This window comes from Streptomyces sp. NPDC056580, from assembly GCF_042793175.1.
Lineage (GTDB): Bacteria > Actinomycetota > Actinomycetes > Streptomycetales > Streptomycetaceae > Streptomyces.
Genome location: NZ_JBHTVE010000031.1, coordinates 1 through 40702 on the forward strand (window position 1 = coordinate 1; position 40702 = coordinate 40702).

At 69.0% G+C, this 40702-nt stretch carries 41 protein-coding genes and 6 pseudogenes; 27 read left to right on the forward strand and 20 right to left on the reverse strand.

The window, feature by feature from the left end; genetic code table 11:
• From ACFQ9Z_RS37680 to ACFQ9Z_RS37690, 3 genes are all read right to left on the reverse strand, one after another.
• A partial coding sequence (locus ACFQ9Z_RS37680; protein ID WP_383030918.1) for a hypothetical protein occupies positions 1 to 779 on the reverse strand: 779 nt, incomplete at its 3' end.
• 305 nt (positions 780 to 1084) lie between these two features.
• Entirely contained in the window at positions 1085 to 1339 is a 255-nt protein-coding gene (locus tag ACFQ9Z_RS37685) for a DUF6332 family protein (RefSeq protein WP_383030922.1), read from the reverse strand.
• Between the two features lie 335 nt (positions 1340 to 1674).
• Entirely contained in the window at positions 1675 to 2433 is a 759-nt protein-coding gene (locus ACFQ9Z_RS37690; RefSeq protein WP_383030927.1) for a hypothetical protein, read from the reverse strand.
• 1200 nt (positions 2434 to 3633) lie between these two features.
• Between ACFQ9Z_RS37690 and ACFQ9Z_RS37695 the strand changes: the two genes are divergently transcribed.
• From ACFQ9Z_RS37695 to ACFQ9Z_RS37710, 4 genes are all read left to right on the forward strand, one after another.
• Positions 3634 to 4830: a hypothetical protein gene (locus ACFQ9Z_RS37695; RefSeq protein WP_383030931.1), complete on the forward strand. Its 1197-nt coding sequence runs from the start codon at positions 3634 to 3636 to the stop codon at positions 4828 to 4830.
• A 45-nt stretch (positions 4831 to 4875) separates the two neighbouring features.
• On the forward strand, positions 4876 to 5316 hold the full coding sequence (locus tag ACFQ9Z_RS37700) for an aminoglycoside 6-adenylyltransferase (RefSeq protein WP_383030936.1): 441 nt from the start codon (positions 4876 to 4878) through the stop codon (positions 5314 to 5316).
• A gap of 485 nt (positions 5317 to 5801) precedes the next feature.
• Positions 5802 to 6185 (forward strand): hypothetical protein, encoded by a 384-nt coding sequence (locus ACFQ9Z_RS37705; RefSeq protein WP_383030939.1) that lies wholly within the window; start codon positions 5802 to 5804, stop codon positions 6183 to 6185.
• Positions 6186 to 6414: 229 nt separating this feature from the next.
• Positions 6415 to 6690: a hypothetical protein gene (locus ACFQ9Z_RS37710; RefSeq protein WP_383030942.1), complete on the forward strand. Its 276-nt coding sequence runs from the start codon at positions 6415 to 6417 to the stop codon at positions 6688 to 6690.
• Between the two features lie 225 nt (positions 6691 to 6915).
• Here ACFQ9Z_RS37710 and ACFQ9Z_RS37715 read toward each other — a convergent pair whose 3' ends face one another.
• Both ACFQ9Z_RS37715 and ACFQ9Z_RS37720 read right to left on the reverse strand, forming a co-directional pair.
• Entirely contained in the window at positions 6916 to 7359 is a 444-nt protein-coding gene (locus ACFQ9Z_RS37715) for a hypothetical protein (RefSeq protein ID WP_383030945.1), read from the reverse strand.
• A gap of 500 nt (positions 7360 to 7859) precedes the next feature.
• Positions 7860 to 8033: a hypothetical protein gene (locus tag ACFQ9Z_RS37720; RefSeq protein WP_383030948.1), complete on the reverse strand. Its 174-nt coding sequence runs from the start codon at positions 8031 to 8033 to the stop codon at positions 7860 to 7862.
• 192 nt (positions 8034 to 8225) lie between these two features.
• Between ACFQ9Z_RS37720 and ACFQ9Z_RS37725 the strand changes: the two are divergent.
• The 4 genes and pseudogenes from ACFQ9Z_RS37725 to ACFQ9Z_RS37740 form a co-directional block, all read left to right on the forward strand.
• Positions 8226 to 8357 (forward strand): annotated as a pseudogene (locus tag ACFQ9Z_RS37725) (IS256 family transposase); the annotation flags it as partial.
• Positions 8358 to 8381: 24 nt separating this feature from the next.
• The gene (locus ACFQ9Z_RS37730) at positions 8382 to 9083 is read left to right on the forward strand and encodes a 2-phosphosulfolactate phosphatase (RefSeq protein WP_383031073.1); all 702 of its coding nucleotides are present in this window, start codon (positions 8382 to 8384) and stop codon (positions 9081 to 9083) included.
• Between the two features lie 330 nt (positions 9084 to 9413).
• Positions 9414 to 11000, forward strand: a complete 1587-nt coding sequence (locus ACFQ9Z_RS37735) for a zinc ribbon domain-containing protein (RefSeq protein ID WP_383030951.1) — start codon at positions 9414 to 9416, stop codon at positions 10998 to 11000.
• A 249-nt stretch (positions 11001 to 11249) separates the two neighbouring features.
• Positions 11250 to 13529 carry an N-acetylmuramoyl-L-alanine amidase gene (locus tag ACFQ9Z_RS37740; RefSeq protein ID WP_383030956.1) on the forward strand — a complete coding sequence of 760 codons (2280 nt, stop codon included), beginning with the start codon at positions 11250 to 11252 and terminating at the stop codon, positions 13527 to 13529.
• Between the two features lie 556 nt (positions 13530 to 14085).
• Here the strand turns inward: ACFQ9Z_RS37740 and ACFQ9Z_RS37745 are convergent.
• Positions 14086 to 14433: a Pycsar system effector family protein gene (locus ACFQ9Z_RS37745; RefSeq protein WP_383030962.1), complete on the reverse strand. Its 348-nt coding sequence runs from the start codon at positions 14431 to 14433 to the stop codon at positions 14086 to 14088.
• Positions 14434 to 14443: 10 nt separating this feature from the next.
• Here ACFQ9Z_RS37745 and ACFQ9Z_RS37750 point away from each other — a divergent pair, with 10 nt between their 5' ends.
• From ACFQ9Z_RS37750 to ACFQ9Z_RS37760, 3 genes are all read left to right on the forward strand, one after another.
• Positions 14444 to 15148 carry a helicase-related protein gene (locus ACFQ9Z_RS37750; protein ID WP_383030966.1) on the forward strand — a complete coding sequence of 235 codons (705 nt, stop codon included), beginning with the start codon at positions 14444 to 14446 and terminating at the stop codon, positions 15146 to 15148.
• A complete protein-coding gene (locus ACFQ9Z_RS37755; RefSeq protein WP_383030971.1) occupies positions 15149 to 15604 on the forward strand; it encodes a hypothetical protein in 456 nt (151 codons plus the stop codon).
• Between the two features lie 210 nt (positions 15605 to 15814).
• Positions 15815 to 16930, forward strand: coding sequence for a tetratricopeptide repeat protein (locus tag ACFQ9Z_RS37760; RefSeq protein ID WP_383030974.1), 1116 nt, complete (start codon positions 15815 to 15817; stop codon positions 16928 to 16930).
• Between the two features lie 380 nt (positions 16931 to 17310).
• On the opposite strand, the pseudogene ACFQ9Z_RS37765 reads toward ACFQ9Z_RS37760, so the two are convergent.
• Both ACFQ9Z_RS37765 and ACFQ9Z_RS37770 read right to left on the reverse strand, forming a co-directional pair.
• Positions 17311 to 17536: pseudogene (locus tag ACFQ9Z_RS37765) on the reverse strand (hypothetical protein); the annotation flags it as partial.
• Complete coding sequence (locus ACFQ9Z_RS37770) at positions 17428 to 18456, reverse strand: PIN domain-containing protein (RefSeq protein WP_383030978.1); 1029 nt, start codon at positions 18454 to 18456, stop codon at positions 17428 to 17430. The pseudogene ACFQ9Z_RS37765 and the gene ACFQ9Z_RS37770, both read right to left, overlap by 109 nt.
• 141 nt (positions 18457 to 18597) lie before the next feature.
• Here ACFQ9Z_RS37770 and ACFQ9Z_RS37775 point away from each other — a divergent pair.
• The 3 genes and pseudogenes from ACFQ9Z_RS37775 to ACFQ9Z_RS37785 form a co-directional block, all read left to right on the forward strand.
• Positions 18598 to 18708 (forward strand): annotated as a pseudogene (locus tag ACFQ9Z_RS37775) (AraC family transcriptional regulator); the annotation flags it as partial.
• Between the two features lie 785 nt (positions 18709 to 19493).
• Positions 19494 to 19694 carry a hypothetical protein gene (locus ACFQ9Z_RS37780; RefSeq protein ID WP_383030981.1) on the forward strand — a complete coding sequence of 67 codons (201 nt, stop codon included), beginning with the start codon at positions 19494 to 19496 and terminating at the stop codon, positions 19692 to 19694.
• Positions 19695 to 19805: 111 nt separating this feature from the next.
• Positions 19806 to 20336 (forward strand): hypothetical protein, encoded by a 531-nt coding sequence (locus ACFQ9Z_RS37785; RefSeq protein WP_383030983.1) that lies wholly within the window; start codon positions 19806 to 19808, stop codon positions 20334 to 20336.
• A gap of 96 nt (positions 20337 to 20432) precedes the next feature.
• Here the strand turns inward: ACFQ9Z_RS37785 and ACFQ9Z_RS37790 are convergent, their stop codons facing one another.
• Entirely contained in the window at positions 20433 to 20783 is a 351-nt protein-coding gene (locus tag ACFQ9Z_RS37790) for a hypothetical protein (RefSeq protein ID WP_383030988.1), read from the reverse strand.
• A 297-nt stretch (positions 20784 to 21080) separates the two neighbouring features.
• Here ACFQ9Z_RS37790 and ACFQ9Z_RS37795 point away from each other — a divergent pair, with 297 nt between their 5' ends.
• Positions 21081 to 21491 carry a peptidase inhibitor family I36 protein gene (locus tag ACFQ9Z_RS37795; RefSeq protein WP_383030990.1) on the forward strand — a complete coding sequence of 137 codons (411 nt, stop codon included), beginning with the start codon at positions 21081 to 21083 and terminating at the stop codon, positions 21489 to 21491.
• 546 nt (positions 21492 to 22037) lie between these two features.
• Here the strand turns inward: ACFQ9Z_RS37795 and ACFQ9Z_RS37800 are convergent.
• Together ACFQ9Z_RS37800 and ACFQ9Z_RS37805 are read right to left on the reverse strand one after the other, a co-directional pair.
• On the reverse strand, positions 22038 to 22631 hold the full coding sequence (locus ACFQ9Z_RS37800; RefSeq protein WP_383030993.1) for a hypothetical protein: 594 nt from the start codon (positions 22629 to 22631) through the stop codon (positions 22038 to 22040).
• Between the two features lie 107 nt (positions 22632 to 22738).
• Positions 22739 to 23230 carry a hypothetical protein gene (locus ACFQ9Z_RS37805; RefSeq protein ID WP_383030996.1) on the reverse strand — a complete coding sequence of 164 codons (492 nt, stop codon included), beginning with the start codon at positions 23228 to 23230 and terminating at the stop codon, positions 22739 to 22741.
• Between the two features lie 96 nt (positions 23231 to 23326).
• Between ACFQ9Z_RS37805 and ACFQ9Z_RS37810 the strand changes: the two are divergent.
• A pseudogene (locus ACFQ9Z_RS37810) lies at positions 23327 to 23650 on the forward strand (transposase); the annotation flags it as partial.
• A 62-nt stretch (positions 23651 to 23712) separates the two neighbouring features.
• Here the strand turns inward: ACFQ9Z_RS37810 and ACFQ9Z_RS37815 are convergent.
• Both ACFQ9Z_RS37815 and ACFQ9Z_RS37820 read right to left on the reverse strand, forming a co-directional pair.
• Entirely contained in the window at positions 23713 to 24402 is a 690-nt protein-coding gene (locus ACFQ9Z_RS37815; RefSeq protein WP_383031002.1) for a transposase, read from the reverse strand.
• A 37-nt stretch (positions 24403 to 24439) separates the two neighbouring features.
• A pseudogene (locus ACFQ9Z_RS37820) lies at positions 24440 to 24994 on the reverse strand (transposase domain-containing protein); the annotation flags it as partial.
• An 874-nt stretch (positions 24995 to 25868) separates the two neighbouring features.
• Between ACFQ9Z_RS37820 and ACFQ9Z_RS37825 the strand changes: the two are divergent.
• On the forward strand, positions 25869 to 26834 hold the full coding sequence (locus ACFQ9Z_RS37825; protein WP_383031007.1) for a DNA-processing protein DprA: 966 nt from the start codon (positions 25869 to 25871) through the stop codon (positions 26832 to 26834).
• Between the two features lie 230 nt (positions 26835 to 27064).
• The gene (locus ACFQ9Z_RS37830) at positions 27065 to 27574 is read left to right on the forward strand and encodes a ComF family protein (RefSeq protein WP_383031010.1); all 510 of its coding nucleotides are present in this window, start codon (positions 27065 to 27067) and stop codon (positions 27572 to 27574) included.
• An 85-nt stretch (positions 27575 to 27659) separates the two neighbouring features.
• On the opposite strand, the gene ACFQ9Z_RS37835 is transcribed toward ACFQ9Z_RS37830, so the two are convergent.
• Positions 27660 to 27863, reverse strand: a complete 204-nt coding sequence (locus tag ACFQ9Z_RS37835; protein ID WP_383031014.1) for a hypothetical protein — start codon at positions 27861 to 27863, stop codon at positions 27660 to 27662.
• Positions 27864 to 28120: 257 nt separating this feature from the next.
• Here ACFQ9Z_RS37835 and ACFQ9Z_RS37840 point away from each other — a divergent pair, with 257 nt between their 5' ends.
• From ACFQ9Z_RS37840 to ACFQ9Z_RS37850, 3 genes and pseudogenes are all read left to right on the forward strand, one after another.
• On the forward strand, positions 28121 to 29851 hold the full coding sequence (locus ACFQ9Z_RS37840; protein ID WP_383031018.1) for a DEAD/DEAH box helicase: 1731 nt from the start codon (positions 28121 to 28123) through the stop codon (positions 29849 to 29851).
• A gap of 178 nt (positions 29852 to 30029) precedes the next feature.
• Positions 30030 to 30389 (forward strand): annotated as a pseudogene (locus ACFQ9Z_RS37845) (transposase); the annotation flags it as partial.
• Positions 30390 to 30635: 246 nt separating this feature from the next.
• Entirely contained in the window at positions 30636 to 31217 is a 582-nt protein-coding gene (locus tag ACFQ9Z_RS37850) for a YcxB family protein (protein ID WP_383031023.1), read from the forward strand.
• A gap of 327 nt (positions 31218 to 31544) precedes the next feature.
• On the opposite strand, the gene ACFQ9Z_RS37855 is transcribed toward ACFQ9Z_RS37850, so the two are convergent.
• The 3 genes from ACFQ9Z_RS37855 to ACFQ9Z_RS37865 all read right to left on the reverse strand — a co-directional run bounded on the left by ACFQ9Z_RS37855 (position 31545) and on the right by ACFQ9Z_RS37865 (position 34380).
• Positions 31545 to 32606 carry a hypothetical protein gene (locus ACFQ9Z_RS37855; protein ID WP_383031028.1) on the reverse strand — a complete coding sequence of 354 codons (1062 nt, stop codon included), beginning with the start codon at positions 32604 to 32606 and terminating at the stop codon, positions 31545 to 31547.
• A gap of 136 nt (positions 32607 to 32742) precedes the next feature.
• Positions 32743 to 33543, reverse strand: a complete 801-nt coding sequence (locus ACFQ9Z_RS37860; protein WP_383031031.1) for a hypothetical protein — start codon at positions 33541 to 33543, stop codon at positions 32743 to 32745.
• A gap of 381 nt (positions 33544 to 33924) precedes the next feature.
• The gene (locus ACFQ9Z_RS37865; RefSeq protein WP_383031035.1) at positions 33925 to 34380 is read right to left on the reverse strand and encodes a hypothetical protein; all 456 of its coding nucleotides are present in this window, start codon (positions 34378 to 34380) and stop codon (positions 33925 to 33927) included.
• A gap of 228 nt (positions 34381 to 34608) precedes the next feature.
• On the opposite strand from ACFQ9Z_RS37865, the gene ACFQ9Z_RS37870 reads away from it, so the two are divergent.
• From ACFQ9Z_RS37870 to ACFQ9Z_RS37880, 3 genes are all read left to right on the forward strand, one after another.
• The gene (locus tag ACFQ9Z_RS37870) at positions 34609 to 34995 is read left to right on the forward strand and encodes a hypothetical protein (RefSeq protein ID WP_383031039.1); all 387 of its coding nucleotides are present in this window, start codon (positions 34609 to 34611) and stop codon (positions 34993 to 34995) included.
• Between the two features lie 458 nt (positions 34996 to 35453).
• Positions 35454 to 36155, forward strand: coding sequence for an SMI1/KNR4 family protein (locus ACFQ9Z_RS37875; RefSeq protein ID WP_383031043.1), 702 nt, complete (start codon positions 35454 to 35456; stop codon positions 36153 to 36155).
• A gap of 213 nt (positions 36156 to 36368) precedes the next feature.
• On the forward strand, positions 36369 to 37097 hold the full coding sequence (locus ACFQ9Z_RS37880; protein ID WP_383031046.1) for a hypothetical protein: 729 nt from the start codon (positions 36369 to 36371) through the stop codon (positions 37095 to 37097).
• Between the two features lie 43 nt (positions 37098 to 37140).
• Here ACFQ9Z_RS37880 and ACFQ9Z_RS37885 read toward each other — a convergent pair whose 3' ends face one another.
• A complete protein-coding gene (locus ACFQ9Z_RS37885; protein ID WP_383031049.1) occupies positions 37141 to 37752 on the reverse strand; it encodes a hypothetical protein in 612 nt (203 codons plus the stop codon).
• Positions 37753 to 37774: 22 nt separating this feature from the next.
• On the opposite strand from ACFQ9Z_RS37885, the gene ACFQ9Z_RS37890 reads away from it, so the two are divergent.
• Positions 37775 to 38146 (forward strand): hypothetical protein, encoded by a 372-nt coding sequence (locus ACFQ9Z_RS37890; RefSeq protein ID WP_383031052.1) that lies wholly within the window; start codon positions 37775 to 37777, stop codon positions 38144 to 38146.
• Here the strand turns inward: ACFQ9Z_RS37890 and ACFQ9Z_RS37895 are convergent.
• On the reverse strand, positions 38141 to 38329 hold the full coding sequence (locus tag ACFQ9Z_RS37895) for a hypothetical protein (RefSeq protein WP_383031055.1): 189 nt from the start codon (positions 38327 to 38329) through the stop codon (positions 38141 to 38143). The two genes, ACFQ9Z_RS37890 and ACFQ9Z_RS37895, sit on opposite strands and share 6 nt — an antisense overlap.
• 122 nt (positions 38330 to 38451) lie before the next feature.
• On the opposite strand from ACFQ9Z_RS37895, the gene ACFQ9Z_RS37900 reads away from it, so the two are divergent.
• The gene (locus ACFQ9Z_RS37900) at positions 38452 to 38601 is read left to right on the forward strand and encodes a hypothetical protein (RefSeq protein ID WP_383031058.1); all 150 of its coding nucleotides are present in this window, start codon (positions 38452 to 38454) and stop codon (positions 38599 to 38601) included.
• 587 nt (positions 38602 to 39188) lie between these two features.
• Here the strand turns inward: ACFQ9Z_RS37900 and ACFQ9Z_RS37905 are convergent.
• Positions 39189 to 40166, reverse strand: coding sequence for a GlxA family transcriptional regulator (locus tag ACFQ9Z_RS37905; protein ID WP_383031064.1), 978 nt, complete (start codon positions 40164 to 40166; stop codon positions 39189 to 39191).
• 137 nt (positions 40167 to 40303) lie between these two features.
• On the opposite strand from ACFQ9Z_RS37905, the gene ACFQ9Z_RS37910 reads away from it, so the two are divergent.
• On the forward strand, positions 40304 to 40702 hold a 399-nt coding region (locus ACFQ9Z_RS37910; protein WP_383031070.1), incomplete at its 3' end, for an HD domain-containing protein.

The window sequence follows — 40702 nt, forward strand, 5'->3', positions numbered from 1 at the left end:
AGCTGGTCGTGGACCTCACGGGCCACGCACGGCTGCCCCGTCTTGCGCAGGATGTCCAGGATGAGCTGCCACAGCGGCGGCCCCGACTTCTCCCCGGCCGCGGCCCTTCCCGCCGGCGCCTGCGCGGAGGCGGCCTGCTGGGCCGGGACCTTCTCGGCCGACGTCTTCTTCGCGACGTTCTTCTTCGCCGGTTCGGCCGATTTCTTCTTCGCGGCGGCGTTCTTCGCCGGTTCGGCCGACGTCTTGTTCGTCGTGGTCCCGGGTGTGGCCTTCTCGGCGGCCTTCTTGTGTGTGGACTTCTTCGCCGGGGCAGTTTTCTTGGCTGCGGCCGTCCTCTTGGCAGGTTGCTTGGGCTGCTCCTCCTTCACCGACTCATCCTGTCGCTGCTGTGGAACCTGGGCCGTATCGGTGGCCTCCTCGGCCGGTGCGGGGATGTCGGCCTGCTCGGCCGTGGCCTCCTGCGGGACCTCGACCGCCCCGGTGGCGGACTGGTCCTCGGGCGCGCTCGACACCGCTGCTCCCGGCAAACTGCCCTGCGCCTGGGCCAACCAGGCTTCCTCCGCCTTGAGCTGATCCAAGCGCTCTTGCAGACCGGCGATCTGAGCGGTCACCTCGCTCTGCTCCTCGCGGTTGGCCGCGAGGTCATCGGCGTAACTTTGCGCGTACTTGTTCTGGATGGGGGTCTTTGCGGGCTCATCGGCCACGACAGCACTCCTAGTACCTGGTTGTTGCTGCCGGATGTTAGTCACTGCGAGAGAGCGACAGTTGCTCTTCCGCACCGTCACCACCCTCGCGGTGAGCGTGGAGCCCGGCGCGCTGTCTGTCCCCACGGTCACCGGCGCGACGGGACGTGCCCGGTGATGTCACCGGGGCAGTCGCGCGTTGTCTCGTCGGCCAAGTGCCGTGCGGTGTCATCCCAGAGGCGATAGACCGAGGCACCCCGCACGCCGCTCTCTCCGGCGACCTGGACCCGCTGGCCCGTGCGGTGCCCACGGCCTCGTCCCGCCCGCCGGCGTCGCAGACGTGGTTCGGCCGCCGGTCCGCAAGGCGGGAGCGGGCTGTATGGGCGACTGGTCTTGCCGGGTCAACGCCCCTGGCGCCGACTCGCATCAAAGCGGAGCAGCACTCGCGCCACACGCCACACCGCGGCAACGACCGCTGACACGAACGCCATCGTGAGCAGGCCCTTCCCCACGGGCTTGGAGACACCCACGACCAGCGCTGGGACCAGGAGCACGCCGAACACGGCTGCGGCTAGGACACCAGCCGTCACGAGGGCGAACATGATCTCCACCGTCATCGCGTCCTTCTCCCAACGCGATTCCCGCCCCATATCCACGCGGCAAGTCTCACACAGATGGTTAAGGTCGCGTAGCCGAGATCCCGCAGAAACGGCCGCCCGATTCTGCGAGGAATCACCGCCTCAAACAGCTCTGGACACCCCTGCCGACGTGCGAAAACGCGTATTTGAGGGGGCCATTTGGAGGTGTGATCGTGTGTGCCGTGCGCGGCTTGGAGCACTTCAGGCGCAGGACGTGGGAGCCATCATCGCTGCCGTCATCACCGCCGTGGGCGGCATCGTCACCGCGGTCATCACCACGCGGCGGCAGGGTTCGTAGCAAGATGCACCGTGAGGTGACGTGACGCGAAAACAAAAGCTCTGGCCGCGTCACGTCACCTCATCCCATCGCCTGCTTCGCCTCGGCGCGGGCGGCGTCCATGTGCCGGGCGAGGGCACGCTGTCTGCTCGCGGTCGGTACGCGAAATGTGCGCTTCGATAACTGGCCGTGCGGCCTTGTCACGGCTCCGGTCGACGGCGGCCTCGGCCACAAGGTGTGCCTCATGGGAGTGGTCCAGCGTGATCTGCTGGGCGACGGTGTCGGCGTCGCGCACCCCCCCCGAAGGGACAGCCCGGTCAGGCGTCCGCGCTGCAGGCCCGCGGCATCCATGAGCCGGTAGGCGACGGCGCGCAGGTCGTCGTCGTGCGTGGAGGCCCGTCTCGGTGAACGTCAGCGTCAGGGCCTGGGGCGATTGGCCCCGGCGGCGCAGCGTCCGCCCGAGCTGAATGACCAGGTCGAGCAGGGCTGCGCGCACGTCGGCGCCGTCCAGGGTGTGCCGGGCGAAGGTGCAGCTGACCGTGGCGGAGGCGGGCAGGGAGCGCGGGACGACCGGACGGCGGTCGGCGCCGCGGGCCCTTTCGCGGGCCAGGCGGCCGGCTCGTCCGCCCAGCAGCCGCTGGACGGTCTGGGCGGGGGCGGCAGCGAGCAGGCCTGCGGTGTGGATGCCGTAGTCGTGGAGCACGTCCGTCTGCCGGGAGCCGATGCCGTACAGGGCCTGCACCGGCAGCCCGGGGAGACAGTCCGCGGCCCGGCCGGGAGCCGCGACCAGCACCCCTACGGGCTCGAGGACCCGGGCGGATGCGGTCGCGGCCACACTGATGCTAGGACCGATGCCGATCCGCAGATCGACGCCATGACGGGTCAGGACCCGCACGCGCAGCATCTGGCCGAGGCGGCCCACATCCCCCCGGCATCGTGGTAGCGCAAGGCGCGCCCTTCAGCTCCGCGAGAGCCGCAGTAGGTGGCAGCGCCTGCACGACAGGAGACAGGGGGACAGCTCGGCCAGCTGCTCAAGAACGAGGCGGTACAGCTCCTCCGGCAGACGGTCCGGGCAGCGCGCATGCATCACGGTCGAGACCCGCGCTTGCCTGGAGCTGCCACCGGGTCGCGGTCCAGCAGATAGCTCGATCGGTGAATCGCTGACGAGGAACGCCAGGAGGCCGAATCGTCAGGATGAGCCCCGGCGTGGTGGCGCCCTGCGTGAAGCTGCCTGAGTTCCAAGGTCAGCAGGCAGACCAGCGGACGGCCGGCGTCGGGGGACAGGCAGCGGCTGGGGCTTCGGCCGACAGGCTGTAGGGCGACGCCCGCGACGAGCCCTGGCCCAAAAAGTGGCGTGGGGCCCAGCCAGCCTCAGCTCGCCGGGCCCCACAGGGCCAGGCGTTGCACCTGGCGGCACGGCCAGCCTATGGCCCCTCGCTGAGATCCTGGAGGGCGGTCCCGCGCGGCGTGCGACCGGCGCGCGGGACCGCCCAGTCCCGGTCGTCCTGTCAAGAGCCGGGAACTGAAACCGTACGGAATCGGATCATCATTGGCACGTACATCGGCACGTGAGCGCGGCCTGCCCGCGCCGGATGGCCGACGCCGCCCCCAGGTGCGCCCTCGGGTTGCCCACCGGGCTGTTGGTGCCACTGGGTGGGCCGGAAGGGGTGCGAGCAGAGCGTCCCGGTGGCACGGGGGGAGACCACCGGGACGACGACTCCAACTTACTCAGCACCATTCGCCCGCGTACGGGGATTCGCGGGACGTGGCCGGTTGCGGCCGCCTGCACCGGCAGTCCGTTCTCGCGGCGTCCGCGCGACTTCGGCCGCCCCCTTTCGCACCCGTCTTCGAAGAGCACCGTGGATTGACGCGAGGTACTTTCACTTCGTGTCACTGACTCCAGACGACGAAGTCCGCAGCCGCGACGAACTGGTCTCCTTCGTTCGAGAACTGCGCCAGGACTACCTCCGTCGGGGACACGAATGGGAGAGCCAGAGCCTCGACCGCTTCCTTGAGGCCCTTGCGGCATGGATGCATGACCGAGGACCTGATCATCACCACCACCCGGCAGGTGGCGGACATCCTGGACCGGCTTCAGGACACCGACCGGCCCCGCCGCAACCTCGCCGAGGACTACAAGGCGTTGGAGGCCCTGTCCGCTGACGTACCGGCTCTCAAGGAGAGCGCCGGCTGGCTCCTCGACCAGATCGCCCTGCGCGACGTGCACGCCCAACGCCTGCGGGCCGTCCTCGAACCCGACATCACCGACTACCAACGCGACCGCGACCGCTCGATCGACAGCGCGGACGCGGGCGCGCCCGCGCTGGATGAGGAGCGTGCCACGCAGCTGTCCCAGGCCCGTGACGTCGTGCGCGCCTACACCGCCGCCGCCCACTCCGGGCGGGAGGCGGAGGCACAGCACCTCCTGGACGCCTTCCCGGTCCCGGCCCGGCCCTTGCAGACCAGCGGCCCGGCCGCCGCCTGGCGCCGAAACTCGCCCACCGCGCAGGACGCCGTCACCGCCCTCGAAACCCAGCGCGCGGCGACCACCGCCGACGACAGCAGCCCCTACGTCGCCGCCCCCGAACTCCTGCACGCCACGACCGCCTACCTCGCCGCCCGGGAAGGCCAGCTCCACCACCTGCACGACGCGCTCGGACGCCTCGCCTACCCCGCCCAGCCCTCCGCCATCCTGCCCACCGACCTCGCTCCCGTGGCAGCCGCCCAGACCCAGCGCCGCGTCATCGACGCCTTCGGCACCCCCGAGCGCGCCCACCAGGCCCTGGACGGACAGATCAGCTACCAGCGCCGCCGCCCGCCTCACGCCGACCGGCCCACCACCGCAGGAACCGACACCGACGCCGACCTGCTGTCCCGGGCGCGCGCCGCCCTGGAAGAGATCGACGGCCCCGGCGGGTCCTGGACGCGCAGTACATCACTACCCGCCTGCAGCGGGCCATGGCGCGCCCCGCCACCGACCGCGGGCGCACCGGCGGACACGACCAGACGCAGGCCGACCAGGCTCACGCTCAAGCCCAGATGGCCGGTAACACCACCCTCGGAATACAGCCGTGACGCGGCACTGAGCACACGGCCATGGCCCTGCTGCCGCAGGCTGCCACTCTCGTCCGGCGCGGCGCGCGGCATCTCGCGACGGCGACCATGCTGTGGACGCTTACGAAATTCCCCAGGGCTGAGTTCACGTGATTCCCCAGGTCGGGACGCGCCGTAGCATGGCCGGGAGGCAGGCACCGGCTATGGGAACGAGGGCATTCCGGTGGTCCGTGACAGCCAGGCAGCATCGCCGGAGCGGATCGAAGAGATAGACGAGGTCATCGATCGCATCACCCGCTGGGCTAAGGATCGCGAAGACGTCGTCGGTCTGCTCCTGGTGGGCTCTTGCGCCCGCAACGCTGCCCGACCCGACTCCGACGTCGACCTCGTCCTGCTCACCACAGACGAGTCCCGTTACCTCAACAGCGATGCCTGGGCCACCGAGCTCGGGCTGGGCCAGCTGATGCGTGCCCAGTCGTGGGGAGCGATCACAGAGCGACGCTATTCCACGGCCTCCGGCCTGGAAGTCGAGATGGGCATCGGCTCGCCCAGTTGGGCAAAGGTAGATCCCGTCGATCCTGGAACACATCGCGTCGTTACTGATGGTGCCCGCTCGCTTCACGACCCAGCAGGCACCCTCGCCATCCTCTTTGCCGCGTGCTAGGCGTTGCTCTGTCGGGCTTGCCGGTGGGGTTCTTCGGGCGCTTGTTCGGGGGATAGCTGGGGCCGTTTCACCGTGGCGCTGCGACACCACTTCCGCAACGCCGCTGACGACCGCGCTCGACTCAACCTGCCAGGTACGGCGAGCCAACCGGCCTCACCCATCGACCAGCACGTGTCGTCCCATCTCGTAGCCGCCAGGCCGCAGGGGACAGCAAGCAGCGCACAACGACCGCTGCGTCTGCCGCCGAACGGCAACGCGCGACCTTGACTCGTTACGCCACTTCCGCACGTCCGATCCCGCCTCCGGGGAGGGCAGGGCACGTCACGCACTCGGCACGCGGGAGCGGGGCGCCGTGGGCCGGGCGGCAGCCGATCGCGGTGCGCAGGATGCAGCCGACCTGCCAGCGCCGGGCCCGCAGTCGGACGCACCACTGAAGGCGGCGTGCCGTTCGGGTGCCGGCACCTCGCTGATCAAGGAGAACTGCGATGCCCCGTACGTGCACCCCGTCGACAGCCGGTCGGCGACTTGCCACCTTCGCGGCCGCCGTCCCCCTTCTCGCCGGTGCGGCAGCGGTCGCCGCGCCCGCCGCCTCGGCCGTCGGCTCATCGGCGTGCCACTACAACGTCACCCGGGAGACCTCGACGGTGACCGTCAACGGCGTCAACTTCCGCACCGGCCCGGGCACCGGCTACGCCTCCAAGGGGCTGCTCTACAAGGGCGACACGTACGTCGCCCACTGCGGCGTCCGCAAGGGCACCGCCGCCCACCCCCAGGCCTGGCTCTACGCCAAGCTCAGCCACCGCTCCAAGAGCGGCCTGGCATCGGGAACGTGGGGCTGGGTTCGTGACGGCTTCGCCGTGTCCAGGTGACCGCAGGACGCAGCCCCGTGTGGGCCTACCGCGCGGGAGTGGTCCCACCGTGCGGAACGCCGCCCCCGGTCGTCATGTCGGGCCCTGGCACGCCTGGGTGCCGCACCTGTTGCGGGCCGCTGCCCGCATCGAGGCTTCCTTCATTACCACCGAGCAAGGGGAGATCACCGTGCCGTTTCCGTCCGTCCCCCGTCGCACCGCACCCGCGCACCGTGTCCGGACCACGGCAGTGGCCACTGCCGTCGCCGCCTCCTCGGTTCTCGGACTGTCGCTCGCCGCGGCCGCGCCGGCGAGCGCGGCGACGGGCTCCAAGGCGTGCACCCACCAGGTCAAGCTCGACACCCGGGTCACCGCCCCCGTCAACTTCCGCACCGGCCCCGGCACCAACTACAGCAGCCTCGGGCTGCTGTCCAAGGGCCAGGGCGTCTACTGGGCCTGCTACAAGGGCAACTGGGGCTACCTCAAGCCGTACTACGGCGCACCAAGGGCCACTGGGGCTGGGTGAGCCGTACCTACATCGACGTGCCGATGCGGACCGACTGACACCCGCCCGCACAGGGCCCGTGCCTTGGCCCACCCTCTTCCGGGTGCCCAGGCGCGGGCCCTGGCGTTCCCGCCCGCGGGCCGTGCCCTTGCCGCGCGTCGCGCCCGCGGCGGCTGACGGTCGCTCGTCCGAGTCCCACCGGAAGTAGGCAGGGCCGAGGTGGCCGGCGTGGAGGAGCTGCCCGGTTCAGGCGGCTGTCGTCGCGGTGCGTCGGGTGGCTGCGGCGCGGGTGCGGGCGATGTCGGTGGGGTGTATGCCGTGGCCGGCCGGATCGAGGCTGATCAGGTCGCGGTGCAGGCGGCGTATCCGCAGCGCCAGGTCGAGGCGGAGGCGGGGGCGTTTGTCGCGGACTTCGCCGATGGTGCGTGGGTTGATGTTCAGGCGCTTGGCGAGTGTGGTCGCGGGCCATCCGGCGCGTGCCAGGTCGGCCAGCAGCCGGGATGCCTCGGTGGAGTCGGTCAGGCCGGGGGCGCCGGGGGCGCGGCGGTGGGGGAGAGGGATGCCGAGGATGGCGTCGGCGGTGGTGCGGGCGATGTCCCGGACCGTGGTGCCGTCTGCCGGGGTGCGCAGTATGCGGCGGACCAGGGTCACGGACAGGCCGGCCCGGTCGGCGATGTCCTGCGCGGACATGCCCCACTCGCGTAGCCGGACCGCCCACCGAGCGGCGGCATGCGGTGGGACACGCGCGGGCAGACCGCGCGCCCGGTCCTGCTCGCGCCGGCGGCGGGCCCGCAGCGCCGCCTGACGGCACTCGGCGCGGGTGCAGCCGTAGTCGGCACACGATGCCTGGCCGTGACGGACCGACGACCGCCGCGGCCGACGCCGCCGCGCGGCCGGCACGGCGACGGAAGCGGACTGCTCTCCAAGACCTGGCATGGCGATTCCTGCTGCGAGTTCGGTGTGCCGGCCAACGCTACGCGCCCCCACCGACAAAGCAGCCGCGCCCCCACCGGCAAAGCAACCCCGCTGCGCACCGCGCTAGCCGAGCAGCATCCGAAAGACCACATCCCATGAACGTGACGTGCATCAGGTGCGGTGTACAGGACGCCCCTACTTCCACCAGCGCTCCGCTCCCGCGACCCCCGGCTGCCGGACGCCATCGTGCCCGGAGCCCTTACGCGGCGCACGGTTCAGAGCGCGGTGTACGGCAGCCGCGGACCGAAGTCGACGCTGCGCTCCGCGTCCTTCAGGATGCGGGCGGCTTCAGTGCTCACCTGGGCAGGGACGTCGCCGCGTTCCGCGACGAGCTTGTCGTAGATCGGTGCATCACCCCGGGCATGCTGGATGCGGTCCTGCTGGTTCACTGCCGTGTCCCTTCCCCGTGTACGCAAACGGCTGCCGAGTGTACGGGCGAACGGCCAACTGCACCGGCCCCTGACCGCCAACGCCCGCATCCTGGACACCTGCTGGGGCGTCACCCCCGCCGTACACAGAACCCTGGCCACCCTCCGCCCCGCTCATATTCAGGGGGTTTGTGACACCACCGGCCCTCTTGGTTCAAGCTCGTCGAGTCCGCCCAGGCCCGCTGGCGCGCGATCACCGGCGCCCAGCTCGTGCCACTCGTGCGCGCGGGCGCACGCTTCGAAAATGGCCGGTTGGTCGAACGCACCGAGACGCAAGTGGCCTGAGTAGACTGCGCCAGCATGATCGAAATGGACGCTCGTTTCGTCGGTATCGCTGAGCTGGTCGAGGCCCCGTCCGTGGCGGTCGTGGTCGACGTCATGCGGGCCTTCACCGTGGCTGCCTGGGCCTTTGCTCAAGGGGCGGAAAAGATCGTTCTGTCCGAGTCGCTGGACGACGCTGTGGCACTGAAGACCCGCCACCCGGATTGGGTGGCACTTAAAGACGGTCCGCCCGCGGCTGGGTTCGACATGGTCAACTCTCCGGGCATGCTGCGGGCTGCCGACCTTCGCGGACGGACCGTTGTGCAGAAGACCACCGCAGGGACGGTAGGCGCCCTTGCCGTCAAGGATGCACCGGTGGTGCTGTGCGCCAGCTTCGTAGTGGCGGAGGCGACCGCTCGGCTCTTGCGGACACGCAAGAGCGACAGCGTCACGTTCGTGGTCACCGGCGAAGACGGACAGGCCGATGAAGACTTGGCGTGCGCTGAATACATCGCTTCCAGATCGACCGACGCCACGGCCGATGCCTCTGTGTTCCTGCGCCGAGCTGCCGAGTCGCGCGCCGCCGCCGAGCTTGCAGAGGGGGTGCGTCAGGGAGTGCATCCCGACGACGTTGCACTCTGCCTTGAGCTCGACCGATTCCCCTTTGCCATGGTGGCAGCCCTGGAAGACTCGCTCATGGTCCTGCGTCCGCACGCCGTACCTGCGCAGGTCGACGACTCCGCGCTCTGATCAGCGAAAGCCAACATCCATCGGGCAGGCGGCGTCGGGCACGTCTCGACGGCGGTGCCCCGGCGGCGACAGGCACCCCCACCCCCCTGATCACGATCCACAAGTCTTGACCATCTTCTTGAGCGCAAGCCCGGGCGTTTACGCCCGGGTTAGCTCATCTGGAGCCCGGAGCCGCGCAGCGGCGGAGCACGCTTCGTTCCTATGGCTCGACGGCCGGTTGTCAGTGGTGTGCCGTAGCTTTCAACTTGCCTGGCAGTGCGCTGACCTAGATTGCGGCGATTGTCCGCTGCCGGGACCGTGGGCGTCGGAAATCGGTGAGGGGGTGTGGCGATGTCGAAGAACATTGAGGCGGAGAAGAAGGTTCCGCGGGCGGTTGCCGCACGCCTCGCGTCGATGAAAGCGCGGAAGGATTCCGGCCTTGTCGGCCGTACCGCGATAGTTCCTGTCTGGCTGAACCGGGCAGACCATCTGCGAGTCCACGCGGCGTGCCATGCTGCCGCTGGATTGTGGAATCGCTCAGTGGTGTGGCTGCGCGGGCAGTGGGAGGCAGGTGAAACCCCTGGCAAGGAGGACGTGCGCAGGTTCGTCACCTCACTCCCGGCCGAGGACCGGCCCTTCCACGCCCATACGGCGCAGGCCGTCGCATACGACCTGTGGGATGCGGTCGCGACGTCGCGAGCAAACCGTGCTCTGAGGTTGAACGCGCGGGCGCCCTGGCGGGAGAAGAAGTACCGGCCGTTGTCGTTCACCGCGGGTTTCGGCTGGCGCGTCACCCCTGAAGGCCGTCTGGCGCTGTCTCTTGGCCGGGGTCGCGGCCGGATCGTGCTGTCGCTGCCCGAGGTCACCTCCCGCAACGGGCAGCCTGTGCCGCCGAAGGACTGGGGTGAGATACGCCTGTGCTGGGACCGAAACGCCAGGTCGTGGTCGCTGCACATCTCCTACTCTGCCCCAGGTGAGGTCCTGCCCACGCCGGCGGAGGGAAGGCCCACCGTCACCATCGCCATCGACGAGGGCATCATCAACCCGATGACCCTCGCGGCGAAGATGCCCGACGGCAGGGTGCAGGTTAAGGTCCTCAACGGCCGGCAGGGACGCTCGGCGAAGCGGTACCGCAACAAGGTCGTGGCCCGGCTGACCTCCCGTATGTTCCGGTGCAAGAACGGCTCTCGGAAGCACCGGCGCCTCATGGCGGCGAAGAAGAAGGTCGAAGCAAAGACGGAACGCAGGCTGCACGACTTCGACCACCAGGTGTCCGCGAAAGCCGAGAAGTTCACCCGTGAAGTCCACGCAACGTGGACTGAACACCACCGGGAGACGTCCGAGCCGGACACTGTCGTCGGTGTGCGCCTCGTCGCCGGCGACGTCCGCGGCATCGAGAAGAACACGAACAAGAAGCGGCGGGCATCAAGGTCGACGCGGCAGCAGTGGTCCCGCGGCCAGCAGGAAGACTACCTGCAGTACAAGACGGGCTTGAAGCTCGAGCACATCAACGAAGCTCACTCCTCGCAGACGTGTCCGGAGTGCAGCACGCGGACGAAGGTCCGCGGCCGCGAGTACATCTGCAAGAACACGCGTTGCGGGTTCCGGTGCCATCGGGACGCCGTGGGCGGCGTAAACATCCTTACGCTCGCCGACAACGACGGGACGTACGTCCTGGATCCAGACCTCCGTGTGGAGGTCACGTATCGCCGGTCCCAGACCAGCTGGAGCCCACTCCAGCGGTCACTGCACGCCTACCACCAGCAAGTCCTCGGACGAGCGAGTGGGAAGACGCGCAGGGAAGAACGGCGTAGCGCCCAGAACCGGGCCACCCGCACACGCACCACTGTGTCGGGTGTAGCTGTCGACCGCGCTGCCATTCCAGACGACATCACCACCCGTCAGGGTGCTGGCAGGGCCCCCGCCCGCGTCGCCTGAAGCGCACAAGACAGAAGCCCCGGCCTTCAGGCCGGGGAGGTTCACTATTACTCCACTTCATCAATCGCTGTCATCTGCGCCGCTGTCGCTCGTTTGCCTGTGACGTTTGTCGGCTGGCATCCGCTGAGTGGACGGGTCATCCGTGTGACGGGTGTGCCGATCTGTCTTTCTTCTGTGGCCGTTGTCGGCCTTCTGTGGGGTGGATACGTGGTGAGCCGTCGTACGTCGCATGCGTACAGACCGCTGAGCTTGAAGCGACGGGCGTGGTTGACGCTCGGTGCCGTGGTGCTGGGCGGGGGAGGGATCGTGACCTATGCGGTCGCCAGCCCATCCGGGGATCCGGGCGCCGGGCGTGCCAAGCGGCCGGTGAAGATCTACGACCTGTCACTGGCCGGTACTTCACAGGAGAGGCGGGAGCTCCGCAAGGACACCGAGGAGTTCTCCCTGCTCGGTGTCTCCTGGACGGGCGCAGCCGAGCGGCTGGAGGGCACGGTGCAGGCGCGCACCCGCAGCCTTGAGACCGGCCAGTGGGGCGCCTGGCGGAAGCTCAAGGTGGACGTCGACCCGCTGGAGGAACCGGGCAAGCGCGTGCGCGGCGCCTCGGAGCCCTTGTGGGTCGGCCCCTCGAACGGCGTGCAGGTGCAGGTCGTCGGCAAGAACGGCCGCGCCGGCAAGCTGCCCGGCGGACTTGAGGTCAACCTGGTCGACCCGGGCGTGGTGACCACCGCCGAGACGAAGGCGACCGGTGCCCCGGCCGAGCCCGCCGGATTCGCCGTCCCCGCGGAGACCCCGGACGCCACCGAGAGCGCGTCGACCGATCCCGGGACGCCCACCGATTCGCCCACCCCGAGCGACAGCGCCCCTGCCACGCCGACGGACGACCAGACCACCACGTCTCCCGGCCCGACCGACACCACGTCCGAGCCCGCCCCCACCGACTCGGTTTCCGCGTCGCCTTCGACGAGCACCTCCGCGAGCCCGTCGGCCACCACGCCGTCCGCGCCGCCTTCGACCGTGCCGCGGCCGCCGATAATCGCGCGCGCCGACTGGGGCGCGGACGAGTCGATCAGTCCCGAGGCGCCTGAGTACAACGACGACGTGAAGGCCGTGTTCGTCCACCACACCGACGGGGCGAACGACTACTCCTGCGCCGACTCGGCGTCGATCGTCCGCAGCATCTACGCCTACCACGTGCAGGTCAGCGGCTGGAAGGACATCGGCTACAACTTCCTCGTGGACAAGTGCGGCACCCTCTTCGAGGGCCGCAAGGGCGGCGTCGACCTGCCGGTGCTCGGCGCCCACACCTACGGCTGGAACCGCGAGTCCACCGCGGTCGCGGTGCTCGGCGACTACACCACCACCAGCGCCTCCAACCCCGCACTGGCCTCGATCGCCAGCCTCGCGGCCTGGAAGCTCGGCCAGTACGGCGCCCAGCCCACCAGCACGACCCAACTGACCGCCGGCGCCACCCAGAAGAACCTCGCCGGCACCAGCTTCACCGCCGGCAGCACCTACACGTTCCAGCGGATCTCCGGCCACCGCGACGGCTACAACACCGAGTGTCCCGGCGGCCTGCTCTACGACCAGCTGCCGACCATCCGTACCTGGGCGGCCGGCCCGGTCCAGGGCCTGAAGATCACCTCGCTCGGCGGCGCCACCCTGTCCGGCTCGACGTACTACACCAAGGGCGCTCTCACAGCGAAGTGGGCAGCCACCACGCCAGCTTCGCTGATCTCGAAGTTCGAGCTGCTGGTCGACGGCAAGACCGTCGCCTCAACCTCCGGCAGTGCCACCTCCGCCACCGCCACCCTGGCCGTGGGCAGCCACACCGTCGCCGTCCGTGCCGTGCACCAGTCCGGCAAGACAGCGACCACCGCCGCACTGACCGTCGTCGCGGAGACGACCGCACCGACGTTCACCACCACGCCGAAGCTCTCCCTGCGGACCGGAACCGTCAACACCAGCGCCGTCCCGGTCGCCCTCGGCTGGAAGGCCACCGACAACCAGGCCCTGCGCCACGTGAAGCTGCTGTCCCCCACCAGCAACACCTTCGCCCCGGCCACGACCGGCTACAACACGACCGCCAAGTCCGCCACCGCTACCACCTGGTCGATGCGCGCCTACGACTACGCCGGCAACTACAGCACGTCCTCCCCGGCGTACACCCCGATGATCCTTCAGGAGAGCTCCGCCACTAGGTCCGGCACCTGGAGCACCCGCTCCTCGACCAGCTACCTTGGCGGCAAGTCGTACTCCAGCGCCTCCAAGGGGGCCGCACTCACCTGGACGTTTACCGGCCGCTCGGTCGCCTGGGTGGTCTCCCGAGCCTCCAGCTCCGGCCAGGCATACGTCTACGTCGACGGCACCAAGGTCTCCACCGTCGACCTGAAGTCCTCCACCACGTCCTACCGGCAGGCGATCTGGACCAAGACCTTCTCCAGCAGCGCCAAGCACACGGTCAAGATCGTCGTGGTCGGCACCAGTGGCCGTCCCACCGTCACCACCGACGGCCTCGTCTACATCAAGTAACCCTTCACCCCACGGGGTTAAGACACGCCATGCCGACCGGCGCATGTGGACATGCATGCGCCGGTCGCTGCGTCTGTTCCCTCCGACTCACCGAGGACCGGCGAGGGGTCGCCCCGTGACGGCCGCCGCGACGGCCAGCGCGCCCTGCGCCGGCACGGAGGGCCGCGCCCCAGACAGCCGGGATCTTCGAACCCGGCGAGGATCTCGCGCTCGATCGCCTCCGACAGCCCCAGCTCGGCCAGCCACGCACCGTACGTGCCGTTGGGGTCGTCGGCCATGGGTGTCGCGGGCCGGACGGCGCGTTACCGGGCGAGTGTGACGGTGACCGCCCGGTGGCCGTTGCGCTGCTCTGCCCCGGGCCTCGCTCGGCTACATGGCAGGCATGACCCGCCGCGCGAGCATCCGTGCCGAAGCCGTCCCGCGCGGCCGCCAGGCACGCCCTTACCTCGCCGATATCGCCCGCGCCCTGCGTCCGCGGCTGCGGAGCGGCGCGTAGACACGGGGGTGGGCCGCGCAGAAACCTGCGCGACCCAACATGGGGGGCGGTGCTCGGGGGCTACGCGATGACGCCGGCGATGAACACGAGGACGCCGCCGATCGCGGCGAGGAGGAAGGACAGCTGGACGAAGCGGTGCTTCCTCCACGCGATCTTGCTCATGTTGACGAGCTGGTGGGTGAGAACCGGGAGCATGTCCTGCTCCTGGAGCTTCTGCGCGAGGGCGGTGGGCTCCCAGAACTGCAAGTGGCCGAAGAAGATGAAGTTCTCGGAGAACTCCGCTTCCAGCTTCTTCTTCGCTCGCAGGCGGGGCGCGACGACGAGGATTGCGAGGACTGCAGCGGCCAGAATCAGCAGGATGCCCGCCCACAAGGGTCCTCGCACACCGAACGCGGTTAGGTTCGACAAGAGGCGGTCCTTGTCGGACAGAGCGAAGGCCGGGGGACCGGGCCGGCTGGCGGTGATCGAGCGGTTGGTGGAGCCGGTCGCGATGGGCGAGGGCGGCTGCGCTCTGGTGGTGTGCAACACGGTCGGCGAAGCCCAGCAGACCTATCTCCGGCTGCAGGAGCGCTACCCGTCGCTGGTCGGCGAGGAGCTGCTGCTGGTGCACGCCCGTTTCCCGGGCGATGTGCGTGAGGAGCGCACAGCGATGGTGACCGGCGGGATGGGTCGCGGCGGGCCGCGCCCCACCCGGCGGATCGTCGTGGTGACGCAGGTGGTGGAGCAGTCCCTGGACCTGGACGCCGACCTCGTCATCAGCGATCTGGCGCCGCTGGCGTTGCTGCTGCAGCGGGCGGGCCGGTGCTGGCGGCACGAGAACTGGTGGGCCCAGCACGGTTACCCCGGCGGGCGTGGCCGGCCCAGCTGGGCCGATGCCCCGCGGCTGGTCGTGCTCGACCCGCTGGCCGGCGCAGGGAAGGTGCCCGTGCAGTGGGGCGAGGTCTACGCCGAGCACCTGCTGATCGAGACCTCTGAGGTGATGGCCGAGCTGGACGGGGAGAAGATCGCCATTCCCGGCGGCGTGCAGCAGCTGGTGGAGCGGGTGCACCGCGATCGGGCCGACCGCTTCCACTGGGACGATCCGGCGAAGTCGGCCGCCTGGAGCGCGTACCGCGGTGGGTAGATGGCGGCGCGCGGCGTGGCGGATGTCGTGGTCGTGCCGCGGGCGCGCAGCCTGTGGGAAGTGCACGAGATGCATCACCTGGAAGGCGCCGAGGACGAGTGGGAGGCCGCCTCCCGCTTGGGCGCCGATTCGGTGCGCTTGCTGTGCGTCCACCAGCAGCCCGACGGACGCGTGACGCTGGACGCGGCCGGTCAGGAAGACCTTCCCGCAGCAGAGGCCGAGCCGACGGCATCCGATGTGCGGCGCGTGATGCGGCGCACGATCCCGGTCCGCGCCGACTGGTTCACCGGTGCCGACGCGGACGCCCACCGGCCGCCCGCCTCCTGGGCGGAACACCTCACGCTGGGCGAGTTCCGCATCCTGTGCCAGCCCGTGGTGGATGGGCGGGCCCAGGCCGTACAGGTGGGCAAGAAGACGCTGCGCGTGGATACCGAACTGGGGCTCGTCCGGCAGTGACAGCCGCCTGGCTTTGTTGGTCAGTTGCGGGAGCGCTTGATGCTTGCTGCGGGACCATGGTCGTGCTCTGCACGATGACGTTAGGGCTCCGTGACGTTACCCAGCCCCGCTCTTCGCGCCACCTGTTGTGGGCTCAACCATGCCGCCGATGGAGACAGCGGGGCCAGCCAGCGAGGAAGCGTGTGGCGGGACGCAGAAAGTGGGGGACAGGTGGCCGTATCGACGACGCTGTGGGAGGAACCAGATCCGCTCCTTGAGCTGGCAGCGGAGGCGGGTGACGTCGGGGCGATGAAGGCTCTAGGAACGCACCTTTATGAGTCCCGCGGCAGCCGGGAACTCGCTGAGCGGTGGCTGCTCGCTGCGGCCGAGGCCGGGGATCCCGAGGCCATGTACCGCCTGAGTGGCATCTACCAGGACCGCGCCGTCAGCAGCTACCCGAACGGCGCATCTGAGATGGCCAGGGCGTCTGACTGGTGCAGGCGTGCCGCGCAAGCAGGCTGGCCTGAGGCGGCGAGTGCCATGGGCGGAAAGAGTGGCATCAGTGACGACGAACGTGAGTTCTGGCTTCGGCGCGCAGTGGAGAGTGGAGATGTAAGGGCGATGGCCTCCCTGGCATCGCTTGCCGAGAGGCGGGAGCGGCCTGACGACGCTGAGCACTGGTACCGGATGGCCATCGCCCACGGCATGTCCTCTTTGCGTATCGGATTCTCCTGCCTGCTGATGCTGCAGGGACGGTTGAGCGAGGCGGAAGAGTGCGTGAGGTCAGAGGCCGAGGCAGGCTCAATAGGAGGTGCCGGGCAACTGGCCGCGGTACTGCAGAAGCTCGGCCGGCCCCAGGAGGCCGCCGTCTGGCGGAAAAGGTACGAGGACTGGCTCCTTCAGGAACGCGAAAGCAGCGGCAGATGGCTGGACCGCGCCGCTCCTGAGCTTGCCACGGTCGCCGTCACCGCACTGGTCACCACTGCCGTGGTGCCCTTCATCCAGGCACTCGTCTCCAAGGCTGCCGAGGAAGCCTACGGGCAGGCCAGAGGCCTCGTCCGCCGGATGCTACGCCGGAACGAGCAGCCAACACTTGCCGCCGAGACGGTTGAACCGACCGGCGAGCCCGTCGGAGAGTCCACTGGTGATGAGGAACCCGGGCTCCTCATCGCCGACGACGCGGAGGCGGGGATCACCCTCTTCGTGTGGTCGAATGCCTCGGACGAGGCACTGCGGGCGCTGTCCTCCCTCGACATGGACGAGCTGACCGTCCGTAGACCGGACCAGGGCAGGGTGCGCCTCGTTTGGCATCCCGGGACCAGCAAGTGGCACATCCGCGGCGAATGACCGGCCGTGTGTGGGATTGAGGGCCGTCCAGGGTGGCTGAGGGTCAGGGCGGATCGACGCTCAAAGACTGCCCTTGACCCGGCGTGGCGGTCCCGCGCCGTCGGAGGCCGGGCAGTCCCGCCTCGCCTCTCTCAGCCCCGTCGCCGGGTGGGTAACATCTGGCGAACGAGGTGAGCGCCGCTGGAATTTTTCAGAAAGCGTCAACAACGAAAGGGATCGATCGCTACCGAAGTCCAGAGGCGATCTATAGGCGCCTCTGCGCGGCCATCGTCGCCTCACCTTCGGCGGCAACATCATCGAGACCGGCACCGACTCCTGCCGCCTCGCCGCCACCCGCCCCCGAGCGGAACGAGCAGCGGTCTGAGCGCTGTCCGCCTGCTTTATCGAACCGGCCCGCACTCGTCGACGATCACGGTCGGCGGGGCCATAAGCGATGTTGAAGGTGCCGAGCCAGTACGACCAGCCGGGGATTCCCAGGGCGCTGGAGAACCGGTAGTTCAACTGCCAGCGGAGCCACTGCCCGGGAAGCAGTCGAACTGCCGGCGGCCTGCGCGGCCGAGGCGGCAGCCCGAAGAGCGGCTCCACACGAGCGAGTACTCGGAGCCGGGATGGCGGGACTGCAGGAGCAGGGTCGAGGCGATGAACCGGTCGTCCGGGACGTCCAGGTCGAGCCAGTCGGGCAGCGCGTCGGACTTGGGCTCGATGTACTCGAAGACGGCGTGGACGTCGCCGGCGACCCGGACCCCGAAGGTGACGTCGCCGTTGTTGCGCAGCCCCTTCAGACGCCGGTCGGCCTTCTTGGCCGCCTCGCGCAGAACGTCGCTACGGCCGGCGCGCTTGTTGTCGTCCAGCTCGCGCAGCACGACCGGCAACAGGTGTGCCATGTAGCGCTGCCCGATCTGCCCGGTGCAGGCGGCGAGGTCGGGGTTGTCGATCAGCGCGTTGGTGTCGACGGTGATCCGCACCGGCCATGGGTCGGTGGGCAGCAGGTCGGTCAGGCTCCGCAGCTGCTGGACGGACGCCTGCAGGAGCTTCACCGCCTCCGGCATGTGCTGCGGGACGGACCAGTCGGACCAGGTGCCCTCGCGGACCAGCCAGCGCTCCAAGTGCTCCAGACTCTCCTTGAGCTTCTTCGCCGCCTCGGGAGTGGGGTGGGGGAACAGCAGCCGGAACCGCGGCTCCCAGCCCCGAAGACGGCGCAGCAGGTCCATCCGCTGGGACTCCAGCGCCGGGCTGCTCGGTGCCCACCCCCATTTGGCCGCGGCGACGATGAAGATGGAGTCACCCGGCATGTTCGGGTACACATACCGGATCCCGGAGGCTTCCAGCACGGTGAGATAGTCCCGCTCGATCGCGTCCAGCTGCTCCAGCAGGCGCTCTCGATAGGTGGGCGGGACGGGCTTCTTCTGCAGCCTCGGAGTCTTCGACACCTCGGTGCTCACCTCGGACGTCACCGCGGCATTGAAGCGGAGCCAGCCGTCCTCGATTCTTGCCGGGATGCAGCATGGGACGCTGCGCGGGTTCATTCCGCACTACGCGAACGTGGCCATTTTCGTCAGATTACCGAAATGGCAACAAGTAGAAATTCAGACATCGTGACTATGTGCGGACCTGGACACTTGGAGCCGGGTACGCCTCGGCTGGATGCATGGCGGCGCGGTGCCTACAACTCGTATCTCAGCCGCCCCGGCCCCGAGATCCTGCGCACCCGCCTGTCCCCGGACAAGGCCGAAGCCGATGCCGAGCTGTGGCTTCCGGTGGAGCGGGAACAGAGCTGAACAAGGCGCCAAGCCGAAGGTGCCTGACCGCCCTCGCTGGCGGAAGCAGCGGCACCACCAACGTCCACTGCACTTCCGTCAAGTCCGACGGATACCCACCCTCAGCTCCGCTCACAGCATGCTCAACGACCACTCCAGCAGCGAGGCACGGCGGATTTCAAATGCGGCTCTTACCGCCGCCGCAACCGCGAACTACAGCCAAGCGTACGGGCTCGTGCTGCCGTAGACAGTTACCCCATTCACTACGACGTAACCGTAGTTCAGATATCGATGACCGGAAACTCCCCCCACCCCGATAGCAGGGTGGTGGCCGAGATAGCAGGATTGATTGGCGCTTCTAACTACAAAACCTTCCGACTGATCCCTGATTTGATAATAGACGTAACAACTACTACCAAGACTCCCTCGGCTGTTAATGTAAAGATCTCCATTTACGGTGGTGCCGCTTGTACTGATGCATACTCCAACATTCCAGGAACTTCCGCTGGTAACGCATCCGCCGCCGGCGGCACTCGCAGGCTGGGGCGCGAGAGCGATTGGAGCAACACCTGTCATCAGCGCGAGTAAGGCACCGAGAGTCTTTCTGAGTTGCATCACATGGCTCCCACGTCAGTCGATGGTTTTTGATGATCCGCAGTACGGGCAGATGTCGAGGGGTCTCGAGAGAGGCCAGGACTCTTACCACCTTGCCGAATTAACGGCACGCGATGACGATTCTGGCTTCGAGCCTCACGACTTAGCACATCGTCTACCGACTATGAGAGCAAAAGCTTACCAACCGCTACATGGATTTCAGCCATTGCAGCCCCGCAGCATATAATTCCCCTTATTTCACCCTGAAAGGTGACATTTTCCCTTCGTCGTCCGGCAAGGATCAGGCTAAGGCGTCCGACCCGCTCGCCGCCGCAGGCATCCCGGCCGCGCCCACCGGCCAGGCCCGAACCGACCTGCTGGCCGCACTGCGCAAGGCGAACCCCGCCCTATGAGGCAGCAGGCGAATTTGAGGAAGGCTTCGTGCGTGTCGGCTAGGAGAGACCCGGCGTGCCGCTGCGGCGCCGCAAGCAGCCGTGGCACCGCATGCAGCGGGTGCCTCCTACTTGCCGTTCACGACCGAGATCCCGTTCGGGCTGTGGATCTTTAGTCTCGTGGCGAACGATAACGAAGAGCGTTCTGGCCGGACCTGGAGCCAGCGCAAACGGTTTCGGGCACCGGCCTCGTGGGCGCTGGGCCCTCAAGGGCGAACAGCGGCGGCACTGCTCGTCCGACTGGAGCAGCTGGCCTGGGACGAAGTCCTCGCCCTGCGCCGCTCCTACAACCAGGCATGGCCAGCCGATCGTGAAGACCCCGCCTGGTACGGGGCACAGGACGTCGCCACGACCGCAGACCGGGCACAGCTGAAGAACGCACTGATCAAGCACGCCGAAGCAGCCCTGGCTCGAGCAGCCCGCGCCCACGGCAAACGGGTACGGGACTTCTCAGACGGACAGAAGACTGTGTGCTTCGCCCCCGCGGCCCTCGCCATCGAGGACCTTGCCCCCAGCCTCGCCCACCGCCTCCTCAGCCCTCTCCGCCGCGCACTCGGCGACGTCCACGCCTACCCCGTCCCCTCGTGGACCGACAGCCTGTAACCCACCACCGTGAGCAGCCAAGTCGGCCCCAAGCGGCCCCCACCGGCCGCCCAGAAGTCACCCGGCCTGCCGAAGGGACCAGCCAACCTGATCAGCTCACCCGCCCGAACAAGCGGCCCGGTAGACGGCAATGAGGGCGGTGAGGCGCGGGTTGAACCCTTCTGCCTCCTGCAGGGCCGGATCGGGCATCGAGTCGTCGACGGCATAGCCGAGTGCGGGACATCCAGTGACGTGCCCACGCAAGGCGTCCAGGTGATCGAGCAGAGCAGCGCGACGAGCCTGCTCGGGGTTCAGCGAGCGCAGCCACGCGAGGCGTTCCGCCGTGGTCTTGGGGCGCGGGGGCAGGTCGCGACGGATACCGTCGGCCCGCTGGGTGAGGATGTTCCACACGGGCATGCGCAGCGCCGCGACCAGTGTCTCGGGTGCTGCCTCCACGGTGGGCGTCATGTTCCCCACAGTCGCAGCGGCCACTGACAGCGCGATGCACCCCGGCCACCAGGTCAGTCGTCCGTGGTGCGCTCGATAGTCCAGTCGGCTCGGGTCGTCCGCCACACGGTCGCCGACCGGCTGGTCCGCGTGCTGCTCACCGACACCCCCTGCCCGGCCACGGCGACGTCCGGGCCGTCGATCTGCAGGCGTTTCGCTCATCCGAATGAACGCCGTCATGAACCGGAATGGTGAACCGTTCCACCAGGACAGACGGATGTCATGAGACTCCTGCGTCTACGGCGCCCCCGTACCGGCTTGACCGCGCTGCTTGCCACCACCGTCCCGACCGTCCTGGCCGCCTCGCTGATCGGCCTCGCGCCCGCCCATGCCACGACCCCCGCAGCCACACGCGCCGCGGCCCGGGACCAGATCGCGTGCCCGCGGGGCTTCGTGTGCATCTACCCCGACATCAACTTCAACGGGCAGCCCTACGTCAAACGCGCCGTCGACGGATCCGTGCGGCACCTGCCGGACTACATCCGCGGCAAGGGCAGCTCCGTCATCAACAACAGCAGCCGCACCGCGCGCATCTACCAGAAGGACAACTACTTCGGCCGGCACGTCTGCGTCGGCCGCGAGGGCGGCTCCATCAGCGACGTGCGCTCCTACCAGCTCAACGACACCACCCACAGCCTGCGCAACAACGACACCCCCTGCGGCGCCTGATGACCGTCCGAGGCGGAACGATCTGACAATCCAGTTACCGATCCATCGCGATGAGATGTCCAGGCCGGGTGCGCGGTTATCTTCTGCACCCAGCGAGCCGCGCATCCGCGCGTCCGGGCCGCCTTCCCGGCGCCAGAACATCCACGGTTACTCGGCCTCACCGGAGGAATCGGCATTCGACCCACCCTGCCTGGGGGCGTCGGGCCGTTGGGGCCCTCCGCGCGGTAGGCGGTCAGTGGGATGCGGACGACGTAGTCGCGCACCTCGCGGCAGCGAGGCCGGCCTCTTGGAGGCCAGGACTCTTGGCCTGCCCTGCCCTGGGACCAGGCCTTGCGTCAACGCTGCACCGACCCGACGCTGACCCGAAGGTCGTGCCCGATAACCGCGTTCTCGTCGCCCTGTTGGAACCGCTCGGCCGCTTCCATCCGCAGCTTCTCCGGACGGCCAGCCGCTCGTCCGCCAGCCCGCTCCCCTGCGTATCTCATACACGCGGCACTCCGCAGGAACCCCTGGCCGAAAGCGTCAGTAACCTCGGCTTGGTGGATATCATTTCAGGGCCCTCAAAGCGTCATCTCTGGACAGCTCAAGCAATGATTCCTCGGAGTAGTCCTGAATGCTGCTGATGTAGGGTGGGATGCCGGGGCGGCGTGTACAGAAGGTGACATTGGCCGTGAGGGTGTCGTCCGACAGACCGCCCTCCGACAGGGAAACGTACCCCAGGAGTGGGTGCTCGCTTTCCTCGGGGGCAGCCTGCAAGGCCAGGCAGGCGTAAGCGATTGAGCGCCGCAGGAGCCGATTCTGCCTTTCGGGTCCTGAAGCGGGAAGGTCGTAGTCCATCATGCCGCGCCCGTTCACCGTGGCTTCGAAGTGAACAAAGTCCTCGAATTCTCCAGCGGTGTATCCGTGGTGCCCCGCCTGCAACGCGGAGAGCAGGTAGGCGCCATTCCCGTCCACGGTCCAGCCTTCCTCCGCGATCGCACGATACGCGGCAGGAACGTCGCCCGGAAGGATCGAGGACAGTTCGGCGCCGGCAAGACTGAGCATTCTCTCGTTCATCTGAGCCCCTTGCGGATACCCGCTTCGAAACCAGGGGGAGGCGGCATACCCATCAGGCTCGGATAAGGCGTCATAGGGTTCCATCTGGGGCTCTTCTTCGGCTCTTCTTGCGATTCGGTTTGGTTGGCACCTTCGAATCTACGGAGAAGAGCCCCTTGGTCACCGGGGAGTTGACCCGGCCGACGTCCCCGTCATGGCGGGCCAGGGTGAACCGGCCCGGCGTGTCCTCGTCCAGCCAGCCCCGCTCCACCAGACGCTTTCAGCTTCCCCCTCGTCCCCTCGATCTTCGCCGTGGTGGCCTCCAGCCCGATCCGGGGCACGATCTGCTTGGCCTGCAACGGACCTGTCGCATCAGCGACGATCTCCACGATGTCCCGGTACACATCCGGCAGCACCCCAGCGACCAGGCCCTCCCGCCACGGCGGCACTGCCATCACCCCGATGCCGTGAGGCACCGGCGCTTCCTTGGGTTCCGGCGCACCGCGCGCCTGCGGCGCATTCTCCGCGGCCGACAACTCCGCCAGCACCTGCGCGACGGTCTCCCGCGCGATCTCCAACCGCGACAGATCCGCCTGGGCCTTCTCCAGCCGCACAGCCAACTCCACAGCCTCGGCCTGCAGTTCTTCCACTCGCTGTCGAGCCGCGGCCTCCCGCGCCTGGAGTTCTTCCGGCAACGACACCATCGCGCCCCACCTCCACCTCGCCACGGTAGAAGTACGACGCCACCGCCCACACGTCAATCAGCGCCTTCCCAGCTCAGCTATCCCTCGAAGGGATCCGCACCCAACGGCAAATGGGGCCGCAGCCTGACCCTGCTTCCCCGGGACCAGCAGGAGGCGCTGGAAGCGCGGCGCCGCGAGCAGCTGACCGACGAGTGGCAGCAGCGTTACAACATCCGCGCCGGTGTGGAGGGCACGATCTCCCAGGCAGTGCGGCGCACCCGCATCCGCCGGACCCGCTACACCGGCCTACCCAAGACCCACCTCGGCCACGTCTTCGCCGCCACCGCCATCAACATCATCCGACTCGACGCCTGGCTCACCGAAACCCCACTCGGCCAGACCAGGACCTCGCATCTGGCCCGACTTGACCTGGCCGCATAGAGGCCCGCCCCCATCCGGTTTACGGATTTCCCAACGGAGTCCTTTAGCCCAAGGCCATGAAGTTACGGGCCGTTGGGTGCTGTCAACAGGATGTCGATGCTGACGGTGGCCTTGTAGGTGCGTCGGTCGACGCGCAGGCTCTTGCAGGCGTAACGGGACATCGGACGTTTCACGGCGCGGGGACTAAGGCGTAGTCGGCGGGCGGGCATGAGGTTGTCCAGGACTGCCCGGCCGATGGCGCCCACGAGGTCGATGGTGGTGCTGGCGATCACGCCTGCGGCCCGGATGACCTGGTCGCGGGCGGTGTGGAGGGCGACGCTGAAGCTGGCCCGGTCCGGGTCGGCTTCGGGGACGGTGCTGGTGGCGTCGGCGATGGCGATCCTGATCACCTGGTAGACGGTCAGTAGCGCGTAGATCTCCTGCGCGATGCCCGGCAGGGTGCGGGAGCGCAGCACGCGGCGGCCGAGCATGGACTGCTTGACCGCGAAGTAGGCGGACTCCACTTCCCATCGCTCGTGATACAGCCTGACCAGCTCGAATGCCGGATACCGGCGCGGGTCGAGCAGGGTGGTGGCCAGGCGGTAGACGCCCGTGGTGCTTCCGGCGGTGGTGGAGATGGTGATCTCGCACTCGATGATACTCGATGATGCGGACCTGGACCGTGCCGATCTGGGACAGGAAGGAGCCGTCGTCGAAACGGCGCAGGACGGGCGGCTTGCGCATTGCGGAGAGCCGGGCCAGGAAGTCGGCACCGGTGCCGGCCACAGCTTCGAGGAAGGCGTTGGTGGCAAATCCCCGGTCCAGCAGCACGATCATGCCTTGCTGCGTCGAGCGCAGCAGGCGGCGTCCCAGGACGGGCCCGCCGGGTTTGCGGGGGCCGAAGACCGCGTCGATGACGGCGCGGGTGCCGCAGGCGACCAGGGCGATCAGCAGGACCTGCGGGTAGCCGGAGGCGGTGGTGTACTGGTTGGCCCCTTTGCCCAGCCGGGCCCGCACGTCCGCGTCGTCGGCGACGTCCAGGTAGGTGCCGTCGATCGCGACCACCAGCAGTCCGGCCCAGCGGGTGCCGGCCGTGCGGACCGCCGAGGCCGGGCCGCGCAGCAGGTCGAACAGGGCCCGCACGGGGCGCACGCCGAGCCGGGTGCGGGCGTGCCACAACGCGGTCGCGGTCACCGCCGGCAGAGGCAGTGTCTCAAGGGCGCCGGTCAGCTTGCGCCACACGGTCGGGTAACCGCATTCCTCGAACAGGGTGGCCGCGAGCAGCAGGTAGACCACCACCCGGGCCGGCAGCTTCCGCAGCCGCTGCTGCACAGCCCCGCACTCGGCGAGGACCGCATCGACCATCTCGAAGGGCACGACATGGGTTAACTCGCCCAGATGTCCCGGGGCGAAGACGCCTTCGGCTACCGCGATCTCACGCGTGATGACAGACTGTCCGGACAGCGGAGCCTCCGGTCCTTGAACGGCTTGTCTTGGCGGACCAGCCAGTTCTACCGGGGCTCCGCTTCTCGCGTCCGGCGTCCTTCCAGATCAGCCCTCACTTGCGGCCACGACCCGACCCCTAACTTCATGGCCTTGTCCTTTAGGGGGGCGAGGATGTCAATGCCTCGCGCTGGAGCAGCAGCTCGTAAGAACCGTCTGCTGCAGTACGGCTGCGTTGGCCGTGAACGTGTCCCAGTACACCCACTGGCCAGCCACCGCAAAGAAGCCGCCCTGCGTGCTCTGCGTGCCCGGCAGTGGCGCAACGCCAGCGGCCTGGACCGGCTCCGCGTCCACCTCACGATCGGCTGACCCACCCGCCCGCGCACCCCGACCCCCCGCCCCGACCCCCCCGCCCGGACACCCTGCCCCGCACGGCAAGGGCTCGGTGGGCCGCGTCCTGCCCGGCCCGCCGCTGCAGGTGTCATATTCCGCTCAGTTGGCGGATCGCGCTGCCAGGACAAGTCGAGCACTGGTACGAGACCAGCGAGGCTGAGCGCCTGGTCAGCGGCATCTGTCTGGCGGTAGGGATCATCTGGAAACCGGTCGCGGCGCCCGGCGGGGCCACTCAGCTCGCCGAAGCCCTCGCCCGTATGGAAGAGCGGCGGCAGGGCCGATGAATGGCTTGGAGGCCCCCCTTCCTGTCCGTACGGGGGCTCCGTACGCCATGATGGAAGTGGCCCGAGTACCTCGCTTCATCCTTCGAACATCCCGGGGCCACGAGTAGAAGGACACCCTGATGGACTTCGATATCACCGCTGAGCAGCACGATCTGCTGACTCTGTGCGCGCTGCGCGCCGGCAATGCCACCCTCGACTGGAGCCTGCTCGCCCGCGGCGCTCAGAGCCCCGATGGCCTGGCCGCGCTCATGGACGGACAGGTGCGCGAGGACTCTCGTGCCGCAACCAAGAACCGGCCCCTGCTGCAGCAGGCCCTGGCCGCGGGTCTGGACGACGCCCGTGCGCGCGTCGACGAGGAGCTGGCCGCGGCCGGCAAGGCCGGCGCACGCCTGGTCACGGTCCTCGACGAGGACTACCCGGCCAACCTTAGGGTGATCGGCAACCTGCCGCCGTTCCTCTTTTACCGCGGTGAGCTCGATCAGCGCGACGCCCGTTCCATCGCCGTCGTTGGCACCCGCCAGGCTTCCGAGGACGGGCTGCGCCGGGCGGCCCGGATGGCCCGCGAACTCGTCGAGCACGACGTCGTGATCGCCAGCGGTCTCGCGAAAGGCATCGACGCCGCCGCCCACCAGGCCACGCTGGCTGCCGGCGGCCGGACGTTCGCCGTCATGGGCACCGGCATCGCCGCCCCCATCTACCCGGCGCAGAATCGCCCGCTCGCGAAGGCGATCCTCGCCGCTGGAGGCGCGCTGCTGAGCCAGTTCTGGCCCACCAGCCCACCGGCGAAGTACACCTTCCCCCGCCGCAACGTCGTCACGTCCGGCACCACCCTGGGCAGTGTCGTCATCGAGGCCTCCAGTACATCGGGCGCCAAGATGCAGGCCCGCCTGGCCGCCGAGCACGGCAAGCTCGTCTTCCTGATCCGCTCCCTCGCCGACACCCAGCTCTGGGCCATGAAGATGCTGGAGGAGGGCCGGGCGATCCTGGTCACCGCCTCCAGCGACATCACCGACCGCCTCGGCCAGGCAGCGGACATCCAGGCCGCCGGACAGCAGCGCCAGCAGCTCGCCCTGGCCGGCCTGTGACGGCAGGTCTCCCGGATCCGGCAGGCTTTCCCAACTGCCCGGTCTGCGCCTACCGCATCACCGGCACAGCCCGCCTGTGCTCCGACTGCGCCGGCCGCACCCTCCAGCCCGTCGCCGAGCCCCACTGCCCGGTCTGCTCCCAGGCCCTCGCCCCCGGCAGGACGTGCAGCAACCGGGTGTGCCGGCTGCCGGAGGCCGAGCGGGGGTTCTCCCGCGTCGACGCGGTGGCCATGTACTCCGGAGCCCTACGCGACAAGATCCACAAACTGAAGTACGAGGGGAGGGCCGGCTGGGCGATGATCTTCGGCCGCCTCCTCGTCGGCTGGATGGAGAGCCACCCCGAGGCGATGCGGGGCGTCGACTACGTCGTCGGGAACCCCACTCACACGGGCCGTCAGCCTCTCCAGCACATCGAGGCGATCATGGACGCCGCCTACACCGAAGACGTGACCCGAGCCTTCCCCCTCAGCCCGCCAGGCGGCCACCGGCTGGTGAAGCATGCCGAGACGACCAGGTCCGCAAGCCGCACCCTTGACGAGAAGCGCGCTGCCGCCGCCGCCCACGCCGCCGCCCTGACCTGGACCGGAGACCCCCGCGACATCAAATCGGCCACCATCCTCCTCGTCGACGACGTCTTCACCAGCGGGTCTCAGCTCCAACACGTCGCGCGCCGGCTCCGGGCGACCGGCGCTGCCGACGTCCGAGGACTCGTTCTCGCGAGAGTCCCCTGGAGCGGATGACCTCACTAGCGCGAGTGTGCGGGTCGCCTCGGTGCGCTGCCGCGGTGAAGGGCAGCGGGACCGAGTCCCCGGACAGCCAGGAGGCTTATACCCGCTCCGGGTGCCGGCCGGGATCCTCGGCGTGCAACCGCTTCGCTGCCCGAGCGAGCCCTTCGGCGAAGGCCCGCGCCTTGATCGTGCGGTGGTGGAAGGTGACGCCCCGCGTCAGACCATGCGCGGCCATCGTCTCCGGCAGCGCGGCCTGGAGCACCGCGAGACGCTCCCCGCGCTCCTCCTCGGCTGGCGTCACAGGACAGGCTTGCTGACGCTGGTGGCCTTACCGCGAGCGAACCGTGCTCTGCCGAGCGAGCCGGTCCTGCGGGGTCCGGCTCGTCTGTCGCGTGAGGTGTCATAGGCAGACGCTCACGACGGGGCCTTCGGCGGCGTAGCGCCGTGGTGCGGGCGCGGTGCCCTACGCTGGAAGGGTCCCAGACCGGTGGAAAGCACCAGGAAGGGCGAACGCTGCCGCCGGTGGATCTGGGCCCGGCCACTGTGAGGAGTGCGGGCATGGCCTCCCAGGCATCCGTAGAACCGGCGTCCGAAGGACAGGTCCCCCAGGGACGGTCCTCCGAAGAGCCGGCTGGTTTCCCCGATCTGCGCCTGCGGGACGAGCTGCTGCGCGCGTTGTCCGGCCTGGGGTACGAGGAGCCCACGCCGATCCAGCGGGAGGCCATCCCGCCGCTGCTGGAAGGCCAGGACCTCATCGGCCAGGCGGCGACCGGGACGGGCAAGACCGCGGCCTTCGCCCTGCCCCTGCTCGACCGCACCCCGCCCGACGGACGGGGAGCGTCCCCGGCCGCACTGGTGCTCGTCCCCACCCGGGAGCTGGCCGTTCAGACCGCTGAGGCAATCCACCGCTACGGCCAGGAGCTGGGCACCCGGGTGCTGCCCGTCTACGGGGGGCAGTCGATGGCGCACCAGCTGCGGGCGCTGGACCGGGGCGTCGACGTCGTGGTCGCCACCCCCGGACGCGCGCTGGACCACATCGGCCGCGCCAGCCTGCGCCTGGACCACCTGTCCACCGTGGTGCTCGACGAGGCCGACGAGATGCTGGACATGGGATTCGCCGAGGACATCGAGGCGATCCTGGGCGACACGCCGGAGAACCGCCAGACGGTGCTTTTTTCCGCCACGATGCCGGCGCGGATCGAGAAGATGGCCCGCCGCCACCTCCACGATCCGGTGCGCATCCGCATCGAGCGCCCGGCGCCGGCCGAAGGCGAGGCACCGCTGGTGCGGCAGACCGCCTATGTCGTCCCCCGATCACACAAGCCCGCGGCGCTCGGACGGGTCCTGGACATCGAGACGCCCACGGCGGCCCTAGTGTTCTGCCGCACCCGGGACCAGGTCGACCACCTCGCCGACACGCTCAACGCCCGCGGCTACCGGGCCGAGCCGCTGCACGGCGGCATGAGCCAGGAGCAGCGCGACCGCGTGATGGGCCGGCTCCGCGCCGGGACAGCCGACCTGCTGGTGGCCACCGACGTCGCCGCGCGCGGCCTAGACATCGAGAACCTCAGCCACGTGGTCAACTACGACCTCCCCAGCGCGCCCGAAGCCTATGTGCACCGCGTCGGCCGGGTCGGCCGTGCCGGCCGGACCGGCGTCGCGGTCACCCTCGTCGAACCCCGCGAGCACCGTACGCTCAAGATGATCGAGCGGGCCACCCGGCGGACCATCGACGTGCAGACGCTGCCCACCGTCGCCGATCTCCGGGCCCACCGCATGGAGCTCACCCGGGCCGCGCTGCGCGAGACCCTCGTGGAGGACGGCTACGAACCCTTCCGTGGGGTGGTCGAACCGCTCACCGAGGAGTTCGACGTGATGGACGTGGCCCTGGCCGCGGTCAAGCTCGCCCACGAAGCCGGTGAGATGGACGGCGGGGACGAGGAGGAGATCCCCCAGGCATCCTTCAGGCCGCAGCAGCGCGCCCCCGGCGGCCGTGACCGGCGGGACAGGCCGGCATCCCGCGGCGGCCGGGTCCCGGCGCGAGGCACGACGCGTCTGTTCGTCGGTGCCGGACGCACCTCCGGCATCCGTCCGCAGGACCTGTTCGGCGCCGTTGTCGGGGAGACGGCCCTGGAGAGCCGGGACATCGGCGGCATAGAGATCGCCGACCGGTTCTCCCTCATCGAGGTCCCCGAGTCGGCCGCCGACGACGTCATCCGCGCGCTGCGGGGCACCACCATCAAGGGCAGGAGACCCACCGTCCGCAGGGAACGCACGCACACGCGGTAGGCGCGCGCCCGACCCTGTGCCCGCCGGTGGGATCCCGCTCCGTTTCGCGGAGCCAGCGGCCCGGCGTACAAGTCGGCCGGCGAGCCCGGTGCCACCGCGCATCGCGATGCGCGAGCGTCCACCTGGAGCTGCCCAGCGACATCGGCACCCTGCACTCCCGCAGGGTCGGTGACGTCTTATGAGTGTGTTCGCGTTTCTGGCCGAGCATCGGGGTGCGCTATTCCCGGCGGAGATGTTCGCGGACATGTACCCGTCGACGAGCGGGCGGCCGAGCATGCCGCCGCAGATCCTGGCCGCCGCGATCACGCTGCGGGCCCTGCACGGGCTGTCGGACTTCGAGACGGTCCAGGAACTGCGGTGTGACCTGCGATGGAAGGCCGCGTGCGGGCTGGGCCTGAACGCCATGGCGTTCGACCCGTCTCTGCTGGCCTACTTCCGCCGCCGCCTTTCCCGCTCTGCCCGGCCCAACCGCGTCTTCGAGGCCGTGCGCGAGGTGGTGAAGGCCACCGGGGTCCTGGGTGGCAAGCACCGGCGGGCTCGAGGAGCAGCGACCTGCCGGACGAAGCGGGGGCAGTTCCACGGGACCATCCCCGCGTGCGCGGTGGATGACGGACTGCGCGAGGACGGTGCGCGAGATGCCCGCTCCACAGACGTGGCGGTCGACGGCGGTCGGGATGGAAGTTAAGGAGCGTGGTGGCAAGGAAGGGGGAGGTACGCGCGGCTGCACGGCCAGCGTCACCCTATGATCCCTACCTCACACTATTGGGATCACTAAGGCGAGGGCATGCAGGCGCTGACGCTGAGCTACGTGCCAGAGAGTGACGACATCGCGGAAATGGCCGCCAGGTCCCCCACGCGGCGCCGCTCACGTAAGAGAGCGCTGGTGAACTCTGGCGTAAGCCTCGCGCTAACGATGATCTTGGGCGCGCGCGGGACAATCCCCGACGATCTGCCGGACACCTCGGTCATCACGTTGTTCTGCGCGGCAATGTTCGTTGGCTACAGCTACCGGGTAATCATCCTCTCCTCCCGCTGGGGCCTCCGTCGCAGCGCACGCAGGGTCTGGAACCGTTCTCCTGGCCTTCAGCGGCATTACGAGGAGGTGATTACTGAGGAAGCTCTGACCGTGAGGACAGAAGGCGTTACGCACACGTACGCCTGGTCGATTTTCAGTGAGCTGGTGGAGTACGACCGTCAGTTCGTCCTGATGGACCGATCAGGCAAACCCTCTGTCGCTGTACCCAAGCGTGGGCTGTCGGACCCGTCACTCGTTCCAGTGTGCCGCCGCCTCCTCAGCAACTGCGTTGCCGCTGCGGTAAAACAGCGAAACGCAGCAACCAGGGAGACCCCAGCTGACGGGCAGTAGTCTCCGTCGACCGACTGACCAGCAGGACCGACAGGGCCTTCGAGGAATGCGGCTGCAGGCTCCGCGCGCGCTGCTCTCAGCGGAGCAGGCAGCGGATGAGCGGACTACGGGAAGCGGGGTATTACCCACCACGTAAGCGGCAGCTTAGCCAACCATCACCTCACGCACAGCAGTTTGCAAAAAGAAGCAGGTCAGAGCCTTGCACTGAGCAGCAACGACGAGGGCGCGACACCGTGTTGGAGCTGCCTGGATCATGCGGCTGTCGGCGGGGTGCGTCGGGTGGCTGCGGCAGCAGCCGACGCTGAGCGGTGGCGCCCGGCGACCGGGTCAGGACGACCAGCAGGTGTAGGTGAACCAGGTCTGGACCTCGTCGGCGGGCAGCACACGAGTCAGCTCGGTCGTCCCCGGGAGCATCGGGAAGAACCGGTCGGCGTTCCAACTGCGCGGGTACATCGGCTCGTCCAGCACGAGTAGGCGGCGTCCCTCCACAACGGGGATGTCGTCGGGCAGCCCCTCGTTCCAGATCCGCTCCCCGTCCGGGGCGAGGAGTTCGAAGGCCCCGGTCGCGACGGTCTCGGTGCGCCCCCGGGCGGGCTCGGGGTCCGTGGCCAGGCGGACGCTCTCCGCCGACGGTGCGGTGCCGGGCACGTGGCCGCCGCCGACGAGGACGTGGGCGAGCAGCGTGTGCAACTGGAAGTTGTCCCCGATGCCGCCGATGCGCATTTCGAACCCGGTCCCGGTGGGCCGGTGCAACACCACCAGGGGCTCGTCGTCCAGGATCGCCAGCGCGTAGGCCAGGCACTTGAGGTCGTGCCGCTCCAGGGCCGCCAGGTCGCGGCAGGCGGGGAGGAGCGCGGAAGCATGCCGACGGCGCACCTCGGTGCTGCGGCACAGCATGGCCAGCGCGGGGGGCTGCCACTGCTCGACCGAGCACCAGGCCAGCGCCAGCCGCAACGCCTCGTGCGCCTCGCCACCCAGCCGGGCCATCAGCGCGTCGTCGATGATCTTCTCGTCGGCCTCCGGCAGTTCGTCCCCGGCACCGCCGGCGGCGGCCCAGCGGCGGGCGAACTCCAGGGCATCGAGCAGGTCCCGGTGGGTGCCGTTGAGGATCGGCTCCGCACATGCCGCCGGATCGGCACCGCGTTCCACGCAGAAGCCGGCCATCGTCGCCAGCATCGGGCGCGGACCGGTGGGCGGAAAGGCGGGGAGTAGCCCGGCCAACCGGGGTCCCACCGGCACGCATTCGGTGCCCCTCGCCGACTGCAGACCACTCATCGCCGCGTTGAACGCACGCTCGGTGCGGCCACCGTTGCGAGCGGCCACTGCCTGCTCCAGCTCTGATATGACGGCGGCCAGGTCCGCGGCCTTCTGCTTCCTTCTGAAGATCACCGGCACACCTTAGGCCCGAGGCCTGACAGGTGTCATCAGGCCACCGTCGTTCGAAGATTCAGAACCGCTCCGTGCCGTCGAAACTGGTGAACATTTGCTGTCGGTTCTCGGGCTCTGGCATAGCTTTTGTGAGGCATCAGCAGTGGCAGTGCACTCGTACCAGGATCACGTCGTGGGGCAACTGCGACAGGTATGCCTCGCTGCCCGGCCAGACAGCGGGCCCGGGGGGTTCATGAGGACACGAATCCGGGTCGCAGTACGCGTGAAGGGCTCTTCCATCGCTCTCTCGCCACCAGCCGTCCACGGTGAGCACGTCCGTGTCCTGCGTTACCCAAGAGAACTCACGGATGTAGTCGGCACGGCTGCCGCGGAAGCCGATGACGGGATGCTCCGTATCAAACGGGGGGAATGGACGGCCCAGGCCGAGGCTCCAGGGGTGATCGATGTAAGCCTTGATCAGCGGCTGGGCCTGGTAGGCGGCCACCATGCCGTCGGACCAAGGGCCGCCCGGGAACGCGTACGGATCATTTTCCCAACGGCCCGCGAAAACCGTCAGGGGCAGTGCCGGCGGGTGTACCGCGGACAGATGCTGCCACAGGTCCCAGGACGCGGCTGCCACTCGCTCGGAAGCGGCTTGCGGAGAGGAGAAGTCGAGCAGGGCACGCGGTCCTCCGGCACAGACTCCTGGAGCGCTGGGAGCGGGGATGCCGTCATATCGGGGCTCGTCGTGAACCAGCCTGGGGTCGTCCTCGTATCCGCGGACGACCGCGAACCCCCGACCGTTGCTGCCACCGAGGATGCGGCGTGAATCCCACATGCCGCGGTCCAGGGGGTTGTCACTGTCCTGGTCAAACGGCGCGAGGGCCGCCGTGAGGGCCCCGTCAATGTCATCCGCGGCTCCGGGTGACAGACACACCGTCACTGTCAGGCCGGCCATACGCTCTCCCCGCTCTGTCGGCAGACAGCATGATCGCATCGAGCGGCCACGTTCGGCATGCCGATTGGGCACCTGGCAGGCGTCCCACCGTTCTGAGCCACTGGCCCGGCCCTGACGTCCGAGATGAGGCCGTCGACCGGCTTCCGCCCCCGCCACAGAAGATGAGCCAGACCCGGTTCTCGTGAACAGAGCCAGCCGGGACACCGTCGGGGCGCCCTACGGGGGCTGACCGGGTCGAGGAGGGGGAGTGCGAGGTGCGGGGCTCTACCGGCGGCGGGCCGGCACAACCCCGCCCCCGCATCCTAAAGACGTTGGTCGGCCGGCCGCGCACAAACCCTCACCACGCCTTAGCGCCCAGTCCAGGCGATGGCTGGCGAGCATTCAACGTGGCCTGCTGGGGGTGGCCTGTCGGGCGGATGCCCGGGCGTCGTCCATGGCCGTGGCGAACTCCTCGTCCCGGCCGCGCCGTTGGTAGATCGCTGCGCTGCTCACGCCGATGGCGGCGGCGGTCGCGATGACGGTGGTGCCCAGCTTGCTCAGTTCCTCGAGGAATCGGGCCAGGTGCTGGGGAGTGAGCCGGATGATCCTGCTGGCCCCGCAGGGGGGTGAGGCGGCGCTGACCGCGTCGCTTGCCGGCGCGAACGTTGGATCGTCTCCCGGCCAGGCCTCCGCACCGCTGATACCGAGGATCAGCTCTGCCCGGCCCGAGGGGAGGCCGAGGGCCAGGAGGCGGAGGTAGTCGGCCCGCAGGGTGTGGCCGCGTTCCTCGGGTACGTCGGGATCCCGGCCGGCGAGAGCGATCGCCAGTCGGGTGTCGGTACGGGCCCTGGCCCACACAGCGCGTAGGTCGATGCCGAGTTCCGTGGCCGCGACGTCCAGGTCCTGGCCGTGCCGGAGAACGGTGATGAGCCGGCTGGCCTGGCGGCCGGTGAGCGGGACGGGGTCGGTCCTGCCCGCACCCTACGGGCGCCACGTGCCGCATCAGAAAACGTTCGCCCCGGCGGCTGGGCAGGGGGTGCAGGTGCCTTCTGCCGTGTTGTCGGAGGCGGATGCAAGACTCTCGCCATGACGGAAACGCTCGGCGCGGGCATCGCGCTCATCTCCATCACTGGCCGCGAATTCAGTCAGGTGGACGCGGTGGCGGAGACGCTGACTGACGTGTTCGCCTATGCCGGCCCCATGCGTGATCAGATCGCTGAGGAAGGGATTTGCCGCAGCCTGGTACTCCGGATCAGCGGACTCACGGACGATCGGGCTGCGCGCAGCGCACTTCCTGTGGTCCCGTTCGACCTCAGCGACGTGGGTCCGAGCCAGGCGCGGGTGCGCGTTATCGCGGCTGCTCCGGAGGACCTGCGGGCCGTGACGGCCGTCATCTCGGCAGGACACTCGCTGGTCGGGGAGCCTGCTCAGGGCAAGGATGGCAGTGCGGTACTGGTGGTCTCTGCGGGCTGACTACAAACGCGGGTGACCCCACGGTCTCAGGCGACGTTGTCAGCCGCACGTCGCTCAGGCCCTCCCCCTCACTAGCCGGTGCTGGGTTCCCTTCCCGCCCTCATCCGGGCCGGCCGGGGGACCACCGCCACCCTACGAGACCCCTGGCGGCTCGGGCGATGCCGATCCCGCGGATGACGGCGTCGCGCCAGACGTCTCCCCTGTGATTGACCTGCTCTGCGCCTGGACTTCCTGGCACTCGGCGAAGGCGCCGGGGTCGCACCCGGGGCGTGAGGGCCGGTTGGGGTGTGCCCTGGGATGGCGAGGTGGTCCAGAGCGCTGCTACGGCAGATGAGCCGGGACGTGTGCCAACGTCGACGCCCGCACCCCGGTCCGCCTAACAGAAGCGGCGTGCGGCCGGCCCCGAGCCGCACACCACACAGACGGAGGTCGCCTGTCGGTGGCAGGGACTAATGTCCGTGCTCGCCGTCGAGGGGAGAGCCGTGAACACACAAACCGACTGGTCCGGAGTTCGAGAACGCGTCATCGCCGTGGAGGAGGCCGAGCTCAGAGCCCGCGGCCATAGTCCGTCTCCCTACCCCACGTTCGAACCTGTCCTGACTCCCGCCGAGATCGCCGAGGTCGAAGCACAGTTCGGTGTCGCGCTCCCCGACGAATACCGCACGTTTCTGACGGAGGTCGAAGCCGGTGGCCCCGGACCGGCACTCCAGCTCACATCGTTGCGCCGCATCGACGGGAAGTGGGGATGGGTCTGGGAGAACGACGAGGTCCATCCCTGGCTGCTGGACCCCAGTGGCCCGTTCGTCGAGACGGAAGACTGGGCCGCCCAGCAGCTGGCGACCCTGCGCGCCGCCGGGTACGAACCCACCACCCGTGACGAAGACGACGACTATCTGGACGACTACCGCAAGGTCTTCGGAGACGCCGGCGACGAGGTCTGGCACCTGGAACGCGATCGGGGTGCGATCCACATCAGCGACAACGGATGCGGGATGACCGGCTGGCTCATCGTCGTCGGCCCGCACCGCGGGGAACTCCGCGACCGGGACTGCGCGGTCAACCCGCCCTACGAGCCGTACGTCGATGCGAACGGAAACCGTCACACCTTCCGCAGCTGGTACCTCGAATGGCTCGAGCAACGCGAGAGGGCAGCCCGATGATCAACGGCCGCCCTTAGCCTCCCCCGGTGCCCGGTGCCCGGTGCCCGGTGCCCGGTGCCCGGTGCCCGGTGCCCGGTGCCCGGTGCCCGGTGCCCGGTGCCCGGTGCCCGGTGCCCGGTGCCCGGTGCCCTGGATCCTGCTGCGACCGGCTCGGCTTCGTCAGCTCTCGTCCACCGGTCCCTGAGTGAGCGCCTGCCCGTCCCCGCGCCGCTCGTGGTCGCCGCAGAGCGCGACGACCCGGTGGACCGGCAGGACGATGCCCGGGCGGGCGCCGGTGGGGGAGTACCCCAGGCCGCCGACGACGCACCGTTGGGCCCGTACGCCGCCGCGCACCTGATCCGCACCTCCTACACCGCAGGCCTCGCCCACGCCGACGCCCTGCGCCGCCTCATCCTGGCCGGCGAGATCGACCCCACCAGCCCCTGGACCCTCCTGTGCGGCGCCCTGGAGAACTTCGCCACCGGCCTGTGGCTCCTCGAGGGCTCCAGCCGCGACGAACGCCGGCGCCGCGCCCTGTCACTGTGGGACGAGGACATGCGCAACCGCCACCAGCACGAACAGGACACCGGCCACCTCCCGACCGGCGGCGGCACGACCGGTGCGCAGCGCCGGGCGGACATACGCGCCATCGCCGACGGCCTCGGCCTGGCCCCGCTCACCGCACCCAAGACCCACCAGATCCTGCTCGCCGCAGCCCCCGCAGCCGGCCTCACCGCCGTCACGGTATGCGCCGCCTGGCGGGCAGCCTCCGGGTTCGCGCACGGCCGCTACTGGCCCAACCTCAGGGCCTCCCAGCCCCGCGCGGCCAGAGAGGGAACCGACGGCGTCCACACCTTCGCCCTGGTCATCGACGAGGACCAGCACCGGCCACTGGCCGAGCACTGCCACACCATGCTGCGCCGACCGCAGGAGCGCTACCACGCGCGCGCCACGGCCCGCTGAAGAAGACGAGGACGACACCACTACACGGGGCCCGCGCCCCTTTCTACAGCGCTTCTTCCTCCGCCCACACGTAGCCGAAGTGCCGCGCCATGTGCACCAGGGCCCGACGCAGCAGCTTCTGGCGCTCCTGACGCTGCATGGTGGGCGATCTGGTGATCGTGATGGCCATCTCCGGCCGGACGCTGCCGTCGCCGGGGCCCAGCGCATCCAGATCAATCAGCGCTCCGAGACCGGGGGAGCGCTGGTCGTGGGGGCCTTCGGCGCTCAGGCGCAGTTCCGTGGTGGGCGGCGCGGCCCACTGCATCCGGGCCGGGTCCGTGACGGCGCCGGGCAGTGTCTCGGCCGCGGTCTCCCACGCGGCGAGCAGCAGGGCCTGCACCTCGTCGAGGCCCAGCCGTGTGTGCGCGTCGGCAGGGAGGGCGCTAGGCCCTGTCTGATAATTGATCTTGTGGTGGGTCGTGGTGAGTTGACGGATGCGGCGTGGGAGCGGATAGCGCCGCTGTGCCGGGTGTTGACGGGCGGGGTCGTCCGTGGCGGGATCGACGGTTATCCGGATCACGCGAGAAACAAAACGCCACAAGATCACGACGATCGCCGTAGTACCGACTGACAGGGCAGCGATCTGAAGGTAGTCGGCGAATACCAGCTTCGCCAAACTTCTGGTTGGTGATCTCGACGTGAGCTGCCTCGATCGGCCCTTCGTCCTCGCCCAGAACCTCAGTGAGGAGGCGCGTGCGTTCCTCATGATGACGGTCATCGGCACCTTGTTCCACCGGAGGGCGGACTTGACGCTGAAGCACATGGAGTCGCAGACCCAGTCGCTCCGCCAGGACATGAAGGTCGAGCGGGATGCCGGTCAAGCGATCCGGCTGCTGAAGGACGTCGATGACCTGGCCCTCAAAGCCCATCTCCAGGCCGCACTGATCCTGAAATTCTCCGCTGCTGAACTGCCCGAGCTGGGCGGTGTCCTGAAGCCGGCGGATCCTCTTCCGCAGGTGAGCGCCAACGGCATCGTCCCGCAGCATCAGTCGGAGAGCCCGGCTTCATGACCTCTTGGGGCGGTTCTTCAGGTACCAGTCGAGGAAGCGCTCGCTGACGCCCTTGCCCTCGCCGAAGTCCTCCTTGAGGACCCGCCACATGTACGTGCTGTCGTGTCCGGACGCGAAGGTGCTGTTCTCGCTGATCTCGGTACCGCAGTCGCAGAGGCAGAGGTTCGGACCGGCAGTGCTCATCATGGCCTCCTGAACTACCACGAGGGGACGATGTCCGTATCCTCTCGTGTTCAGGCGGCAGTCTGGAAGCTTTGCCGGGGAGCGCGGGCCCCGGTGGGCTTCTCGGCTTGGGCGACGGAGAGATGTCGGAAGAGCTTCTGGCCCCGGTGATCAAGGCGTGGGATTCGGGTGCCTCGGTCTGGTCGCCGGCGGAGCGGGAGGCCTACGCCGACGATCTCGGGGACGCGGGCGCTGATTGCGGTGTCGGCGGCGTTGACCCGGTCGAAGGCTGACCAGGTGGCTGCCGCCTGCCGAGGGGTATCGCTGTCAGTACGTCACCGATTGGATCGCCGACAAGTTCCGCTGGGGCTTGAGCATCGATTCGGGTGAAGGGGCCACCCTGTCGGAGTACCTCAGCGGCTGCCCCAACGTGTCGGTCACCGTCATACTCGCCCGATAACGCGTCGTCCGGCCCGCGGCGCCGCGCCTCGTCCGGGGGAGGCGGGAACATCTGCCGGGTGTCCCGTGTTGTGCAGGGCGTGGTTGTGGAGGGGACAGTGTCCCCGGGCCTCACCTATTGCCTGCAGGGACGATCGTTCGGCTGAAGCCCTGCAGTGCCTTTCGCCGCGTAGGCGACCGCCCTTGACGATCACACTCTCGTCCGCGGCCCCGGCCGGCCCTCCTGCCGGCCGGGGCCGCGCCGTGCGCGTCCGTTCGGTGCCGTGGCGTGACGGGCGTGAGCGTAGGCGATGGTGGGACGGGCGGGATAGGCGGCGCGGCCGGGGATCCGGGGTGCGAGCGTGATCCCTGCGCGGCCACGCGCTCCACGGTGTGCAGAGCGAGGAGCCGGAGGGAAGGCCTGTGCCTCCACGGCTGCGTCCTACTGCTGCGCCTCGTCGGCTCGGCGGGCTGTACTGAAACGTCGCTGATAGGCAGCGGGGCTGAGCGACAATTCCCTCGCGAAGACCCTCCGCATACTCTCGTAATTCGGGAAACCGGCAAGGGACGCCGTCCGCGTGGCGGTATGCCCTTGGTCGAGCAGTGCTTTCGCCATATCGAACCGGATCGACTCCACGTACCGGGCCGGTGTGGTCGACAGCTCTTCGCGAAAGAGCCGCGTGAGATGCCGAGCGCTCACATTGAGGTGCTTGGCGAGTTCGCCGAGCGAGTGGTTTCCCCCGGGATCAGCCGTGACCAAGTCGGTGATCTTGCGGAGGGCCGGAGACCGGGGCGGCGGTCCTTGCAACGGGGCGGAGAACTGTGACTGGCCGCCCGAACGCTGCAGATAGACCACCAGGGAGCGGGCGACGTCGCGGGTCAGGTCCGGGCCGTGATCCTCCTCGACGAGTGCCAGAGCCAGGTCGATGCCGGCGCTCACGCCCGCCGAGGTGTAGGTGGTGCCGTCACGGACGTAGATCGCGTCGGGTTCGATACGGCTGGCCCGGCAGCGGGCGGCGAGCTCGTGCGCGACCTTCCAGTGCGTGGTCGCGCGCTTGCCGTCCAGGAGGCCGGCCGCGCCGAGGATGAACGCTCCGGTGCAGATGGACGCGACCCGGCCGGCCCGGCACGCCAGCGTGCGCGTGGCCTCGACCAGGTCACGGGGGACTGGCGTGCGCGGGTACATGTCCGCGCCGGCCACCACGAACGTGTCAGGAGCGGGCTCGGGGGCGGCGGCGTCGACCGCTATCCGGATCCCGATGGACGAGGTGACATCGGCACCGGTCGGCGACACCAGCGCGATCGCGTAGTCGGCACCGAGCCGGTTCGCCTCCCCGAACACCTCCGCAGGACCGACGACGTCCAGAAGTTTGACCCCGTCGTAGACGAGGATCGCGATCCGATGCGTGGTAGAGCCCACAACCGCGTTGCCCCCATGTCCGGATTCGGGTGACTCATGGCCGGTCCGAGGGAGCGCCGGACGCCGGGTGGTCGGCAGTGTGGGAGACGGACGCACCGTCCATTCGTAACACACTGATTTCGGAAGGAGCAGAGGTGATGAGCGAGATCATCGCAGGCGTGGAAATCCCCGGAACGGAGGCGGTCGCCGAGGCCACCCGCCTCGTGCGGGAGATGACCAGCCCCCTCGTCTACCACCACTCCCGGCGCGTGTTCGTCTTCGGCGCCATGCATGCCCACAGGCTCGGCCTGCAACCCGACCCGGAGCTTCTCTACCTGTCCGCCCTGTTTCACGACACCGGCCTGTTGACCCCGTATTCCGACGTTGAGCAGCGCTTCGAGGTCGATGGCGCCGACCACGCACGCAGGTTCATGCTCGACCGCGGTTTCCCGGCCACGGCCGCCGACGTGGTGTGGACGGCGATCGCGCTGCACACGACCCCGGAGATTCCCGGGCGGATGGGCCCGGAGATCGCCATGACGAACCTGGGGGTCCTG

Coding starts and splice junctions, on each gene's coding strand:
- ACFQ9Z_RS37695 (WP_383030931.1), top strand. CDS start 3,634: ATGACCGAGGACCTGATCATCACCACCACCCGGCAGGTGGCGGACATC.
- ACFQ9Z_RS37705 (WP_383030939.1), top strand. CDS start 5,802: ATGCCCCGTACGTGCACCCCGTCGACAGCCGGTCGGCGACTTGCCACC.
- ACFQ9Z_RS37715 (WP_383030945.1), bottom strand. CDS start 7,359: ATGTCCGCGCAGGACATCGCCGACCGGGCCGGCCTGTCCGTGACCCTG.
- ACFQ9Z_RS37730 (WP_383031073.1), top strand. CDS start 8,382: ATGGACGCTCGTTTCGTCGGTATCGCTGAGCTGGTCGAGGCCCCGTCC.
- ACFQ9Z_RS37735 (WP_383030951.1), top strand. CDS start 9,414: ATGTCGAAGAACATTGAGGCGGAGAAGAAGGTTCCGCGGGCGGTTGCC.
- ACFQ9Z_RS37755 (WP_383030971.1), top strand. CDS start 15,149: ATGGCGGCGCGCGGCGTGGCGGATGTCGTGGTCGTGCCGCGGGCGCGC.
- ACFQ9Z_RS37770 (WP_383030978.1), bottom strand. CDS start 18,456: ATGAACCCGCGCAGCGTCCCATGCTGCATCCCGGCAAGAATCGAGGAC.
- ACFQ9Z_RS37780 (WP_383030981.1), top strand. CDS start 19,494: ATGGATTTCAGCCATTGCAGCCCCGCAGCATATAATTCCCCTTATTTC.
- ACFQ9Z_RS37790 (WP_383030988.1), bottom strand. CDS start 20,783: ATGACGCCCACCGTGGAGGCAGCACCCGAGACACTGGTCGCGGCGCTG.
- ACFQ9Z_RS37800 (WP_383030993.1), bottom strand. CDS start 22,631: ATGGAACCCTATGACGCCTTATCCGAGCCTGATGGGTATGCCGCCTCC.
- ACFQ9Z_RS37805 (WP_383030996.1), bottom strand. CDS start 23,230: ATGGTGTCGTTGCCGGAAGAACTCCAGGCGCGGGAGGCCGCGGCTCGA.
- ACFQ9Z_RS37825 (WP_383031007.1), top strand. CDS start 25,869: ATGGACTTCGATATCACCGCTGAGCAGCACGATCTGCTGACTCTGTGC.
- ACFQ9Z_RS37830 (WP_383031010.1), top strand. CDS start 27,065: ATGTACTCCGGAGCCCTACGCGACAAGATCCACAAACTGAAGTACGAG.
- ACFQ9Z_RS37840 (WP_383031018.1), top strand. CDS start 28,121: ATGGCCTCCCAGGCATCCGTAGAACCGGCGTCCGAAGGACAGGTCCCC.
- ACFQ9Z_RS37850 (WP_383031023.1), top strand. CDS start 30,636: ATGCAGGCGCTGACGCTGAGCTACGTGCCAGAGAGTGACGACATCGCG.
- ACFQ9Z_RS37860 (WP_383031031.1), bottom strand. CDS start 33,543: ATGGCCGGCCTGACAGTGACGGTGTGTCTGTCACCCGGAGCCGCGGAT.
- ACFQ9Z_RS37870 (WP_383031039.1), top strand. CDS start 34,609: ATGACGGAAACGCTCGGCGCGGGCATCGCGCTCATCTCCATCACTGGC.
- ACFQ9Z_RS37895 (WP_383031055.1), bottom strand. CDS start 38,329: ATGAGCACTGCCGGTCCGAACCTCTGCCTCTGCGACTGCGGTACCGAG.
- ACFQ9Z_RS37900 (WP_383031058.1), top strand. CDS start 38,452: ATGTCGGAAGAGCTTCTGGCCCCGGTGATCAAGGCGTGGGATTCGGGT.